A 57215-nucleotide genomic window follows, 5' to 3' on the forward strand; every position below is an offset into this window, starting at 1 on the left:
CCTCGCCCAGGACTGGGGAGTCTCCGCCGACGTCTGGTCCGTGACCTCCTGGAACGAACTCCGACGCGACGGACTCGCCGCCGAAGAACACGCCTTCCTGAACCCCGGCGACGAACCACGCACCCCGTTCGTCGCCCAGCAACTCGCCGGCGCCACCGGACCGGTCATCGCCGTCACCGACTACATGAAAGCCGTCCCGGACCAGATCCGCCAATTCATCCCCAACGAATTCGCCTCCCTCGGCGCCGACGGATTCGGATTCTCCGACACCCGCCAAGCCGCACGCCGCTTCTTCAAAAACGACACCCACTCCATCGTCGTGAAGACCCTGCAACTGCTCGCCCGCCGAGGCGAAGTTGACGCACAGGCGGCGGCCCAGGCGATCGAGAAGTACAGTCTCCTCGATGTCAACGCCGGCACCACCGGCGGGGCAGGCGGCGAAAGCTAAGCTTCCAGCGAAGCACAACGAACCCAAGCAACATCTCGACGGCGGTCCACACCGAAAGGTGCGGGCCGCCGTCGGGCTTTAACACCCGGCTTCAACAATCGCCACAAGCAGCAAACGGCGCTGCCATCGCGTGACGCGCGCCAATCGCAGTTGTAGCCTTCGCACAAATGGAGCTTGTGGATGATGCGCCGTATGCTCAAGGAATGGCAGAGCCGATTCAAACCCCCGCGAAACGCAAAGCGGCCGCGCGCACGGTAACACCGGAAAAGGCGGAGACACTCAAGCGGCTCCGCGCCAATGTGGGGCAGCTGTCCACCACCACCATGCGCAAGCTTGAGAAATCGCTGCCCTGGTACAGCCGGCTGAGCTCCGACGAACGTTCAGCCTTGGGCCTGGTAGCCCAAAACGGAATCGCGGCCTTCGTGACGTGGTACGAGCGGCCGAGCTCGCCGTCGTGGATCCTGACGGACGTCTTCGGGAATGCTCCCACCGAGCTGACCCGCTCCATCAGCCTGCAAAAGGCCCTCCAGTTGATCCGGATCGTCGTCGAGGTGGTGGAGGACCAGGTCCCGGTGATTGCGCCGGAAGCCGACCAGCCGTCTTTGCGCGAAGCAGTCCTGCGCTATTCGCGGGAAGTGGCATTCGCCGCCGCGGATGTCTATGCGCGCGCCGCCGAGTCCCGCGGTTCCTGGGACACCAGGCTCGAAGCCCTGATTGTGGACGCCATCCTCCGGGGCGAGAATACCGATGCCCTTCGTTCCCGTATCGCCGCCCTCGGCTGGAAGGCCCAGGAGCGATTCACGGTGATGGTGGGAAACTCGCCGTCGGAACCAAGCGCAAGCTACGTGAGCGAGTTGCGCCGGACCGCCGGACGCTACGCTGAGGACGCACTGGTAGGCATCCAAGGCGACCGCCTCATCCTGATTCTCGGTGGCGTGCAAGACCGCGACACCGCCTATCTGAAACTCAGCGAACTTTTCGCCCCGGGCGCGGTGGTCTATGGACCCGAGGCTGGCTCCCTGTTGGAGGCAAGCAGCTCCGCCCAGGCGGCCTTTGCAGGGCTTACCGCTGCCAAGGCTTGGCCTTCGGCTCCGCGACCTGTGGCGGCGGACGATCTCCTCCCGGAACGGGTAGTCTCAGGCGACGACGCCGCCCGCCGTTCCCTCATCAAGAACATTTACCGGCCGCTGCTGGCCGCTTCAAACGGCCTTGTAGAGACCCTCGGCACCTATCTGGAACTCGGACATTCCCTCGAAGCGACTGCCCGCGAGCTGTTCGTCCACGCGAACACCGTGCGGTATCGTCTCAAGCGCGTCTGCGACGTCACAGGGTGGGACCCGCTCCTCCCGCGGGAGGCTTTCGTGCTCCAAACCGCACTGGTTGTGGGCAGGCTTTCGGCCCAGCCAAAGGCGACGTCGGAGCGTCACGGTACCCGATCCGCGGGTTGAACCGTTGTAGACTTCCTACAAACTGACCCAGTGAGCTTGGTGTACGCAAACACCAGTAGTTCACGCGGCAATTTGGAAAGCTGGTTACGTGCTTGCAATCGTCTGCCCTGGACAGGGCTCCCAGACCCCTGGATTTTTGGCCCCTTGGCTGGAGCTCCCTTCCGTAGAAGGCCATTTGGCCTCCCTGAGCGAAATCGCAGGCATCGACCTCAAGGCCCACGGCACCACCTCCGATGAAGAAACCATCAAGGACACCGCCGTCGCGCAGCCCTTGATCGTCGCCGCAGGGCTCGTGGCAGCGAAATCGCTGTTCGACGTCGAACTCAGTACCCTTCCGATCGTCCTCGCTGGCCACTCGGTCGGAGAGATCACGGCCTCGGCGCTTGCGGGTGTCCTGAGCGAGGAAGAAGCCATGACGTTCGTCCGCGAGCGTGCCAACAACATGGCCGCTGCCGCCGCCGTCACCCCCACCGGGATGAGTGCCGTCGTCGGCGGCGATCCGGCCGAAGTGCTTTCCGCTATTGAGGCCGCCGGCGCAACGCCGGCAAATGTCAACGGCGCAGGCCAGACCGTAGCGGCAGGCACGTTCGAACAGCTCCAGGCACTGGCTGACAACCCGCCGGCCAAAGCCAGGGTCATCCCGCTGAAGGTCGCCGGAGCATTCCATACTTCCCACATGGCTCCGGCCGTGAGCGCACTTGAAGCACTGCGGCCGTCCCTTAAGCCGCAGGCTCCCACGGTTCCGCTGCTCTCGAACTTCGACGGCCAGGAAGTCACCGACGGCAGCGCCGCCGTCGAAAGCCTGATCGCCCAGGTCTCGCGCCCGGTGCGTTGGGACCTGTGCATGGAGAACCTGGTCCAGCGCGGAGTCACTGGACTCATCGAACTGGCACCGGCCGGCACGCTTGCAGGCCTAGCCAAGCGCGGCATGCCGGGCGTGAAAACCGTTGCCGTCAAGACGCCGGATGATTTGTCCGCCGCACTTGCACTCTTCGCGGAATTGGAGGGAGACGCATGAGCGCCCCCGTACTCAAGCAGGCACCAAGGAACGAATACTCACGCGTTGTCGGCATCGGGGCATACCGCCCGGACATCATCGTCACGAACGACGACGTCTGCCAGTGGATCGATTCCTCGGACGAATGGATCCGCCAGCGCACGGGCATCGTGACCCGCCACCGCGCCGCGGCCGATGTCAGCGTCATCGACATGGCCGAGGGAGCTGCCCGCGAGGCGCTCAAGCAGGCCGGCATTGAGGCTTCCCAGCTCGGTGCCGTCATCGTCTCCACGGTCACGCACCCGTATGCCACGCCTTCCGCGGCGGCCGCCCTCACCGACCGTTTGGGCGCCACCCCGGCACCGGCTTTCGACATCTCCGCGGCATGCGCAGGCTACTGCTACGGAATTGCCCAGGGCGATGCCTTGGTCCGATCCGGCGCGGCTGAATACGTCCTGGTGGTCGGCGCCGAGAAGCTCTCCGACGTCATCGACAACCATGAGCGGACCATCTCCTTCCTTCTGGGCGATGGCGCCGGTGCGGTTGTCATCGGCCCGTCCGATACGCCCGGCATTGCCCCGTCTGTCTGGGGATCCGATGGCAGCAAGTGGAACGCGATCGGCATGACGCATTCCCTCGACGAAGTCCGCCACCTTGGCGAGACAGCCCGCCATTCGGACGAATCCGACGATCAGGCCATTATTTCCGCAGCGCAGGATGTCTGGCCGACGCTCCGCCAGGACGGCCAGACGGTCTTCCGTTGGGCCGTCTGGGAAATGGCGAAAGTTGCCCAGCAAGCCCTCGATGCCGCAGGGATCGAAGCCTCGGACCTGGCGGCGTTTGTCCCCCACCAAGCCAACATGCGGATCATCGACGAGATGGTCAAGAAGCTCAAACTTCCCGAAACCGTGGTGGTCGCCCGGGACATCGCTGAGGCGGGAAACACTTCTGCCGCCTCCATTCCGCTGGCCACGCACCGACTCCTCAAGGAGAACCCGGAACTCAGCGGTGGCCTTGCCTTGCAGATCGGCTTCGGTGCCGGTCTTGTGTTTGGCGCCCAGGTAATCGTTCTTCCGTAATTTCGGACCGCGCCTACCTTCAATTGAATAGTGCTTTGAAACCCAAGCCGTAACCGCGGTTTGCCCCCATTTCCGGCAATAGCCGGCACAACAAGAAAAGGAGCCAACAATGGCTAGCAACGAAGAAATCCTGGCCGGCCTGGCTGAAATCGTGAACGAAGAGACCGGCCTCGCCACCGAAGCCGTGGAGCTGGACAAGTCCTTCACCGAGGACCTGGACATCGACTCCATCTCCATGATGACCATCGTCGTCAACGCTGAAGAGAAGTTCGGCGTGCGCATCCCGGACGAAGAGGTCAAGAACCTCAAGACCGTCGGCGACGCCGTCAACTTCATCTCGAACGCACAGGCCTAGCCTGGCCTCAACTGTGCCGGACTTCGGGTGCGCCCTGTTGCATCCGAAGCCCGGCACAGCTGCTATATCTCCCAGAGTTTTTTCCTGCCTCCCCAGTGAGAACAGCACGTGGGTTGGCTGATCCGACAGAGAGTGATCTCATGGCACGCAAAGTAGTCATAACCGGTCTGGGCGCCACAACGCCCATCGGCGGCGACGTCCCCACGATGTGGAAGAACGCGCTCAAAGGGGTCTCCGGTGCCCACACACTCGAGGACGAGTGGGTTGCCAAGTATGACCTTCCGGTCCACTTTGCCGCCCGGTGCTCGACGCCGGCCCTCGAAGTTCTGAGCCGCGTTGAAGCCAAGCGCATGGACCCGTCCACGCAGTTCGGTGTCATCGCCGCCCGCGAGGCCTGGGCAGATTCCGGTATCACCGAAATCGACCACGACCGCCTTGCCGTGGCTTTCGCCACGGGCATCGGCGGTGTCTGGACGCTCCTGGACGCTTGGGACACGCTGAGGGAAAAAGGCCCCCGCCGGGTCCTTCCCATGACGGTCCCGATGCTCATGCCGAACGGCGTCGCCGCCGCTGTCAGCCTTGACCTTGGTGCCCGCGCCGGTGCTCACACCCCCGTTTCTGCTTGCGCTTCCGGCACCGAGGCGATGCACCTCGGCCTGGACCTCATCCGCTCGGGCAAGGCCGACGTCGTCGTGTGCGGTGGCGCCGAAGCTGCCATCCACCCGATGCCGCTCGCCGCGTTTTCCTCGATGCAGGCACTTTCCCGCCGCAATGACGATCCGGAGCACGCATCGCGGCCATATGACCGCGACCGCGACGGCTTCGTCATGGGTGAAGGCGCCGGCGCCCTGGTCCTCGAGGCCGAAGAGCACGCGATCGCCCGCGGAGCGCGCATCTACGCCGAGCTCGCCGGTACATCGGTCACAGCCGACGCCTACCACATCACGGCACCGGACCCGGAAGGCCTGGGCGCAACCCGGGCTTTGAAGGCCGCCATGTTCGATGGCCGCATCCAGGCCGAGGACGTCGTGCACGTCAATGCCCACGCCACCTCGACGCCTGTCGGTGACAAGCCCGAGTACACGGCCCTCCGTGCCGCGCTGGGCGCTCACGTCGACAATGTGGCAGTCTCTGCCACCAAGTCGCAGATGGGCCACTTGTTGGGCGCTTCAGGGGCCGTGGAAGCAGTGCTGACGGTCCTCGCCGTCTACGAACGCCAGGCTCCGTTGACCATCAACCTTGAGAACCAGGATCCGGAGATCCCGCTCGACGTCGTCACTTCGGCACGCACTCTGCCCGCCGGTGACATCGTCGCCTTGAGCAACTCCTTCGGTTTCGGCGGCCACAACGCCGTCATCGCCATCCGCAACGCCTGACAGTCGCTGCCGGTTCGAGGCACAAGCTACGCACAAGAGGAGGGCCCCACCACGGTGGGGCCCTCCTCTTGTGCTATGGAAAAACTGTCTTCGGGAACTTTGTTCCCTGGCCGGGCTAGTGTTCCCCGACCGGCATGGTGTTCCCTAACCGACCTGGTGGAGCCAACGCACGGGAGCGCCTTCGGCGGCATGCCGGAACGGCTCGAGCTCTTCGTCCCAGGCCTCACCGAGCGCCAAGGAAAGCTCGTGGTAGACGGCGGCGGGATCTCCAGCCGCCGACTCGTAGGCGTAGCGGATGCGGTCCTCTGTCACCATGATGTTGCCGTGGACATCGGTGACGGCATGGAAGATACCCAGCTCCGGTGTGTGCGACCAGCGCGCGCCGTCCACGCCTTGACTGGGCTCCTCGGTCACTTCGTAACGAAGGTGCGCCCACCCTCGCAGTGCCGAAGCCAGTTGGGCGCCCGTTCCGGGGACTCCTACCCAAGAGAGCTCGGCGCGGAACATTCCGGGCGCGGCAGGTTGAGGGGTCCACTCAAGATCGGTCCGCTTGTCAACGACCGATCCGATGGCCCACTCGACGTGAGGGCACAACGCAGTAGGGGCCGAATGCACAAACAGGACACCGCGGGTTATTGCAACAGACATTCCATCCTCCATAGCTGTAGGTACGTCTTCCCCAACGACCTCTGCCTGGATGAAATTTTGCTGCGCGGGTGCGCGCCGTTCCGGTTTCCCTACCTATCTATGATTTTTTCCGCAGCGGAAGAACGTTCAAGTTTAGGTTGAAAGTTTCCCCACAGTGCTTTCATTTTGCCGTACGGACCGGAATTACGCCAGTGCGATTCACGGACGAGCAGATTTCCTTCCTCGGGACTCATCGAAGTGTCGCACGGTTTCCGGGTCTCTAAGCACGGGGATGGGCTTGCTGATAGCTCTTGCGAAGCCTGTCCACCGACACATGGGTGTAAATCTGGGTTGTTGCGAGGCTGCTGTGTCCCAGAATTTCCTGGACGGCGCGCAGGTCCGCCCCGCCGTCGAGCAGATGGGTGGCGGCAGTGTGGCGCAGCGCGTGGGGTCCGGTCGCGGCGGTATCCCCCAAGGCCGCCAGCAGGTCGTTGACGACGCTGCGGGCCTGGCGCTGATTGATGCGGTTGCCCCGTGAACTGAGAAAAAGTGCCGGTCCGCTACGCTCATTTGCGAGCCGTGGCCGGCCGCGGCGGAGCCAGTCGTCGACGGCGAGCGCAGCCGGTACCCCGTAGGGCACCGTCCGCTCCTTGTTGCCCTTGCCGAGCACGCGAAGAGTCCGGCGGTCCGGATCGATATCATCGATGTCCAGGCCGGCAAGCTCGCCGACGCGGATTCCGGTGGCATAGAGCAATTCGACGACGGCGCGGTTTCTCAACGGCATCGGAGAGCCATCCGCGGCTGCCTCTGACAGGTTCTCGAAGATCCTCGAGACCTGCTGCTGGTGAAGGACCCCAGGGAGCGTGTGGTCCCGTTTGGGGGCCTGAAGGCGAAGAGCAGGGTCTGAGGCGATGAGTTCTTCCCGAAGGGCCCAGGAAGTGAACGCTCGGGCCGTCGCGGCGTGCCGGGCGAGTGTTGCCCTGGACCGGCCGGATTCGCTTTGTGCCCCCAGCCAACGCCGGAGGGTGCCGAGCTCCAGCTCTGCGAGCTCCCCCACGCCCTCCGCGGCAGCGAAGCGCAGCAGGCTCTCCACGTCAGCGATGTAGGCCCTCACCGTGTGGGCGGACCGGGCCCGCTCGCTGTCGAGGTAACGCCGGAAGTCCTCGACGGACCCGGCGAGCGCTACGGGGAGCGGATTCTCTTGCACCCTTCCACTGTGCCAGCCGAGGGGCCGGACGGCCCGCATCGCCACGTTCCGTGCGGGAGCCGGCCAAGGTCCGGGCTCGTGTGATCCCACCAGGCCCGCACCGCACTCCCCCTCAATATCTCTTCCCGGACCTCTTCCACGCGCCGCTCACTGATACCGCCAACCCCAACAGGCCTAGGCGTCCAAGACCCGCCCTGACGGACTCGGGGCTGAGTCCTGCCACAACCGCGAGCTTCTCCACGGAGCTCGTCGAACGGACCGGCAGGGCATCGAGCAAGATCAGGTCCTCAAGCGTGAGTCCGTCGTGGTCCGAGGCAGCGGTTTCCTTGTCCTCGACAAGAGACTCACCGCTCGATCCCGCCAGTTCCGCGATTTCGCCGACATCCGTGACGCAGACAGCCCCGCCATCCCTGAGGAGCCGATGGCAGCCTGCGGAGTTGGCACTACGGATGGACCCCGGGACAGTGGCGACGGCCCTGCCGATGGATTCAGCATGATGGGCCGTATTCAGCGCACCCGAACGCCATCGCGCTTCCACCACGACGGTCACGGCCGCCAAAGCGGCGATAATCCTGTTTCGCTGAAGAAACCTGTAACGCGTGGGCGCCGAGCCCGGGGGAACCTCCGCAATGACCGCCCCTTGGTTCGCCACGGCACGCAGCAGATCCTCGTTTCCGGATGGATAGTATCGGTCCACGCCCCCGGCCATCACAGCGATGGTCGGCATGTCGTTCGTGCCCCCGGCCAAGGCACCGCGGTGTGCATGGGCGTCGATCCCGTACGCGCCTCCGGAGACGATGGTGCAGCCGCGCTGACCCAGCCCGTAGGCGAAGTCGCCCGTTACGGAGGCCCCGTAGCTGGTGCTATCCCGTGAGCCGACAAGGGCTACGACCCGCTTTACGGGTGGGAACTCCACTTCGTGTCCCCGCCACCACAAGCACAGCGGTTCATGAAGGCCCAGATCTGCCAATTGCACGGGCCATAGCGGGTCGCCAGGGATGACCATACGGCCGCCGAGGCGTTGCATGGTGGCAAGATCACGTTCCGGGGCAAGGTCCGGGATCCTTGGCGCCCACCGCCGTAGTGCAGCAGCCAATCCGGCCCCCGGGTTGGAAACCCCGCTGTCAACCAACAAGGAAGCCACTTCCTGCTCAAGCCCGGGCCCGGGAGCGAGCTCGCCGGTCGCGATTTTGAGACCGTCAACGGCCCCGGCAGACTTGACCAGGGCGAGCCCGGCCGCATCTTGCGGTTCCATCAGCCGCGACAGTGCTGCCCGGGCCAGGCGTTCCCTTTTTCGCTGCGGAGCGTCCGTGGTGAGCTGCTGGCCGTGTTCAGTCATGGAGTGTCCTTTCATGCGGCCGCGACCGCCTGCCGCAAGCCAAGGGCCTGCCCGATGTCGTCGCTGTGGGGTTGGTCCCTGTGGCCTAGGTCCGCGAGGGTCCAGGCGAGACGCAGAACGCGGTCGTAGCCTCTCGCCGTGAGGATTCCGCGCTCCAAGGAGGTATCCAGAATCTTCGTGGTCGCGGAAGGGAGGCGCAGTTCTCCGCGCAGTACACGCCCGGGAACCTGCGAATTGGTTTCCATCCCTAAACTCCGCAAGCGTTCGCGTTGCCGCGACCGGGCGGCATGGACCCTCCCGGCGACTGTAGCCGTGTCTTCCTCCACGCCGGATTGCCCGAAGTCCGCGAGGGATACACGTTCCACCTGGAGCTGGATGTCCACCCTGTCCAGCAGCGGCCCGGACATGCGCCCGAAGTAGCGGCGCCGCATCACCGGAGTGCAGGTGCAGTCGACTCCCTTGCCGGTCGCTTTCCCGCAAGGGCAGGGATTCGCCGCGAGGACCAGTTGGAAGCGTGCCGGATATGCTGCCGTGCCTGCAGAGCGATGAATGACCAGCTCTCCGCTTTCCAGAGGTTGCCGCAAGGCGTCCAGGACCCGGCGTTCATACTCGGGCGCCTCGTCCAGGAACAAGACGCCACGGTGCGCCCGTGATGCCGCCCCGGGCCGCGGCAGGCCGGAACCGCCGCCGATGATCGCTGCCGCGGTGGCGCTGTGATGGGGATTCTCAAAGGGCGGCCGCCGCAACAGCCGTACCGAATCAACATGGACAGCCGAAAGTGAATGGATCGCCGTGACCTCCATGGCTTCCCGGTCCCCCAAATCAGGCAAGAGTCCCGGGAGCCGCTCGGCAAGCATCGTCTTGCCGGCACCGGGCGGACCGCAAAGCAGCACATGATGTGCCCCGGCTGCCGCAACCTCCAAGGCGCGGCGGGCATCGCCCTGCCCCGAGACATCACAAAGATCCGGAACAACAGCGGCAGCGGCGTCCTGATCCCCTGCGACCTCGCCGTCGGCCGGGTCGTAATCGAGGGCCAGGTCCTGCGGGTTGGCCCCGAAATCAAACGCAAGACGAGCCAGGGTCTTGTAGCCACGGACCACCGCCCCGGGTACCAACTCGGCCTCGGCGACGTTGGCGTGGGCCACAACAATCTTGGGGTGGCCCGCTTGAACAGCCGCCATGACCGCCGGCAAGATGCCGCGAACGGGCCTCAACCTGCCATCCAGTCCCAACTCGGAGATGAAGACTGTGTCTTCTGTGGAACGGATATCGCCCGCGGCGCGCAATACTGCCATGGTGATCGCGAGGTCGAAACCCGAGCCACGCTTCGGCAGGGAGGCCGGAATCAGGTTTGCGGTGATCTTTCGACGACTCAGCGGGATGCCTGAGTTCTGTGCCGCGGAGCGGATGCGTTCCTTGGCTTCGTTCAGGGAGGCATCCGGCAGCCCCAGGATCACGAAATTGGGGAGGGTTTGGCCGATATCTGCCTCGACCTCCACGATGTAGCCGTTCAGGCCCAACAGCGCCACGGAGTAGCTTCGGCCGACTCCCATCTAGCCCACGCCCCTGAGGTGTTCGAGCTGGGGCTCGCCCACCCCGTCGTCGATGATTCCCACGACGTCCACCCGGCGGAGCACGGCGCGCACCTCGTGGTCACGGCACCATGACCCGGCCAGGCGGTGGAGCCGGGCGAGTTTGGCGGCGCCGACCGCTTCGAAAGGATGCCCATAGGCCAGGTTCTTCCGGGTTTTGACCTCTGCGATCACCAAGGTGTCGCCGTCGAGCGCCACGATGTCGATCTCGCCGTCGGAGCATCTCCAATTGCGGTCCACAATCCGCATTCCCTGGGTTTCAAGGAAAGCTACGGCCAGCGTTTCACCGCGCTGTCCCAACACGTCTTTGGCTTTCATGACCACCTCCGCTTCCAGCCTGGAGGCGCGGAGAAGTCAAAGACAGGGGGCAGTTCGGCTATGTGGGAAAACTCCGTCAGTCAGACGGTGTGGAGGACAAGTTGCCGGGCTTAGCTAATTGCCCAGGTTGCCGAGATCCCCCAGATCGCCATCCTTCGGCAAGGAAAGTTCCTCGCTGCGCGGAAGTTCTTCGACGTTGACGTCCTTGAACGTAATGACCCGGACATTCTTCACGAATCGGGCCGAACGGTAGACGTCCCACACCCAGGCGTCCTGGAGCGTCAGGTCGAAATAGACCTCGCCATCGGCGCTGCGGGCCTGCAGGTCGACGTGGTTCGCCAAATAGAACCGCCGTTCGGTCTCGACAACGTAGCTGAACAAACCAACGACGTCGCGGTATTCGCGGTAGAGCTGCAGCTCCATGTCGGTTTCGTAGTTCTCAAGATCCTCGGCACTCATAGATCCATCTTGCACCATAGAGCGGGCAGGCGCCGCCACGGCCGGGCCGGCGGCATCCAGGGCAAGGAAAAGCGAAGGCTAGACCAGGTTCCAGCTGGTCCGGTGGTACGGAGTGGGACCCAACGATCTGATGGCGTCGCGGTGGAAGGACGTGGCGTAGCCCTTGTTCTCGTTCCAGCCGAACGCCGGATATTCCTCGTGCAGCCCGACCATGATGCGGTCCCGGGCAACCTTGGCCAGCACGCTGGCGGCCGCCACGCTGAGGCAGCTCAAGTCCGCCTTCACACGGGTGTGCACCGGCGCCTCACAAGCAGGACCGGCCACCTCGGCGTCGAACAAGGAGCCCTGGGTCTGGGGCGAGAGCCAGTTGTGGCTCCCATCCAGGAGCACCAGGTCCGGATGCACGCCCGAGGCGAGAATCTCGAACCAGGCGCGTGTGCCGGCAAGGCGCAGGGCACCCACGATGCCCAGCGCATCGATCTCCACTGAACTTGCGTGGCCCACTGCGGCGCCAACCGCCCATTCGCGTACCAGCGGTTCCAACCGCTCGCGGTCCTCGGGCTTGAGAAGCTTGCTGTCGCGGACATCGGCGAGCAGGCCGTGGTCCCTGAGGTCGACGACGGCGATCCCCACCGACACCGGTCCGGCGAGGGCTCCGCGGCCTACTTCGTCGACTCCGGCCAGAAGCGTGACCCCTGGAGCCAGGAATCCCCGTTCGACGTCCAGGGTGGGAAAATCAGGAGCGTGTTTGGTCCGCGCGGCGGGTTTCCGCTGCGTTCGAACCGGCGTTGCCGCTCGCGCTCCCGCGGGAACCATCACTTGCTCGCTGGAGCCGTGGGTGAAGCCGTGTTCTGGGGCGACGGCGAAGGAACGTTGCGGAAGACCTCGGAGTGGTTGTCAAGGATCTGCCACCGGTTGATGGGCCACGCAATAACCGTTGCTTTGCCTTCGACGTCGGCGATGTCGATGAAACCACCATTGACCGATTGGTGTTCGCGGGAGTCGGCCGAGTTGTTGCGGTTGTCGCCCATAACCCAAATTTTGCCCGCAGGGACCACTACATCGAAAGACTTTGCCATGGGGACCTGGGCAGGATTGATGTAGCTCTCGTTGAGGACCGTGCCATTGACGCTGACCCGCGCTGAACTGTCGCAGCAGGAGACCCTGTCCCCCGGCAGGCCGATCACGCGCTTGACGAGGTGCTGATTGGTCTCGTCCGGAAGCAGTCCGACGAAGACGAGACCGTCCTGGAACCATTTGAAGGGTCCGGGAGTCGTCTTCTGCGTGGGCGGCAGCCAACCTTGTGCGTCCTTGAAGACCACGATGTCGCCCCGCTCCAGGGCGAAAGGTTGCGGGACCAGCAGATTAACGAAGATCCGGTCGTCAACGTCAAGGGTGTTGACCATTGACTCCGAAGGAATGAAGAAGGCACGGAACAGGAAAGTCTTGATGAGGAAGGACAACACGATGGCGATGACCACCACCGTGCCGATTTCCCTGAGCCAGCCGAGGAACGGACTACCGTGGGTTTTAGCGGGAGTTTCGGAGCGATCGCTTTCGCCCGATTCCGGCCGTGAGCTCCGCCGTGCGGCGCGGCGCGGCGACTCGTGCTCCTCAGGCCGGACCGCCGTCGAGCCGGTCGCGCCCACGGGGGACGGATCGCCGTCGCCCGCTGCAAGATCCATGGCGGGAGCGGACGGTCCGTCCAGGGGCCGGGCTTCGCCGTCGTGCCGTTCCGGCTTCCCGGGAGTTGTCTCGGGCATCTATTGTCCGTTCTTCGAGGTTGTACCGGCCTGCGCAGGGCGAGGCAGTTCTGCAAATCTATCAAGCGGCCAGATAATCCGGACTGGACGCCCGATGACACGCTCCAGCGGCACCATCCCTCCGCCGGGTGCGCCCAGAAGGCCGCGCGAATCGGCCGACCGCGAACGGTGGTCCCCCATGAGCCACAATCTGTCACTCGGAACGATGACGTCGAACCTCTGTTCGCTCGGCGTGTCGCCGGGATAAAGATAGGGTTCCTCAAGCTGCTGACCGTTGACTGTGAGTTTTCCGTTGCTGCCACAACAAGCCACGTGGTCTCCGGGAAGGCCGATGACACGTTTGACATATGTCGTGTCGCTTCCCGTCAGGCCCAGCCAATGGCCGGCGGCGGCGACGGCATCGGCAAACGGTCCTTTGCCGCTGTTCAGCGGAGCGAACGTTCCCCTTCCGTCGAAGACCACGATGTCTCCACGGCGAATAGGGTCCCCGGCGAAATCGGTCCGGGACACCAGGATGCGGTCTCCGGTGCCCAGGATCGGCTCCATGGACTCGGACGGGATGAAGTAGACATCGAGCCACAAGGACCGGACAAGCCCGCTGATGGCCACGGCCAGGAAAAGTGCGAGCAAAACAAAACGCCAGCCCTGTTTCCGGGGCTGGCGCTTTGCGTGGTCCATGATTCGTTTCCTGTTGCGTTGCGGATTTCTCCGGCGCAGGCCGGACACGAATCCAGGACCCGCTGTTGGTCGAAAGACCTACTTGCCGGTGGCGAAGTCGCGCTTTTCCTTGATCTTCGCAGCCTTACCGCGCAGTGCGCGCATGTAGTAGAGCTTGGCGCGGCGGACGTCACCCTTGGTGACGACCTCGATCTTCTCGATGATCGGGGAGTGAACCGGGAAGGTACGCTCTACGCCGACACCGAAGGAGACCTTGCGGACGGTGAAGGTTTCGCGAACGCCGTCACCCTGGCGACCCAGGACGAAGCCCTGGAAGACCTGGACGCGGGAGTTCTTGCCTTCAATGATGTTCACGTGAACCTTGATGGTGTCACCCGCGCGGAACTCGGGAACATCGTTACGCAGCGAAGCTGCATCTACGCTATCGAGGATATGCATTAATCCACTCCTGGTGAACGCCACAGGTCATCCACTTTGGGTCACGGCGGGCAAGCCCGGGGCGCAAGGCCGGCCGGAAATTACCGCCGAAGATTTTCAAGTCCGGTACCGCCACTGATTGGCGGTTCCGGGTTGTCAGGCTGTTGGTGACGCTCCCCCTGTGGCAGGCGCGAACCCAGTAGACACAAGGGTTAATTCTGCCACACCCCGCGGGTTCCGGCGAATCCCGCGAATGCGGCCCGGTTCCTGCGGTCGGGCGGAGGATGAAGTTGCCCGACGGCGGGAGGCTCAGTCCGGGAGGTCGCTGTCCGGGCGGCGCCGCAACCGGCCATCGACGACGTCGTACCCGAGTTCACCGAAAGCCGTGCGGTCCGCACGTGCCAAGTGGCCGGCGTCGAACTCTGCGAGGAGGTCCGGGCGACGTTCCGCCGTGCGGCGGAACTGTTCGTGGCGGCGCCACTGGGCGATCTTCCCGTGGTTGCCGCTCAAGAGGACCGCGGGCACGTCACGATCGCGCCATGACGAGGGCTTCGTGTAGACCGGATATTCCAGCAAGCCGTCCGAATGGGATTCCTCCACCAAGGATTCGGGATTGCCGACGACGCCCGGAAGCAGGCGTCCGATGGCCTCGACCATGGCCAGGACTGCGACTTCGCCGCCGTTGAGGACATAGTCGCCCAAGCTGACCGGACGCACGGTGAAGTGCCCTGCCGCCCACTCCATGACGCGTTCGTCAATGCCTTCATAGCGGCCGCAGGCGAAAACGAGCTGCTCTTCCTCGGCGAGCTCATAGGCGAGTGCCTGGTTGAAGCGCTCCCCCGCGGGCGACGGCACAATCAGGACCGGCTTTTTCGCCGGCGCGTCCGATGAGCGCTCAGGCGCGGCAGTTCCAACCTCGGCATTTTGTGCAAAGGCAATGGATTCCAAGGCCTGGGCCCAGGGCTCGGCCTTCATGACCATGCCCGCACCGCCACCATACGGAGTGTCGTCCACGGTGCGGTGTTTGTCGGTGGTGAAGGCCCTCAAGTCATGGACATTGACCTCCAAGAGCCCATCCTGGCGGGCCTTGCCTATGAGGGAAAGCTCAAGCGGCGCCAGGTACTCGGGAAAGATGCTGACGACATCAATGCGCATTTAGGCGCCATCCTTGGTTTCAGCGTCGTCCGCTTCCGTATCGGTGCCGGAAGCATCAGTGTTCAGTTCGAAGAGCCCCGGCGGAGGCGTGAGCAACACGTAGCCGTCTTCGACGTTGACCTCGGGCACGATCTCTTCGACGAAGGGCACCAGGATTTCCTTGCCGTCAATGTCTTCAATGACCAGCAGGTCCTGGACCGGCATGGTGTTGAGCGCGGTCACCTTACCTACGGTCTGCGAGCCGACGCGGACCTCAAGGCCGACGAGCTCATGCTCGTACCAGCCTTCGTCGTCGTCCTCTTCCAGCTCTTCGGTCTCGATGAACAGCTTCGCGCCGCGGATTTCCTCCGCCTGGTTGCGCGTGGAGATCTCTTCGAAACCGAGCAATAGGATGTCCTTGTTCCACCGGGCGCTGCTGATGGTCAAGGGGCCGGCCTTCGCGGGCTCCACCACAAATTCGGTGCCCGGGACGAAACGATCGCCAGGGGCATCGGTGAGCACCTGGACGGTGACTTCGCCGCGGATTCCGTGGGGCTTGCCGATTCGGGCAACCTGGAGCTGCATGGGGTTCCTCTGATTTCTTCGCTGGGCCCGGATGAGGGACCCACGGCTGGGTTTGCTCGTAAAACAATCCGGCCCCTCCACCATAATCTGGTGAAGGGGCCGGATTTAAGACAAGTATTGCTGAGCGCGTTACCGGCGACGGTCGGTGTCTACGACGTCGACCCGCACCTGCTCGCCGCCCGCCAATGCCGCAATCACAGTGCGCAAAGCGCGTGCGGTGCGACCCTGGCGACCGATCACCCGTCCGAGGTCGTCCTGGTGAACGCGCACCTCGAGGGATTCCCCGCGGCGGTTGTTCTTGGCACTGACCTTGACGTCCTCAGGACTGTCAACGATCCCACGGACCAAGTGCTCGAGCGCTTCTGCCAGCAACTTACTCAGCCTCGGTGGTCTCTGCTTCAGCGTCAGCGGGAGCTTCAGTTGCTTCCGACTGCTTGGCCTTCTTGGTGATGGCTTCCGGAATGATGACGGAACCCTTCTCCGGTGCAACGAAAGCAGGCTTGGCGACCTTGGTCTTCAGCGTGCCTTCCTGGCCCGGGAGGCCCTTGAACTTCTGCCAGTCACCGGTGATCTTGAGGATCGCGGCAACCTGCTCGGTCGGCTGGGCGCCGACGGACAGCCAGTACTGTGCACGCTCGGAGACAACCTCGATGTACGAGGGCTCTTCGGTGGGGTGGTACTTGCCGATTTCTTCAATCGCACGGCCATCGCGCTTGGCGCGGGAGTCCATGACGACGATGCGGTAGTACGGTGCGCGCATCTTACCGAAGCGCTTAAGGCGAATCTTTACGGCCACTTTTGTGGTCACTCCTGTTTCTGAAACGGGGTTGAGCCCGTCGTTCTGCACCCGTGGGGCGGGCCATACTTGAGGGTTCCAAGGACAAGATGCACACACGGAGAGAGGGGCCGCGCGGATCGAGTACCTGTCCATTGTGCCAGATGGCGGACAGTATTTCGAACACGCGGTCCGTGCGGCGGCTTTTCTGCGGGATTACTGCTCAGCGGACCAGACGTAGAGACCGCCCCGTTCGGCCTTTTCGACGTCGCTCGCGAGGGCCGCCAACTGCTGGACGTACAGGCGGGCCTGTTGGGCATCAAAGGGCATGTCCTCTTGGGCCGCCCAGCGTTCGGCGACGTCATCGAGGACGTTTCCTTCGCCTTCGGTCTCGTAGCTGAGGAGCTCAGAAAGGGCACGCACCATCGCTTCGGGGACGCCGAGCAGGGCGTCGCTGGTGACGTCCACCAAAGCAAGCTCATAGTCGGCCCCGCCTGCGTGCACGGCCGTGCCCGCGAGGTCTCCGAGCTGTTCTACTTCGAAATCGCTGATTCCCGGGATCCGCACCGCGGCGCCGGATACGTCACTGCCCTTCTCCAGGGCGGCGGCCCTCTTGAGTGCTTCATCGTGGGTGGCAACAAAGATTTCAGCAAAGCCCATGGAAAGTACTCTCATTCAGTCGTGCCAACGGAGCTGCGGCGCAGCGGCCGAGATGCGCCACGCCGTCGGATCAAGCGTAGCGGACCGCGACCCGCAGGCGGTTGCGCCACGGGTCCTCGAAGCGGAGCTCCTGGCCTGTGTGGTGCGAGGCGATGCCCGCTACCTTGAGGCGATCGGCGAGCGCGCCGACGTCGTCTCCTGACGGCACTTCGATGACCACTTCGCCCAGGCCGAGGGTGTCCTTGCGCGGACCTGCACCGCGGCTGTTCCACACGTTCATGGCCATGTGGTGGTGGTAGCCGCCCGCGGAGACAAACAGGGCCTGCCCGTGCCAGCCGGCGGTCTGCTCGAAGCCGAGGGTGTCGACGTAGAAATCATGGGCGGTCTTCACGTCGCCCACCTGGAGGTGGACGTGCCCGACGCCGGCGCCCGCCCCATGCTGGCCCGTCACGGCCGCTTCACTCAGGTACTGCTGGAGGTAGCGCTGCGGCGGGAGCGGCAAGCTGTCCATCACGACCGAGCTGCCGTTCCACTCCCAGCCTTCACGGGGCTTGTCGTAGTAGAGTTCGATGCCGTTGCCCTCCGGGTCGGTGAAGTAGAAGGCTTCGCTGACCAAGTGGTCGGCACTGCCGACGAAGGCGTGGGGTTCGTACTGCGCGGCGGAGGCAACAGTTGCGGCGAGCGAGGGCTGATCCTCGAAAAGCAGCGCCGTGTGGAAGAGTCCGGCCTCTCCGCGGCCCGGGATCTGGAGACCAGCGGCCGGCGCGAGGTGCACCAACGGCTTGCCTAGCCGGCCGAAGTAGAGCCCGCCGTCCTGTTCGGCGACAACGTCCAGCCCCAGCGCCCGCTGGTAGTAGTCGCCCATGAGCTTCATGTCCCCCACTTTGAGCATGACAGTGCCCATGGTGAGTTCGGCAGGAAGGAGATCCTGGCTGGATGTGATGGTCATGTGAAACTCCCGGCTTTTTGTGGCGCCGCCCTTCGGCAACCTCTACGTATCTAAATTACTTGAAGCTTCAATTTATTCCTAATGCCCGGCGCTTCCTGAAATGTGTCCCCTCAGAACGGTGCATCGTGGCTGCAGCACGATCTCAAGGGACGCTCGGGGATCCTTTGCGTAGAGCACGACGTCTGCGCTGGCGCCTTCGCTGATGCCGTCGGCACCCAACCACTCACGGGCGGACCAGCAGGCAGCATCGAGGGCTGCGGCCGCCGGAAGACCCGCCCGCTGGAGTTCCAGGATCTCCTCGCCGATCCGGCCGTGTTTGATGACGCTTCCGGCGTCGGTTCCGGCGTACACCCGCACTCCGGCGTCGAACGCCTCAAGGACCCGCTCATGCCGGCCCTCCCACAACGCGATCATGTGGGCGGCGTAGCGCGGAAATTTGGTTTCAGCCTGCTTCGCGATGTCCGGAAACGTCGCAATGTTGATGAGCGTGGGGACAATCGGCACATCCTGGTCCAGCAGCCGGGGAATGTGGTGGGGCAACAATCCGGTGGCGTGCTCGATGCAGTCGATCCCGGCGTCGAGCATGTCATCGATTGTCCCTTCGGCGAAGCAATGGGCGGTCACCCGCGCCCCCTCGTCGTGTGCGGCCGCGACGGCGTCCTTGACGACGGCGGCCGGAAAGGACGGGCCGAGATCCCCGGCGGAGCGGTCGATCCAGTCCCCCACGATCTTGACCCAGCCGTCTCCGGACCGCGCCTGCTTGCGGACTGCCTCCATCAGATCCTCCGGCTCCACCTCTTCGGCCAGCCCGGGGATGTACCGCCGTTGCCTCGCGATGTGCCTGCCCGCGCGGATGATCCTCGGCATGTCCGCCCGGCGTTGCAGCCAGCGCGTGTCGCTTGCGGATCCGGCATCGCGGATCAAGAGGGTCCCGGCATTCCGGTCCGCAGTCGCCTGCAGGCGGGCAGTCTCCTCGTCGACAGCTCCGCCCTTGCCCAAGCCAACGTGGCAATGCGCGTCGACCAGGCCGGGAAGCACCCAACCGTCCAGGACGACGTCGGGCTTCGCAAGTGGCCGGACGAAGGTCAGCCGTCCGTCGACCGACCAGAGGCCGCGCCGTTCCTCCTCCGGCCCGGTGAGGACGGCGCCGCTGAATTCGATGATTTCCGCCATGATTCCACCCTAGTTCCCGGGAGCTTCGCCGGCGCGGTCACATCTGTCACAAGCGCTGGCAGCTGTGGTAGCTTCGTCTACGACCACACGGGGGCCCTTGCAAGGGCTGAGATCGGGCTGATGCAGCCTGCGACCGTTGAACCTGTCCGGGTAATGCCGGCGAAGGAAGTGAGTAATCCTTTGAGCACCAAAGAAACACAGCTGAGCCCTACCCAAAAGGGATCGGACCACGATGTGACCCAATCCCTCAAGTCGCATTCCCTCGCGTTCCTGGAGGATGCCGACACGGGAATCCGGGTTCCAGTGACGGAAATCGCCCTCGAACCGTCCCCCAACGGCGAGGCCAACGCCCCGTTCCAGGTGTACCGGACCGCCGGACCCGGGAGTGATCCCGTAGTGGGCCTCGAACCATTCCGCAGCGAGTGGATCGAAGCCCGCGGCGACACTGAGGCCTACAGCGGCCGCGAACGGAACCTGCTCGACGACGGCAAGTCTGCCGTCCGCCGCGGCGCCGCCTCCGCGGAGTGGAAGGGGGCTCAGCCGGTGCCCCGCCGCGCCGTCGACGGCAAGACCGTGACACAGATGCATTACGCGAAACAGGGCATCGTCACGCCCGAAATGCAGTTCGTGGCACTTCGCGAAAACTGCGATGTGGAACTCGTCCGCAGCGAGGTCGCTGCCGGCCGGGCCATCATCCCCAACAACATCAACCACCCCGAATCCGAACCGATGATCATCGGCAAGGCGTTCCTGGTGAAGATCAACGCCAATATCGGCAACTCGGCCGTCACCAGCTCCATCGCCGAAGAAGTGGACAAGTTGCAGTGGGCAACGCAATGGGGCGCCGACACCGTCATGGACCTGTCCACGGGCGATGACATCCACACCACCCGCGAATGGATCATTCGTAACTCCCCCGTACCGATCGGCACGGTACCCATCTACCAGGCCCTCGAGAAGGTCAACGGCGAAGCCAACAAGCTCACGTGGGAAATCTTCCGCGACACCGTCATTGAGCAGTGCGAGCAGGGCGTGGACTACATGACCATCCACGCCGGCGTGTTGCTGCGGTACGTGCCGCTCACCGCGAACCGCGTGACGGGCATCGTTTCCCGTGGCGGCTCCATCATGGCGGGCTGGTGCCTGGCCCACCACGAGGAAAACTTCCTCTACACCCACTTCGACGAGCTCTGCGAAATCTTCGCCAAGTACGACGTCGCGTTCTCGCTGGGTGATGGACTGCGCCCGGGCGCGACGGCGGACGCGAACGACGCCGCGCAGTTCGCCGAGCTGGACACCTTGGCCGAGCTCACGAAGCGCGCGTGGCAGTACGACGTGCAGGTCATGGTCGAAGGCCCCGGACACATCCCGTTCCACTTGGTGCGGGAGAACGTGGAGCGCCAGCAGGAGCTGTGTGACGGCGCGCCGTTCTACACGCTGGGCCCCCTTGTCACCGACGTCGCCCCGGGCTACGACCACATCACCTCCGCCATCGGCGCCACGGAGATCGCACGCTACGGAACCGCGATGCTTTGCTACGTCACTCCGAAGGAACATCTGGGCCTGCCCAACAAGGACGACGTCAAGACCGGCGTGATCACGTACAAAATCGCCGCCCACGCCGCTGACCTGGCCAAGGGACACCCCGGCGCCCACGAACGCGACGATGCGCTGTCCAAGGCCCGCTTCGAGTTCCGCTGGCGTGACCAGTTCGCGCTGTCGTTGGATCCGGTCACGGCCGAATCCTTCCACGACGAGACACTCCCGGCAGAACCGGCCAAGACGGCGCATTTCTGCTCCATGTGCGGACCAAAATTCTGCTCCATGCGCATTAGCCAGGACATCCGCGACGAATACGGCTCGGCTGATTCCCAAGCGGCCATCGCGGAAATGTATAGCGGCATGCGCGAAAAGAGCGAGGAGTTCCTGGCATCAGGGGGCAAGGTCTACTTGCCCGAGCTTGAGGTTCCCGCAGGAAAACGTGAGGCGGCGTCAGGAAACCTGAACTGATCAGGAAGCCTGGACTGATCCTGCGCGGCTGGCATCCGCGATGAAGGAGCGGATGATCCGGTCTCCTTCAACTGAGTCATGAGGCCGGTGTCCTCCAGCCGCAACGCGGTGGAGGGCGCCGGTTTCCTGCAAGTACCCGGCGATCTCTTCGTAGAGGGGTTCCCAACCACCGGTCAGCACAAGCGTGGGAACTCCCGGCACAATGTGCAGGGGCGCTTCCCACGGCGGAGCCTGGAGCCGCAGGCGTCGCGCGGTTCGCCGGGCCTCCGGGGTGCTGAGGACCGCCGCCTCGGAAGAAAACGCCCTGCGGACGAATTCGCGTTGGTAATCGTCATCGCTGAGTTCGTGCCGGATCCGGAACAACGGCTCCATCAATGTCCGGTACGCCGCGGTGGCGGGTAGTTCGGCTGTCAATGAAAGACAAGCCGGTTCCACGAGCACGAGGGAGCGGACCAGGTCTGGCCGCTCCACCGCGGCCAACATGGCGGAAATCGCGCCTTGCGAGTGCGCGACCACATGGCCCCCACGCGCGGGGCCCGGGGCCGATGCGGCCTCCCGAGCTCCGAGGCACTCGAGGATAATCTCCACATCGGCTGCAACATCGGATTCCAAAGGCTCGGCCTGCGCATCAAAGCCGTGGCGTTTCAGGAACAGTGCATCGTACGCCAGCGCCATGCCATGCTGTTTCGGCCACGCCGCAGCGCCGAATGTGCCTGCTCCATGGACGAACACGACGCGCTGTTTTTGCATCCCCCCAGCCTATGGCACGGGGCTGACAACCCAACTCACTAGCAGTTGTTGTCGTTCTGAGGGGTCAAAACGACACCTACTGCTAGCCAGTTGGGTGGGATAGCTACTTACCGAGGAACTTGTCGAAGCCCTTGGGCAGGTTCAGCTGCGAGGGGTCGAAGTCGCCGGATGGCTGGCCGAATGCCGCGCCGGTGCGGACGGCGTTCGCCCGCTTGTTCTCGGCGTCGCGCAGTTCCTGGGCAGCCTTGGCGGGGTTTCCGGAACGGGCCTTCTTCTTGGGCGCGTTCTTGCTTGCCTTGCGGGAACCGCCACCGAGGCCGGGCATGCCAGGCATCCCGGGCATGCCGCCGCCCTGGGCCAGCTTCTTCATCATCTTCTGGGCCTGCGCGAAACGCTCCAGGAGGCCGTTGACCTCGGAGACGTGCACACCGGAACCACGGGCGATGCGGGCCCGACGGGAGCCGTTGATGATCTTCGGAGCCAGACGCTCGTGCGGGGTCATGGAGCGGACAATCGCCTCCACGCGATCGATTTCCCGCTCGTCGAACTGCTCCAGCTGCTGGCGGATGTTCTGCGCACCCGGCATCATCATGAGCATTTTCTTCATGGAGCCCATGTTGCGGATCTGCTGCATCTGGGCGAGGAAGTCGTCCAGGGTGAAGTCTTCCTGGTCGGCGAACTTCTTCGCCATCCGGGCCGCTTCATCCTTGTCCCAGTTCTTCTCGGCCTGTTCGATCAGGGTGAGAACGTCACCCATGTCGAGGATGCGGGAAGCCATGCGGTCCGGGTGGAACAGTTCGAAGTCGTCCAGGCCTTCGCCGGTGGATGCGAACATGACCGGCTTGCCGGTGACGGACGCGACCGAGAGCGCGGCACCACCGCGGGCGTCGCCGTCGAGCTTCGACAGCACGACGCCGGTGAAGTTGACGCCTTCGTCGAAGGCAACTGCCGTGTTGACGGCGTCCTGGCCGATCATGGAGTCGATGACGAACAGCACTTCGTTCGGGATGATCGCCTGGCGGATACGGCGCGCCTGGTCCATCATTTCGGCGTCGACGCCGAGGCGTCCCGCGGTGTCCACGATCACGACGTCGTGCAGCTTCTGCCGGGCTTCGTCGACGCCGGCGCGTGCGACGGCGACGGGGTCGCCGGTGGGAACATCCAGATCCGAGGTGGTGCCGGGGTGCGGAGCGAACACAGGTACGCCGGCGCGTTCGCCGACAATCTGGAGCTGCGTAACGGCGTTTGGACGCTGGAGGTCGGCGGCAACGAGCACAGGGCTGTGGCCTTGCGCCTTGAGCCATTTGGCAAGCTTGCCCGCGAGGGTGGTCTTACCCGCACCCTGCAACCCGGCGAGCATGATGATGGTGGGGCCGGTCTTCGCCAAGCGGATACGGCGGGTCTCGCCCCCGAGGATCTCCTGGAGTTCCTCATTGACGATCTTGACGATCTGCTGGCTCGGGTTCAGTGCCGCGGAAACTTCGGCGCCCAAGGCGCGTTCACGGATGCGGCCAGTGAACTCGCGGACCACGGGCACGGCAACGTCGGCGTCCAAAAGGGCACGCCTGATCTCGCGGACGGTGGCGTCGACGTCGGCCTCAGTGAGGCGGCCCTTGCCACGGAGATTCTTGAAGGTTGCTGTCAACCGGTCAGAGAGTGAATTGAACACGCGCCGTGCACTTCTTTCAATGGTCTACGAATGGCGGCCGTTCCGACGCACCAATATCTTGACGATTCCTGCCCCAAACAAATCTGACTCAACTGAGGGACTCGACTATCTAGGGTACCAAGACGCGCCTGCAAGATGGCATGCTGGCACAGTGACCAGCAAAACAACAGTAAATACGTTGCTCATCCTAGGCGCCTCCGGAGATCTGACGGGCCGATTGCTGTTGCCGGGCCTCGCCAGGCTCGTGGCAAGCGGCCTCGCGGACGGCCTGAAGCTTGTCGGAGCGGGCTCCGACCCATGGACGCCCGAACAATGGACCAAACGCGTGGGCGACGCCTTCGAGGAGGCAGCCAAGGGTGCAAGTGCCGCAGGCAAGAAAGCAATCGCGGCACTGGAGAAAAGTACCGAATACCATCAAGTGGATGTCACCGCGGACGGCCAGCTCGCGACGCTCCTGGCCGGGCTTGAAGCACCAATCGCCGTCTATTTCGCTTTGCCTCCACACATCAGCCAGAAGGCCTGCGAGGTCCTCACCGCCCAGCAGCTCCCTCCCGGAACGAGCCTGGTGATGGAGAAACCCTTCGGATCCAGCTCCGAATCCGCCCGTGAACTCAACAAGACCCTCGCCGCTTTGGTCCCGGAAGACCACATCCACCGCGTGGACCACTTCCTTGGCAAGGCCACCGTCTTCAACATCCTGGGCCTGCGCTTCGCCAACAGGTTCCTGGAGCCGGTGTGGAACCGGGACCACATCGAAAAAGTGGAGATCATCTTCGACGAAGACCTCGCACTCGAAGGGCGTGCCCGCTACTACGACGGAGCCGGCGCCCTCAAGGACATGATCCAGAGCCATTTGCTCCACATCATGGCATTGCTTGCCATCGATGCCCCTTCCACCATCGGCGAGCGCGATCTCCGCGACGCCATTTCAACGGTGCTGCGTGCGAGCAGCATCACCGCGCCCTACAAGAAGTCCACCCGACGGGCGCGCTACACCGCCGGCCGGATCGGCGACCGGGACGTGCCGGACTATGTCGCCGAAGCGGGCGTGGACCCTGGCCGGGAAACGGAGACGCTCGCAGAAGTCGAAGTGGGAATCGATAACTGGCGCTGGAAAGGCGTCCCCTTCATCCTGCGCTCGGGAAAGGCTTTGGGTGCCGCGCGGAAAGAGGCGATCGTCACCTTCCGGCCCGTCCCGCACCTGCCGTCCGGATTCGAGGGTGTGGACTCCCCCAACCAGCTGCGCATCGGCTTCGGTCCTGACACCCTGCAGATCGACGTCGACGTCAACGGTCCCGGAAATATCTTTACTCTCGATCGAGTGACGCTCAACGCAGAACTGAATGCCTCCGATCTGCTGCCCTACGGAGAAGTGTTGGAAGGCGTTATTACCGGCGATCCGCTGCTCTCGGTCCGCGGCGACACCGCCGTCGACTGCTGGCGGATCATCGAGCCCGTGCTCAAGGCCTGGGCCAAGGATTCCGTGCCGCTCGAAAAGTACGACGCCGGCGGGCCGGGTCCCGTGGACTGGCCCACCGCCGTCGGGGACTAACCAGGCGGCCACGCTCCTGCGCTCCTCCGCAAGGGCACACGCAAGAGGGGCCGGGTACCTTTCCAGGTACCCGGCCCCTCGTTGCGTTGGGCCTTAGATGGCTGCTGCGCCCCGCTCGCCCGTGCGGACACGGACTGCTTCGTAGACGTCTACGGTCCAGACCTTGCCGTCACCGGCACGGCCGGTATTGGAGGAAGCAATCAGGACATCGAGGATGTCGTCTGCTTGCTCATCCGTGGCCAGGACCTCCACGCGGATCTTGGGAAGCAGATCCACGTTGTACTCGGCCCCGCGGTACACCTCGGTGTAACCACGCTGCCGGCCGTAGCCGCTGGCCGCGCTGACCGTCAGTCCCTGTACCCCGTATGCTTCGAGCCCCTCGCGGATGGCGTCGAGCTTCTCCGGGCGGACGATCGCCGTAATGAGTTTCATGCCTGGACACTCTCCTTGCCTGATACGGATGCTTCGTCAGCTGCTTCGGACGATACCTTGCCGGTGATGAGGTCGTGAAGGGGCTGGAAGCTTCCGCCGTGGCCGCCGACACCGAACTCGTATGCCGTCTCGGCGTGCAGGCTGAGGTCTGCACCGGCGATCTCCTGGCGTTCGGAGATCCGGAAGCCCATGAGCTTGTGGATCGGGTAGGCGATGATGAACGTCATCACGCCGGTGAAGACGATCGAGCAAAGCGCTGCGAGCGACTGTGCAACCAGCTGGGTGGTCCCCCCGCCGTAGAACAGGCCTGCGGGACCCTGGGTCGGGGTGGCGAGGAAGCCGATGGCCACGGTGCCGATGATGCCGGACACCAGGTGGACGCCGACGACGTCCAGGGAGTCGTCGTAGCCGAGCTTGAACTTCAGGCCGACAGCAAGGGCCGAGGCGACGCCGGCTGCAATACCGAGTGCGATGGCGCCGAGCGGGGAAACGTTGGCGCAAGCCGGGGTGATGGCAACCAGGCCGGCGACGACGCCCGATGCCGCACCAAGCGACGTGGGGTGGCCATCACGGATGCGCTCCACGACAAGCCAGCCGAGCATGGCCGCTGCCGGTGCGACGAGCGTGTTGATCCAGATCAGGCCAGCCTGCTGCACGTTTGCGGCGGCACCGGCGTTGAAGCCGAACCAGCCGAACCAGAGGATGGCTGCACCGAGCATGACCAGGGGCACGTTGTGCGGGCGGTGGTTCGGGTCCTTGCCGAAGCCCTTGCGGTTGCCGATGATCAGGACGAGGATGAGGCCGGCCACACCGGCGTTGATGTGCACCACGGTGCCACCGGCGAAGTCGATGACGGGAGCGAAAGTCTGGCCGAACCAGCCGGTTGCCGAGAAGAGGCCGCCGCCCCAGACCATGTAGGCCAGGGGTGCGTAGACGAGGGTGGCCCAGATCGGGGTAAACAGCGTCCAGGCCGAGAACTTGGCGCGGTCCGCGATGGCACCGGAGATGAGGGCGACGGTGATGATCGCAAAGGTTGCGGCGTATCCAACGTGGAGGAGGTCTGCCGGATCGGTGAAGTTGTGCAGACCGAAGTGGCTGAACGGATTCGCGAAGATCTGGAAGAAGTTGTCCGTGTTGCTTGTGGACATCGAGGCGCCCCACAGGACCCATACGAGGGTCACTGTGCCGATGGCGATGAAGCTCATCATCATCATGTTCAGGGCGGCCTTGGCACGGGTCATGCCGCCATAGAAGAATGCCAGGCCCGGGGTCATGAACAGCACGAAGGCTGATGCGACCAGGAGCCAAACGAGACCGGCGGTGAAGTCCATGTCTACGTCCTCTCTGCTTTTAGTTGCGGGCTGAGCCGCCTGTCCCAACGCATTTGCGTTCTACATAAGAGTTTTGCGGGGCAGTGTTTCACCTGCGAAGGTTTTAGATTGCGGGGCTGTTACAAGAACTTCTCGAACGTAAATGGTGCATATCACCCTTGTTACGGATATGTTTCGTCAGTTCCACTTTCCCCGCGCTCGTACTACCCAGAGGACCCCGACACCATGACTGCAAGCCCCGAATCCCCCGCCAATCAAGGAGCGAGGGCCGCGAAGGCTGCAATGCCACGGGACATCAAGGTGATGTTGGCGGCAGCGTTCCTGATTGCCTTGGGTTTCGGCCTCGTGGCGCCCGTACTCCCCCAGTTCGCCACGACGTTCGACGTCGGAGCAACGGCAGCCGCGGTGATCGTGAGCATTTTCGCGTTCATGCGCTTGGTGTTCGCTCCGGCCGGGGGTGCCCTGATGGGTCGGTTCGGCGAGCGTCCCGTGTACATCGCAGGGTTGCTGATTGTGGCTGCGTCGACGGCAGCCTGCGCCTTCGCCCAGAACTATTGGCAGCTGCTGGTCTTCCGGGGCCTTGGCGGAGCCGGTTCCGTGATGTTCACGGTTGCGGCGATGGGCCTCTTGATCAGGCTCGCCCCTCCGGAAAGCCGCGGACGGGTCTCCGGCGCGTACGCCTCCGCATTCCTGATCGGCAGCGTCCTGGGTCCCGTGGTTGGCGGGCTGCTGGCCGGCTTCGGCCTGCGCGTCCCCTTCCTCGCCTACGCGGCAGCCTTGGTCCTGGCGGCCTTGGTTGTTCGCACGCAGTTGACGGGACGTTCAGGGGGAGCGAAGCAAGGCGGCGCGGCGGGGCCGGCAATGCGCATGAAGGAGGCTTTGGGCGATTCTGCCTACCGGGCCGCCCTGTTCTCCAGTTTCAGCAATGGCTGGGCGACCTTCGGCGTGCGAATGGCCACTGTCCCCTTGTTCGCAGTGGTTGTGCTGGCCGGAGGCTCCGCCTCGGCGGGTTGGGCGCTGGCCGTGTTCGCGGGAGGAAACGCGCTGGCGCTGACCTTCTCCGGCCGCATGGCTGATAGTTTCGGCCGGAAGCCCATGATGCTGCTGGGCTTGATAGTCACCGGCCTGGCCACCGCGACCATCGGGTTGACCGGCAATCTTCCCGCGTTTTTCGCTGCGTCGGCTGCTGCCGGCTTCGGCTCCGGCTTGCTGAACCCGGCCCAGCAGGCCGCCGTCGGGGACATCATCGGCCGTGGCCGTTCCGGCGGCAAGGTGCTGGCGGTTTTCCAGATGGCCTCCGACGCCGGAGCTATTGTTGGCCCTGTCCTCGTCGGCCTCGTGGCTGATGGACTTGGCTACGGCTGGGCCTTCGGCGCAACCGGCGGCATCCTCCTGCTCGCCGCCGTCGGCTGGTCCGCGGCACGCGAGCCGATGCAGCGCGGCCAGGAAAGCGTCGACTCACCCAACTAGCTAGCAGTAGATGTCGTTAAGCGCCTTGAAAACGACAACAACTGCTAGCTAGTTGGGCTGGATGCGCCTAGTTGAGCAGGGCGTCGACGAAGGCTTCGGCCTCGAACGGCGCGAGGTCGTCCGGGCCTTCGCCCAGTCCAACAAGCTTCACCGGCACGCCGAGGGCCTTTTGGATCGCGACGACGATCCCGCCCTTCGCGGTACCGTCCAGCTTCGTAAGCACGATTCCCGTGATGTTGACTACCTCGGAGAAGACCTTGGCCTGGTTCAGGCCGTTCTGTCCGGTGGTCGCATCCAGTACGAGCAGGACTTCGTCCACTTCGGCCAGCTTCTCGATGACGCGCTTGACCTTGCTGAGCTCGTCCATGAGGCCAACCTTGTTTTGCAAGCGGCCGGCGGTGTCGATCATGACGACATCCACTTCCTGCTCAATGCCGGACTTGACGGCTTCATAGGCGACAGAGGCTGGGTCTGCGCCGACGACGTGCGACCTGACGGTTGCGACGCCGACACGCTGACCCCACGTAGCGAGCTGCTCGGCAGCCGCCGCACGGAAGGTGTCGGCGGCGCCCAGCAGGACGTCCTTGTCTTCGGCGACGAGAACGCGCGCCAGCTTGCCGACGGTGGTGGTCTTGCCCACCCCGTTGACGCCGACGACGATCATGATGGCCGGGTGGGCGCCCTTGCGTTCCACGTTCAGGCTGCGGTCCATCGTGGGATCCACGAGCTTGATGAGTTCCTCGCGCAGGAGGGCCTTGACATCCTCGGGGCTACGGGTGCCTTGGACCTTGACCCGCGCACGCAAGGCATCGACCAGCTGCATGGTGGGCTCGGTGCCGAGGTCGGCGAGCAGCAGTGTCTCTTCGACTTCGTCCCAGACGTTTTCGTCGATCTTGTCGCTCGAAAGCAGGGCCAGGAGACCCTTCCCGAGAATGCTGTTCGATTTGACCAACCGCGCGCGAAGCCGGTTGAGGCGGCCCTCGACAGGCGCAGGGGTCTCCACCTGGATAAGTTCCAGTCCCGCGGCGTCGTCCGGAACGTCGGTCTCCGGTACGGCGAGGTCGGCGGGTTCGACGACTGGCCCGGGCGCCGTGCGATCCGGCGCGATCCCGGGGGCGTCGTCGACGATCGTTCCGCCGCCTGCCGGCGCCTTGTCGGCGGGGTCGTTGGCGTCGCGCTTTCCAGCGTAAGTCGAGGAGGACTTCCGCGCCTTGAGCAGGACAGGAATCAGCCCTCCGACCACCACGATGGCAGCGACAATGGACAAAATAATGGGGAGGAGATCGTTCACTCCCCTAGCTTCTCACAAAGCTAGACCTCGGCACCGAGCCTTTGGCTGATGACGGTGGACACGCCGTCGCCCCGCATAGTCACTCCGTAGAGGGCGTCCGCGACTTCCATGGTCCGCTTCTGGTGCGTAATGACAATCAGCTGGCTGGACTCGCGCAGCTCTTCGAAAATCGTGATCAGCCTGCCCAGGTTCGTATCGTCCAACGCGGCTTCCACTTCGTCCATGACGTAGAACGGCGAAGGCCGCGCCTTGAAAATCGCCACGAGCAGCGCGACAGCCGTCAACGACCGTTCGCCACCGGAAAGCAAGGACAACCGCTTGATCTTCTTCCCGGCAGGCCGTGCCTCCACCTCGATGCCGGTGGTCAGCATGTCATCAGGGTCCGTTAGCACCAACTTGCCTTCACCGCCGGGGAAGAGCCGCGCAAAGACGTGGTCGAACTGTTTGGAGGTATCGGCGAAGGCCTCGGCAAAGACCTGCTGGACGCGGTTGTCCACCTCCTTGATGATATCCAAAAGGTCCTTGCGACTGGACTTGAGGTCTTCCAGCTGCGTGCTCAGGAATTGGTGGCGCTCTTCGAGTGCGGCGAATTCCTCAAGCGCCAGGGGGTTCACTTTGCCAAGGGCTGCGAGGTCCCTTTCGGCCTTGCGGAGCCGTTTCTCCTGCTCGGCGCGGACGAAGGGAACACCCTCGACGATGGCGTTCCCGTCCTCGTCCACCGGCGTGCGGAGTTCGGCCCACTTGTCCACGGCGGCGGCAGGCACGGGAACGGGCTGGTCCGGACCGAAGTCGGCCACGAGTTGTTCCGCCGACAGGCCAAGCTCCTCGATGGCGCGGGTTTCCAGCGCTTCGATCCTGAGCCGTTGCTGGGCTCGCGCGAGTTCGTCCCGGTGGACGGAGTCCGTCAGTCCCGCGAGCTCCTGGGCCAACTTCTCATTGCTGCTCCGGACATCAGCGAGTTCCTTTTCGCGCTGCTCCCGGACGGCCTCGGCGACGTCCCGGGCGCGGGCGGCCAGGTCCACTGACACGTCAACGAAACGCACGGTCTGTTCGACGGCGGAAGCAACGGCGGAAGCCCGCTCGGCTTGCGCTTTGCGACGCAAGGCCCGGCGGGCAGCTTCCTCCCGTGCCCGCCGTTCGCTCGCGGCGGCCCGCTCCAAGGAGGCGGCCCGGTTGCTGGTCGCGGCGAGCTGTTCTTCAGCGCTCCGCAGGCCCAGCCTGACCTCCATCTCACGGGACCGTGCTTCGCTGGCAGCCCTGGCCAAGGCATCGCGTTGCTCCGTGGACGGCTCTTCCTCCTGGGGGGCCTCTTCTGCTGCGGCCAACCGTTCCGCCGCAAGCTCAAGGGACTCCTCTGCCACGGCGATGTTCAGTTCGGCCTTGGCCAGGGACTCCGCCATTCGATCGCGCTCCGCGACGGCGCTGCGCAACTGGGAATTCAAGTGGCCAAGCCGTTCGGCGACGGCAGCCAGGCGGGCATCCGAATCGTGGAGTTTGTCGAGCGCCGCGTTCGCCCGTTCCTGGGCATCGGCCCGGCGTGCTTCGGCTCCAGCCAGGGCGAACTTTCCCCGCTCAAGACGGGTGGCGAGCTCCAGGAGCCGGGCATCGGCGTCGTCCACTGCGGCCTGGACTTCAAGGAGCGACGGCGCCGTGGACGATCCACCGTCCACCGTCAGTGCCCTGAAGACATCTCCTTCCCGGGTCACTGCGGTAAGCCCCGGGTTGCCGGCAATGAGGCTGGCCGCCGTTTCCAAGTCGTCGACGACGGCGGTGGACGCCAGGAGGGTCATGACGCCTCTCGCTTCGGGAGCGTCAGCCGCCACCAACTCGGCGGCCCAGCGCGCGCCGTCGGGCAGCATCGGCGACTCCGGCAGGCCAGCCTCGGGACCCGCAGAGGGCACAGCGCCTGCCACCAAAAGCGAGGCGCGTCCGGCGTCGGCGTCCTTCAAGAGCCGCATCGCGGCGACGGCCCCCGCGCCGTCCGCCACCACGACGGCGTCGGAAGCACTGCCAAGTGCTGCGGCCACGGCAGTCTCATACCCGGGCTCCACCCTCAGGAGGGAAGCGAGCGGGCCCAACACGCCGGGGTGGTCCGAGGACAGAAGCCGCGAGGAGCCATCCTTGCGGTTGAGTCCAAGCTGCAAGGCATCACGGCGGGCGGTGAGCGCATCGCGTTCGCGGACTTCATCGCGTTCGGCAGCCTTCAACGCCTCAATCTCGGCGTTGATCTCGTCAAGAAGGGCGCTGGCGTCTTCGTATTCGGCGTCGAGGCTTTCTTCGCCGTCTTCGACGCCGGCCACTTGCGACTCGAGGGCCGTAAATTCGCTTTGCGCGTGGCGACGACGTTCCTCACCGGCTGCCAGCGATTCCCTGAGCCTGCCCCGCTCAGCCTCAGCCGCCTCGGCCCGGGAGCGTGCGGCGGCCAATTGACCGACGAGCTTCGCGAGGCCTTCACGGCGATCGGCGGCTGCCCGCAACACGGCCGTCAGGCGTTTGTCTTCGGCGGCGGCCAGGTTCTCGGCGTCCTGTTTGGCTGCGGTTGCCTCAAGCAGGCCCGCTTGCTTCGCCAGGATGTCGTGCTCAAGCTCCAATTGTTCCTGCCGGACCCGGGCGGCCTGCCGGTCCAGATGGTCCGGATCGCGGCCTGAATCCGGGGCAGCGTCGGAGGCGCCGAGGAGGCGGCGACGCTCGGTCGCGAGCGATCCCAAGGCGCGGAGCCGGTCCCTGGTTGCGGACAGCTGGTACCAATCGTCCCTGGCCGCATTGAGCCGGGGTGTCGCCTCGGCCGCGAGCTGCTCGAGGCGGATCTGGCGTTGGCGGCCTGCGGCGAGCTCCGCTTCCACTACCTCGCGGCGCTCTTTCAACGCGGCCTCGTCGGCGACATCCTTCTCCAACGCCCGGGTGTGCCGGACGAGATCATCGGCCAGCAGCCGGGACTTGGCGTCGCGGACGTCGAACTGCACGGTCTGGGCGCGGCGGGCGACTTCGGCCTGCTTGCCCAGCGGCGTGAGTTGACGACGGATTTCCGCCGTGAGGTCACCAAGGCGTTGCAGGTTCGCCTGCATGGCTTCCAGCTTGCGGACGGTCTTTTCCTTGCGACGCCGATGCTTGAGGATACCTGCGGCTTCTTCAATGAATCCCCTGCGGTCCTCGGGGGTGGCGTGCAGGACGCGGTCCAACTGCCCCTGCCCCACGATCACATGCATCTCCCGGCCAAGGCCTGAATCCGAGAGCAATTCCTGGATGTCCAGGAGGCGGCAGGGCGATCCGTTGATGGCGTACTCGGATCCGCCGGTCCGGAAGAGCGTGCGGGAAATGGTGACTTCGCTGTACTCGATCGGCAGGGCGCCGTCTGCGTTGTCGATCGTCAGGGCAACGTGCGCGCGGCCCAGCGGAGGCCGCCCCGATGTGCCGGCGAAGATGACGTCTTCCATTTTGCCGCCGCGCAGGGTCTTGGCGCCCTGTTCGCCCATGACCCAGGCCAGCGCGTCAACCACATTGGACTTGCCCGAACCGTTGGGGCCAACAACGGCGGTGACGCCCGGCTCGAAGTCGAACGTCGTGGCCGACGCGAACGACTTGAATCCCCGGACAGTCAAACTTTTCAGATGCAAGGTGTTTCGGATCTCTTTCAATGTCGCCGGTGGCTGAATTCCCGTTCTCAATCTACTGCCCGACGGCGGAAATCCCCGGATTTGCGGGGCAAACCGGCGAATCCGCGCTACCAGCGGCCGTTGCGCGGCTTCGGCTGGCAGATCGGGCACGTGTACGAGGAGCGGTTCATGAATTGCTCGCGTTTGATCACACCCGGAAGTCCAAGGGCGGAACACCGCCTGCACGGCTCGCCCGCCCGTCCATAGGCATCCAAGGACCGGGCGAAGTATCCCGAAACTCCGTTGACATTGACGTAAAGCGAATCGAAGCTCGTCCCGCCGGCTGCGAGGGCGTCGCTCATGACTTCCTTCGCGGCATCGACGAGCCTCACGGCATCGGCCCGCTTGAGGGTGTCTGTCGGTTTGGCATAGTGCAGCTTGGCCCGCCAGAGCGATTCGTCGGCGTAGATGTTGCCTATCCCGGAGATGACTCCCTGATCCAACAGGGCACGCTTGAGCCCGGTCTTGCGGGCTTTGACCTTGCGGTAGAAGTCGTCAAAGGAAAAATGCGGGTCCAGCGGATCGCGGGCGATGTGCGAGGCTTCTTCAGCAATTTCCGGGAGGGGTGTCTCGCCCTGGCCGCCGGGACCGCCGTCGGAGGTCGGTACAAGCGAGGTGACAAACAGTCCGCCGAAGATCCGTTGGTCCACGAACCGCAACTGCTCCGGCATGCCATCCGACGTGCTGAGGCGGAAGCGGACTTTGAGGTGCTTCTCGTCCGGAACCCCCGGATCCTGCATGAGGAGCTGCCCGCTCATACCGAGGTGCGCCATCAGCGCGACGCCGGGGACCGCTTCGCCGGGGATCATTTTGCCGGACACAGCCCCGCCGGTGCCGCCGGGTTCCTCGGTCCGCAGGGGCATCCACAGGAACTTGCCGCGCCGGACGACATCCAAAACCGTGGAGTTCTCAAGGTTCCCGATGAAGTCTTCCGTGCCCAACGCGTGACGGCGGATGGAACGGGGATCGAGCACCTCCACGTCAGTGATGGTCCGGCCGCGCACCCAGCGTGCCAGGCCGCGGCGGACCACTTCGACTTCGGGCAGTTCCGGCATGTGAAGAATCAGGCGCTGTGCGCGGGATCAGCCGGAGAGTCGGCTTTGCCATTCAGCGCGACCTTGCTGTTAAGGGTGCGCCACGCATCTGCTGCGGCTTCCTGCTCGGCTTCCTTTTTGGAGTGGCCCGTGCCTTTGCCGTAGGCGGTGCCGCCGATCTGGAGCACTGCCTCAAAGCTGCGCGCGTGGTCCGGGCCGGAGCCTTCGACTGCATAGTAGATGGACCCGAGCTGACGGCTTGCGGCAAGCTCCTGCATGCTGGTCTTCCAGTCGGTGCCGGCGCCGAGTGCTGCGGCATCCTTGAGCAAGGGTCCAACGAGCCGCATCACGAGCTGCCGGGCGGTCTCAATGTCGTTGGAAAGATAGGTGGCCCCGATGAGCGCTTCCATGGTGTCCGCAAGAATTGAAGACTTGTTCTTACCGTCGGTGAGCCTTTCGCCCTGCCCGAGGTAGATGAATTCGCCGATTCCGAGGTCCCTGCCGATACCCGCCAGTGCGCGGGTGCTGACGACGGCGGAGCGTCGCTTCGCGAGTTCGCCCTCCGGAAGCGCCGGGTTGTCGCGGTAGAGCGAATCGGTCACGGAAAAGCCCAGGATGGAGTCGCCCAGGAATTCGAGGCGCTCATTGGTGGGAATCCCACCATTTTCATACGCGTATGAACGATGTGTCAGAGCAAGACGAAGCGTCTCGGCGTCAATGGAGACACCGAGACGCTTCAGAAGCTCTTCAGTTGAAGACATCCTTGTCAGCCTTGTGGCGGATTTAGACGTCTGCGACCTTGCGGCCCTTGTATTCAAGGAACAGCGCGGTCCCGGCAGAGTCGGTGACGACCTTTGCCTGGTGCGGCAGGCTGTAAACAACCTGGCCGTTTTCGATGGTCTTGACCAAGTTGGGGGCAGTTGCCTTCCACTGGGCACGGCGGGCGCGTGTATTTGCGCGAGACATTTTCCGCTTGGGAACAGCCACGGCTATCTCATTTCTCTTTTAGTCAACACTTACTAATCAGTTTGCCGGTCGGTCTTAGCCAGTTCAGCTAGGGCAGCCCAGCGAGGATCCAGGTCCTCGTGGTGGTGCCCCGGCTCGTCTTCCAGACGCACTCCGCAGATTGAGCAAAGGCCCTGGCAGTCTTCCCGGCACACCGGCTGGAACGGCAGCATGGTTACAACCGCGTCCCGCAACACCGGTTCAAGATCGATTAGATCGTGCTCGACTCGACGTTGCTCTTCATCGTCTTCTTCGTCCGAAAGCTCGACGCCTTCATAGAAGAAAAGTTCTTGCACATTGACCTCAAGGTCATACGCAAGGGGATCCAGGCATCGTCCGCATTCGCCCTTGACTTCAGCGAACACAGTTCCAGATACCAGAATTCCTTCGTGTACGGCCTCAAGCCTCAAGTCGAGCTCGATATCCGAGCCTTCCTGAACGCCAATGAGTGCCACGCCAAGGTCACTTGGCGCGGGTACATGTTCCGTGAGCGTCCGCATGCTTCCTGGACTACGTCCGAGGTCCTTGACGTCCAGCGTCAAGGGCGAACTTGCATCTCGCTTAATGAGAACTCCTGTAGAACATATGACCGACGTACCATCTTAGCCTGAACGCGCGAGCGGACTCAAACCGGGTCAATTACAACGCGTTCTGCCCGAGGTACCGATCCAGCTTACCCGTTGCGGGGCTACTCCGCTGCCGACCCGCCAGCAAGGAGCCTCCTGAGCACCGATTTAGGCACGAAATCGGAGACATCCCCGCCCAGGAGGGAGATTTCCTTGATGAGCGTGGACGACAAATGCAGGTAATGGGCCTCAGCCGGAAGAAAGACGGTCTCGACGCCGGACAACTGGCGGTTCATGGTGGCCATGGGAAGTTCGTAGTCAAAATCCGAGGACGAACGCAAGCCCTTCACGATCGCCGAAATTCCCCGGTGCCTGCAGTATTCGGCGAGCAGTCCCTCACCCATGGGCTCCACGATGATCCCCCGCAAGGAAGCCAGGGTCTCCCGGGCCATGTCCATGCGCTCTTCCAAGCTGAAGCGGTACTTCTTCGCGTAGTTGGTGGACACCGCGACGACGACTTCATCGAACAAGCCGGCGGCCCTTGCGATGACTTCCAAATGTCCGTTGTGGATAGGGTCGAAGGAGCCAGGGCACACAGCGCGTCTCATGGTTCGAACCTACCCCATCCGGGGCCGCAGGCACTATGGCGATACCATGGCTGAAACGGCGGGCCGGACGAGCCGGAAGCCAGCACCCAGGAAGGCAACCCCACAGTGACGAGCCCGGCCTCTCTCAGCCAGAACACGTCCGCCGCGCCATGGCAGCGAGCCGCCAGCGGAGCCAACCTGCTTTCGGCCGACGGCAGCCTAGGAGTGACCATCTTCGAAGAAATGACCACCCTGGCGATGTCCACCGGCGCCATCAACCTGGGCCAGGGATTCCCGGACGAGGACGGGCCGGCGGAAATCAAGGCAGCAGCCCAGGCGGCCATTACGGCGGGAGCCAACCAGTACGCTCCCGGCAAGGGCATCCCTGAACTTCGCGAGGCCATCGCCGCACACCAGGAACGCTTCTACGGACTGACCCCGGACCCGCAGACGGAAGTCGTTGTGACCACCGGAGCCACCGAGGCCATCGCCGCCGCATTGCTCGCATTCATCGAGCCCGGCGACGAGGTCCTGACTTTCGAGCCCTTCTATGACTCTTATGGCGCCATCATCGGACTTGCCGGGGCCAAGCATGTGACCGCTCCCTTGCTGGCACCGGACTTCCTTCCGGACGTGGATGCCATGGAATCGGCATTCAGCGAGCGCACCAAGGTTGTGCTGCTCAACAACCCGCACAATCCCACGGGGGCGGTCTTCCCGCGCGAGGTGCTGGTACGCGTCGTCGAACTCGCCCGGAAATACGATGCCGTGATCCTCAGCGATGAAGTCTACGAGCACCTCACCTTCGGTGTGCAGCACCTTCCGGTCGCCGGTATCCCCGGAGCGGCCGAACGAAGCGTCACGATTTCCTCGGCCGGCAAGACGTTCTCGTTCACCGGCTGGAAGATCGGCTGGCTCAGCGGACCCGCCCACCTTGTGGCGGCGATCCGCACCGTCAAACAATTCCTCAGCTACAGTTCCGGCACCCCCTTCCAAAGTGCGATCGCAGTGGGCCTTGCCCTTCCCGATGAGTTCTATAGCGGTATCGCGTCCACCCTCCAGCACAAGCGGGACATCCTGGCCGAGGGACTGCGGGCCGCCGGCTTCGGCGTCTACACGCCGCAGGGAACATACTTCATCAATGTGGACACCGCGCCCCTCGGCATCAGGGACTCCGTGGACTTGGCACGAAAGCTTCCCGAGCTCGTAGGAGTGGCCGCCATCCCTGTACCCGTGTTTTGCCACCCGGAAGGCGCGGAGAGGACGCGCAGCCTGCTCCGGTTCGCGTTCTGCAAGAAGACCGAAGTATTGGAAGAAGCGGCCGCCCGGCTGGCCACCCTGCGGAACAAGCTCTGACCGTGTCAACGGAGCAAAATCACGAGGGGCATCGATTCCTGCGGGCCACCGGCCAGCATGCCGCAATCGAAGCCGACACGCTGATCGACGGCGCCTACATCCTGCGCATCGGCGACGCCGAGCAATCCCATGTCAACCTCGCGGAACCCGCGGAAATCTTCTACGAATACCTGCGCAGGATCGGCCATGTGGTGGATCTGGCCGCGCCGGCCGGACAAGCAATCACTGCACTTCATCTCGGCGCTGGGGCCTTGACCCTGGCCCGCTATATCCAGGCGACGAGGCCAGGTTCGGAACAACACGCCGTCGAACTCGAACGTGAATTGCTCGACTTCGTGCTGCAGAAGTTGCCCATGCCTGACGGCACCCTTTTGGAGACCCATATCGGCGACGCGCGCGAAACACTCGCCGAACTGCCCGCGGAACTCGAGTTCGACGTCGTGATCCTGGACATCTTCTCCGGTCCCGAGGCTCCGGCGCATATCGCCTGCCAGGAATTCTATGAAGAGGCCGCGGCGCGGCTCCGGCCCGATGGAGTGCTCATCGTCAACGTCGGCGACGAAGCAGCCCTGACCCTGGTACGCAGCCAGGTCGCCGCGATGCGCCGGGCGGTGCCGGACGTTGCCGCGTTCGCTGAGGCTGGCATGTTCGCCGGCCGCTATCCCGGCAACATCATCCTGGTGGGAACGCGCCGGCCGTGGCCGGCTGGCTGGACAGCGGAACTCCTGGCCCGGGGGCCGCACCCGGCGGCCGTACTGAGCGGAGTGGAACTGGACCGGTTGTCGGGCTAGCGCCGGCTTTCGGGCTAGCGCTAGACGGGCTCGGCGAACCAGAGCTTGGTTTCGCCGTACTTTTTGTCGGCAAACCGTTCCAGGGTGTCCGGCCAGTCCGGTTCCGGGGACCGTGAGGAACGCTCGACGACGACCACCGCGCCTTCATCGAGGTGGAAGGCAAGCTTGGTGAGGACAGCCTTGAGGGAAGGCTCATCCAAAGGGTACGGCGGATCCAGGAACACCAGGTCCCAGAGGACGTCATCCGCCGCGCGCTCCAGGAAGGACTCCACTTTGGAACGTAGGACCGAGACAGTCCTTCGCCCCAGCCCTTGGTTGGCCATGTCTGCATTTCGCTGGCAGACCTCGGAGGCGCGTGCATCAAATTCCACGAGTTCGGCAGAGCGCGCGCCCCGGCTTGCACTTTCGATGCCGAGAGACCCCGAACCCGCGTAAAGATCCAGAACCCGGGCGTCGTCGATGGCGTCGAGCGCCTCGAGCCGGGAGAACAACGCTTCCTTGACGCGGTCCGTCGTGGGCCGGGTGGCGTTTCCGGGGACGCTGACCAGCGGGTTTCCGCCGACCACGCCGGCAATGATCCGGCTCACCGGCCACCTCCCGGTCCGGCGCACCCAGATGTGCCTTCAGGCGTAGATTCCTTAGCCGCGTTCAAGGAACGCCTCCTTTTCGGGGTTCAGATACTCGTCAATTGCGGCGGCCAAGGCCTGTTCGCCCTCCAGTCCGGGATCGTTGGCAACGAGCCACTGGGCATCGGTGCGGGCGCGGGCGATCACGTCCTCATGCTCCAGGACCCGCAACAACTTCAGGGTGGAGCGCCCGCCGGATTGCGAAGCGCCCAGGATATCGCCTTCCCGGCGCAGCTTGAGGTCTTCCTGGGAAAGCTCGAAGCCGTCGGTAGTGGAAGCAACGGCATCCAGGCGCCTGCGGCTTGGGTGGCCGGGTTCGAGCGTCGTGACCAGCAGGCAAGTCCCCGGAAGACCACCGCGGCCCACCCTCCCACGCAACTGGTGGAGTTGCGAAATGCCGAATCGGTCGGCGTCGAGGATCACCATCAGGGTGGCGTTATGGACGTCCACGCCCACCTCAATGACCGTGGTGGACACCAATAGCTGGGTCTGGTTGGCGGTGAACGAGGCCATGGTTTCGGACTTGAGTGCCGGATCCTGCCGTCCGTGGAGGGGCTCCACCCGGACGCCGCGCAGGGCGGGCTCCTGGCTGAGCGTTTCAACGACGGCGGTCACCGAGGCGAGCTCGCGCGCGGGGCCTTCCTCCGAAAGTTCGGCGTCGCTGGGTTCCGCTTCACCCGGGCTGAAGTCGCCGTCGTCGTCGTCTCCGATCTTGGGACACACGACGTACACCTGGTGGCCGGCGTCGATCTCTTCCCGCGAGCGTTTCCAGATCCTGACCGCCCAGCCCGGGTTTTCGGCGAGCCCGACGACATGGGTGGAGATGGGCGCCCGGCCCGCAGGAAGTTCGTCCAGCACGGAGGTTTCGAGGTCGCCGAAGACGGTCATGGCAACAGTGCGCGGAATCGGGGTAGCCGTCATCACCAGCAGGTGGGGTGGCCGGTTGGCCTTGGCCCGCAGGGCGTCGCGCTGCTCCACGCCAAAGCGGTGCTGCTCGTCCACCACGATCAGGCCGAGATCCTGGAACGAGGTTTTGTCACTCAGGAGCGCATGGGTGCCGATCACAATGCCGGCGTTGCCCGAGGCCGCGTCCAGCATGGCTTGCTTGCGGGCAGCAGTCGGCATCGAGCCCGTCAGCAAGGCGACCTGGACCGTACCGGGTCCACTCCCGGGCTCGCTGTCCAACAATCCGGCCCCGCCCAGCATCCCGGCACCTCCGAACAAACCGTCGCGGGACAGCGTGCCCAGGGTCTTCCGGATGGAATCAAAGTGCTGTGCCGCGAGGACCTCCGTCGGGGCAAGCAGCGCCGCCTGCCCGCCTGCATCCACCACTTGCAGCATGGCCCGCAAGGCGACGATCGTCTTTCCGGAACCAACTTCGCCCTGCAACAAGCGGTTCATGGGCGAGTCCTGTGCCAGCTCGTGGGAAAGCGTCTTTCCGACGGCGGCCTGGCCGGCAGTCAACGTGAACGGAAGCTGCCTGTCGAAGGCAGCGAGGAGCCCTTCGGGCACCGGCCGACGAGCGGTGGCCTCCTCTGCGGCCAACTGGGCCCGCCGCCGTGCCAGCGCAGTCTGCAGAACCAGTGCCTCCTGGTAGCGGAACCGGTCACGGGCGCACTGCCAGTCAGCCGCCGTTTCCGGAGAATGGATCAGCCGGTACGCGTCCCCCACCCCCAGGAATTTCTCCCGGAACGCGATTTCGGCAGGCAGCGGATCCTCGATGCTGTCCACATCGATGGTGTCCAGCAGCGTGGTGATGACCTTGTGGATGGACCAACTGGTGAGCTTCGCCGTGGCCGGATACACGGGAATGGGCATGGCTGCAAGCTTTTCCGGATCGACGGAACCGGACAGCTCCGGATCCTCGTCGAGCAGCATGAAGTCCGGATTGGTCATGCCCAGCGATCCGCCGTAGCGGCTGACCTTGCCGGAGAACATCACCCTGCGGCCCGGTTGAAGCTCATTGCGGGCGCGGAAGCCGTTGAAGAAACTGATCTTCAAGGTTCCGGGAATCTGCTCACCGCTGGCCTCGTCCGTCACCACGACGTCCGTCAACGATCCGCGCCTTGCCCGCATTTGGCGGGTTGAATTGGACAGCACCCTGGCAATGAGGGTGGCCTCTTCATCCAACGGCAGTTTACTGATGGGCGTCAGCTCCCCGCGGCTCAGGTAACGACGGGGAAAGTAGTTCAGGAGCTCCCCTGCAGTGTCCAAGCCAAGGTGCTTCTCGATGACGGACGCGGAGCGTTTGCCGATCCTCCGCTCGAGGGGAAGGTGAAGCTCAGTATTCATGCCCGTGCAGGCCTGCCGGAAGGCCTGGGTCGCGCGGCATGGAGAGCTGGCTGACGGAGATATCGGTGGGCTCGCCGAGCGAGCGGATGACTGCCACGGCGGATTCAGCTTCCGGAACGTGGACGTGGACGCGCCACCGGTAGCTGGCTTCTGCGGCGTCCTCGTCGTCATCGTCGTCGTCCCCGCCATCATTCGGTCCCGATGGGCCGCTCGCGCTGCCCACTTGGCTCATGATGACGGAGTCGCCAAGTTCGTCCAGCCGCTGACGGAGCGTGGCAGCGTCCAACGGTGAAAGGCTGATGGTGCACATGACCTCGACGCCGTCGTCGTCGGGCATTCCCGCATGGATGTGCGGATCCTGCAGGTCATAGCCGTGCAGCCCGTCCAGGAGCTCATCCTGGAGTTCTTCCCCAAGCACAGCCGAACGCAGGCAGTCCAGGATCAAGAGCATGCCCACCCCACCCGCATCCACTACCTGCGCGGCGTGTAGCGGCGCGAGTTGGTCCTCGGTTTGCACCACAGCATCCAGCGCGGCATTGACGGCGGCGTCCAGGGCAAGGCCCAGCGCCTGGTTGCTGTCGTCGCCGTTGTGGGCACTATCGCATTCGCCTGCCGCCCTGGCGGCAGCTTCGAGAACGGAGAGCATGGTGCCCGGAACCGGCTCGCTCAAGGCCGACCATGCCCTGATCTGGGCCCGGTTCAGGGCTGCGGCAAGCAGGGGCGCACTGAGGCGGGTGTGCCCGACCAGCGGCTCGGCCATTGCGCACAAAAAGACAGCAAAGAGTGTTCCGGAGTTCCCCCGGGCCTGCTCCATCGCCACCCGTCCGGCCGCGGCCAGAACGGCGCCGACGTCGTTCACCGGTTCGTCGGCGATGGAACGATCTGCGAATGATGCCGCGGCGGAGCGGACAGTGAGGTAGAGGTTCGTGCCGGTGTCGCCGTCGGCCACCGGGAAGATATTGATGGCGTTGAGGCGGTCGCTGTGGTTCCCGAGCGTCGTCTCCGCTTTGCCCAGCCACCGCTTCATGGCGTGCGTATTGGCGGCAATCTTAGTCTGCAAAGTGATCCCATCCCACGGTGTCAGCGGGCATTCCCGCTATCCGGACGCCGCTGTGCTGTCCTTCGGCAACGGCCTGGATCGAGCCTATCGCAGTGAAGCCGGAAGGTAGCTGAACATCTGCTGGAAATGTCACCAGCAGGCCGTGGTCCTCTCCCCCGCCCAGGATCCAGTCCATGGGATCGCGGCCAAGGGGAGCCGAGGCAGCTTCCAAGGGTGCGGCGAGTGCCTTGAGCGCGATGGGATCGAGGTCGAGCGCGACGCCGCTGGCTTCGGCAAGGCGGAAGCCGTCGCGCAAGAGCCCGTCGGAGACGTCCATCATGGCCGTCGCTCCTGCCTTGGCAGCCTGCGGGCCTGCGGCGAGGGGCGGCTGCGGCCGGCACTGGCTGTCCATGAGTGCGCGCTCGGCGGCGTCCAGCTTGCCTACGGGTATGGTGCTTTCGAGCAGGGCCAGGCCGGCTGCGGCACGTCCAACAGTTCCGGCAAGGGCCAGGATGTCTCCCGGCCGGGCCCCGGACCGCAAGACAGCAGGGAGTCCGTGCATTGTCCCGACGACGGCGACGGTCACCGCGATTTCGCGGCCGCGGCCCAAGTCTCCCCCGGCAACCGAACAATCGGCAGCCCCCAAGCCGACGATGCCGGCCGTGAGGCCATCCGCGAAGTCCACGACCCACTGCACCGGGGTGCCGGGCGGCATGGTCAAGCTGACGACGAGGGAGACGGCGGTACCACCCATTGCGTTGATGTCGCTGAGATTCTGGGCTGCCGATTTCCAGCCGACGTCATAGCCTGTAGTCCGGTATCCGTTGTTCCATTCCAGGCGGAAGTCCTGGTCCTGGGTCTGGGTGTCGATGGAAATGAGGGTCCGGCCATCCGGGGCGGCGACGACTGCGGCGTCATCCCCCGGCCCGAGCAGCACGCTGTTGCTGTGGTTCAGGCGCGGAAAGATGCGCGCGAGGAGCTCGCCTTCGGAGAGCTCACCGACAGTCTGTTGTTCTTTGGACACAGCTCTACGCTATCGCGAACCGCCGACAACAAAGAGCTGTCCGTGGCGCCCGCTTCCCCGATCCTCGGCTCGCCGCAGCCGCGATAGGCTTGATCAATGCATCAAACGAAAGCCGCTGTGTACGTCCGCGCCCTCTGTTCCTTGACAGCCGCGGCGGCTTCGGTTCTTGCCCTTGCAGCCTGCTCCCCCGTGGTCGACGTGAAGCCCGCGGCCGATGCCGCGAATGCTGCCTGCGCGCCCATGATGGTTTCGCTCCCGGACACCATCGGCGACGCCGCCCTGCGGAAGACCAATAGCCAGGCCACGGCGGCATGGGGCGACCCGTCGGTGTTGATTCTGCGTTGCGGCGTCAACGTCCCCGGCCCCACCACCGACCGCTGCGTCACCGTCAACGACGTCGACTGGGTCATCAAGGAAGGCGACCCGGTATGGACCCTGACCACGTACGGGCGCGAGCCCGCCACGGAAATCCTCATGGACCCGAACAAGATCAGCTCCGCCACGGTCCTTGCCGATCTGGCGCCTGCGGCGGCGAAAATCAAGGCCGTGCGCAAATGCGTCGGCCAGCCTGAGCTGCTGCAGAACCTGCCCACGAGCACCCCCGGCAAGTAGCAGGCTCAGCCCAGGTCGGTCGTCGGCGCCGGCCGGCTATCAGCGCAGGCCGGTTTTGCGGTTGAGCGCCAGGTAGATGAGTTCGTCGATCAACTCGGCATAGCCCAACCCGGAAGCCGCCCACATTTGCGGATACATGCTCTTCGGGGTGAATCCGGGCATCGTGTTGATCTCGTTGATGATAAGTTCGCCGTCCGGAGTGTAGAAAAAGTCCACGCGGCTGAGGCCTTCGGCACCGACCGCATCGAACGCGGCCGCCGCGAGCTCGCGGACGCGCGCAATAGCCTCGTCGGGAATGTCGGCCGGGCAGCTAAGGGCTGCTGCGCCGTCCTCCACATATTTGGCGTTGAAGTCGTAGAACTCGTGTTCTCCTGGAGCGACGGCGATTTCCCCCGGCATGGAGGTTCGCGGGGCCGCAGTGCCACGTCCTTCAAGGACTGCGCACTCGATTTCGCGGCCAACAATCCCGGCCTCGATCACCAGCTTGAGGTCGTGCCGCCGTGCTTCTTCGATGGCGGCATCCAAATCATCCATCGAATCAACCTTGGAAATTCCCATCGAGGAACCGGCGCGGGCGGGCTTCACGAAGACGGGAAAGCCGAGACGGTCCACGCGCTTGCGCACGGCTTCGGCGTCGTTGATCCATTCGCGGTCAGTGACGGCGACATACGGTCCCACGGTAAGCCCGGCGGCCTCGAAAACGACCTTCATGTAGTGCTTGTCCATGCCAACGGCGGATGCGAGGACTCCCGCTCCAACGTAGCGGGTGTCCGAGAGCTCCAAGAGGCCCTGGATGGTGCCGTCTTCGCCCCACGGGCCGTGCAGGAGCGGAAAGACGACGTCCACGGAGCCCAGTTCCTCGGGCACCGCATTTGGCGCCGTGACGATCAATTGGTGGGCTCCGCCCACCTCGGCGAGGGTTACGGTCTTGCCGGAAGGCAGCACTTCAGGCAAGGCCGAGGCGCTCAGCGACCACTGGCTGATGTCAGCCGAGGGAATCACCCACTGGCCTGACTTGGCTATCCCGATGGGGACGACGTCGTACTTGCTCTTGTCGATGGCGCCCATGACGCCGGCCGCCGTCACGCAGCTGACCGCGTGCTCGCTGGATCGGCCACCAAAGAGCACGGCGACGCGGGGCCGCCGATGTTTGGCCGGCTTCGCGGACCCGGCAGTTCCGGCAGAAGCGGTTGTTCCGGCGGACTCAGCGGTTCCGGCAGACAGGGATTCTTCGGTCACGGTCAGTAATCGCCTTCGGACTTCAGGGAGCGGGCCAGGAGTCTGGGCCCAAGTTCATCAACGGACAGTTTGCCTTCGAGGACGGCCACAACGGCCGCGGTGATCGGCATGTCGACACCGAGTTTCCCGGCTAGTTCGTAGACAGCGTACCCGGATTTGATGCCTTCCGCCGTCTGAGTCATGTGCTCGGTGACCTGTTCAAGGGTCAAACCTTCGCCGAGCAACCGCCCGGCCGTGTGGTTTCGGGACAAGGGCGAAGAACAGGTAGCCACGAGGTCTCCCAGTCCGGCAAGTCCGGCCATCGTGCGCGCTTCGCCGCCCAGGGCAAGAGCCAGCCTCGATGTCTCCGCGAGGCCGCGAGTGATCACGGACGCCTTGGTATTGTCGCCCATTTGCTTGCCTTCGCAGATACCGACGGCAAGGGCAATGACGTTTTTCACGATTCCCCCGATTTCGACGCCGACCACGTCGTTGCTCGTGTAGGGGCGGAAGTACGGCGCGGTGCAGTAGAGCGCGAACGATGCAGCCGTGGCTTCGTCGCTGCAGGCCACCACAGAGGCTGTCGGTTCCTGGCGGGCGATCTCCATTGCCAGGTTGGGTCCCGAAACAACGGCCACGCGTTCCTGCGGAATGTCGAGTTCCTCGGAAATGACTTCGCTCATGCGGGAATCCGTACCGAGTTCAAGGCCCTTCATGAGGGAAACGACCACGGCGCCGGGTGCCACGAGCGGTTTCCATTTGCGCAGTTGAAGCCGAAGCGACTGCGCCGGCACGGCGAGGATCACGATTCCGGCGCCCGCAAGGACCCCGGCCACATCCGTTGAAGCCGTGATGGAGTCTGGCAGTGCAATGTCCTTCAGGTACTGCGTGTTGCGGTGCTCCGCGTTGATCTGGTCGACCACTTCGTCCCGCCGGCCCCAAATGCGGATACTGCGCTCCGCACCGCTCGCAAGTGCAGCATCAGCCAAGACCTTCGCGAACGTCGTACCCCAGGATCCCGCGCCAAGCACGGCCACAACGCCTCTGTCGGCGATGAATTCTTCCCCGGAAGTCACTTCGGTCCGTCCGTACCATTGGTGCCCGAGGTTCCTTCAGTCGCTTGGAAGCGGCCGTGCTTCGACTGGTTGTGGGCAGCAGGGTCCCAGCGTTCCTTCGGCGGTTGTTCCCCGCGCAAGGTAGCAAGAAGCTCCGTGATGGCAACCATGATGATGTCCGTAGCCTCAACCAGGGTGGCCCGGTCCAGCGGCCGGCCCTGGAAAGCGCTGAGGTCCACGGGATCGCCTACCAGGATGCGGGATGTCTTCCGCGGGAACACGTGCAGGCGTTTGGCGTAACGGGGAAACACCTCATGGGCACCCCAATGGGCAATGGGAACCACAGGGGCACCCGTCTGGATTGCCAGGCGGGCAGCTCCCGTGTGGCCCTTCATCGGCCACAAATCCGGATCGCGCGTCAGGGTACCCTCCGGATAGATGATGATGGCGCCGCCGGCATCCACCACTTCCTGGGCGGCTTGCAACGAGCGGTTCGCCCCCGTCGTCGAGCGCTCCACGGGAATCTGGTTCGTGGCGCGCAACAGGCTGCCGAGGACCGGCGCCTTGAAGAGGCCCGCCTTAGCGAGGAAATGCGGCGGACGCTTCATGTTGTAGAGCATGTGCCCCACGACGATGGGGTCGATCTCGGTGCAGTGGTTCGGGGCGGCGATGAAGCCACCCGCGGGAAGCTTGTCGGTCCCCTCCCACTTCTTTGCCATGAGGACGTTCATGAGCGGTCGTGCAAGTCCCGCAAGAACAGCGAACATGGCACGGCTCTGGGCCGATTCCTTCAAGGTGTCCCCCGTTACTTGGATTCGGTGAGGTCGAAATCGGCGCCCAGGCCGGCGAGCTTTTCGGTGAAGCGCTCGTAGCCGCGGTTGATGATGTCGATCCCGGTCACCCTGGACGTGCCGGTCGCGGCGAGCGCCGCAATGAGGTGGCTGAATCCGCCACGGAGGTCGGGGATGTCGATGTCGGTTCCCCTGAGCGGAGTGGGTCCTGAGACGACGGCGGAGTGCAGGAAGTTGCGCTGGCCGAAGCGGCAGGGCACGCTTCCGAGGCATTCACGGTGGACCTGGATGGTTGCGCCCATGCGGGTCAGGGCGTCAGTGAAGCCGAAGCGGTTTTCGTACACGGTTTCGTGGACGATCGACACGCCTTCAGCCTGGGTCAGGGCGACCACCAGGGGCTGTTGCCAGTCGGTCATGAAGCCCGGGTGCACATCCGTCTCAAGGACGAGCGGGCTCAGCTTTCCGCCAGGGTGGTAGAAGCGGATGCCGTCCTCGCGGATGTCCATTCCGCCGCCCACCTTGCGGTAGGTGTTGAGGAACGTCATCATGTCCCGCTGGGAAGCGCCCTCCACGAAGATGTCTCCCCGGGTCACCAAGGCAGCCGAAGCCCACGACGCCGATTCGTTGCGGTCTGCCAGTGCGCGGTGGTCGTAGCCACCCAGGTCCCGAACGCCCTCGATCCGGATGGTGCGATCGGTCTGGACGCTGATGATGGCACCCATCTTCTGCAGCACAGCGATGAGGTCGATGATTTCGGGTTCGGTGGCGGCACCGCTGAGTTCGGTGATGCCCTCGGCGCGGGTGGCACTCAGCAGGACCTGTTCCGTGGCTCCCACCGACGGGTACGGGAGTGAGATCTTGGCGCCGTGAAGTCCCTTGGGAGCGGAGATGTGGATGCCGCCCGGGCGCTTTTCGACGACGGCGCCAAACTGGCGGAGCACGTTCAGGTGGTAGTCGATGGGCCGGTCGCCGATCTTGCAGCCACCGAGATCGGGAATGAAGGCTTCTCCGATCGCATGAATCAAGGGACCGCAGAGCAGGATCGGGATACGGGAGTCCCCGGCGTGCGCGTCGATCGCGGTGCTGGACGCCGTCTTCGCATTCTTCGGATCCAGAGTGAGATCGCCGGTGACGGGATCCTTCTGCACAGTCACGCCGTGGAGCTGCAAGAGGCTGGTGACCACCTCGACGTCCTTGATTTCCGGGACGTTCCGCAGCACCGACGGTTCGTTGCCGAGGAGGGAAGCCACCATGGCCTTGGGAACAAGGTTCTTGGCACCTCTGACGGTGACGCGGCCAGTCAAAGGGACGCCGCCGCGGATTGTCAGAACACTACTCATCTATACCGGTTTCCTCACGAGTTGATGCCCCCACACTTACGAAGGCTCCAGCTAAGCATAAAAGCTGACGTTACCGATTCGAAATGCCGGGGCGCGGCGAAGGCCGGCTTTCAGCGACGCGGGGTCACTTACGGCCCATGTTGCCGCCCGGCATGGGCCGTAAGTGACCCCGCGTTCGTGCCCGATCCATGGATAACCCCTCATTCCAACCCCAACGACAACCATGGAGGCACAACGCCGGGATCAGGCCATGGCCACATCCCGCGAAACGCGTCACGCAGACGAAAAGGACCGGCGCACCCGTTCTTTCGGGTGCACCGGTCCTTTCAAGGTACGGAAGCTGCTCGGTTCGCGCTACTGGGTGCGCGCCGGCAGGGTTTTCGGTTTGAAGGAAGGCCTTGTGGCCTCGTAGGCCGTGATGTCTTCCTCGTGCTGGAGCGTCAGTCCGATGTCATCCAGGCCCTCGAGGAGGCGCCAGCGGGTGTAGTCATCGATCTCGAAAGGTGCGACGACGTTTCCGCACTCAACGGTCTTGGACACGAGGTCCACCTTGACTTCGGTGCCGGGCGCGTTTTCAAGGACTTTCCAGATGAGCTCGATGTCGTCCTGGGCAAGCTCGGCCGCCAGGAGGCCTTGCTTTCCCGAGTTGCCGCGGAAAATATCCGCGAACCGGGACGAGAGCACGGCTTTGAAGCCGTAGTCCTTCAGCGCCCAGACTGCGTGCTCGCGGGATGAACCGGTACCGAAATCGGGTCCCGCCACCAGCACGGAGCCGGCGTTGAAGGGTTCCTGGTTGAGGATGAAGGACGGGTCCTTCCGCCACGCCGAGAACAGGGCGTCCTCGAAACCGGTACGCGTAATCCGCTTCAAGTAGACCGCGGGAATGATCTGGTCCGTGTCCACATTGCTCTGGCGCAGCGGGACACCGATGCCAGTGTGGGTGGTGAACTTTTCCATGGGGCCCTCCTAGGCGGCGTCGGTGGTGGTGGATGCGGAAACAGAGGCGGGCTCCAGGTCCGAAGGCGAGCTCAGCGTTCCGCGGACTGCCGTGGCTGCGGCGACTACCGGCGAAACCAGGTGGGTACGTCCGCCCTTGCCCTGGCGTCCTTCGAAGTTGCGGTTCGAGGTGGAGGCACAGCGCTCCCCCGGTTCCAGCTGGTCCGGATTCATGCCCAGGCACATGGAGCAACCGGCGAAGCGCCATTCAGCGCCGAATTCCTTGAACACCTTGTCCAGGCCCTCGGCTTCGGCTTCAAGGCGGACGCGTGCCGAGCCGGGGACCACGAGCATGCGGACCTTGGGGTCCTTTTCGCGCCCGCGTATGACATCGGCGGCGGCCCGGAGGTCCTCGATGCGGGAGTTCGTGCAGGATCCGAGGAAGACCGTGTCCACCCGGATGTCCTTCATGGGCGTCCCGGCTTCGAGGCCCATGTACTGCAGCGCGCGCTCGGCAGCCAGCTTGGCGTTCTCGTCACCGAAGTCCGCGGGGAACGGCACTGCCTCGTTGAGCGAAATGCCCTGGCCCGGGTTGGTCCCCCAGGTCACGAACGGCTCCAAGGTATCGGCGTCGAGGTCCACCTCGACGTCGAAAGTTGCGTCGTCGTCGGTGTGCAGCGTGTTCCAGTATTCGACGGCGGCATCCCACTCGTCGCCCTGGGGGGCGTGCGGGCGGCCGTACATGTAGTCGTACGTCGTCTGGTCCGGGGCCACCAGGCCAGCGCGGGCGCCGGCCTCGATGGACATGTTGCAGATGGTCATGCGGGCATCCATGGAGAGCGCCCGGATGGCCGAGCCGCGGTACTCCAGGACGTAGCCCTGCCCGCCGCCGGTGCCGATCTTGGCAATGACTGCAAGGATGATGTCCTTCGCCGAAACGCCCGGACGCAGGGTGCCTTCAACGTTGATGGCCATGGTCTTGAACGGCTTGAGGGACAGCGTCTGGGTGGCCATGACGTGTTCCACCTCGGAAGTGCCGATACCCATGGCGAGTGCTCCGAAGGCGCCGTGGGTCGAGGTGTGTGAATCGCCGCAGACAACCGTCATGCCGGGCTGGGTGAGGCCCAACTGGGGTCCGACAACGTGCACAATGCCCTGCTCGGCGTCGCCGAGCGAGTGCAGGCGGACTCCGAACTCCTTGCAGTTGTTCCGCAAGGTCTGGATCTGGGTGCGGCTGGTCAGATCGGCAATCGGCTTGTCGATGTCCAGGGTCGGAGTGTTGTGGTCCTCCGTGGCGATCGTGAGGTCCGGGCGGCGCAGGGGTCGTCCAGCAAGGCGCAAGCCCTCAAAGGCCTGCGGGGAGGTCACCTCATGCACGAGGTGCAGGTCGATGAACAGAAGATCGGGCTGGGCGTTGGCTCCTTCGCCTTCGCCCTTGCGCACCACGTGCGCATCCCAAACTTTCTCGGCCAGTGTCTTTCCCACGGCCTGCTCCCTTCACTGCGGTTGGCTTGACTACTTCCACTGAACATCAGTGATCCGAACTGCGCCAGTGAAACAACTTGCATCTCAGATATTGAGACGGCAATATCATTACATGGACAATTCTAGTGGAGTCGGCGTCATCGATAAAGCGGCCCAGGTGCTCGACGCACTTGAGGCGGGGCCAACCACCTTGGCTCAACTTGTGGCGGCAACAGGTCTGGCCCGCCCCACGGTGCACCGCCTTGCGCTGGCGCTCGTCCACCACCGCCTCGTGAGCCGCGACATCCAAGGGCGTTTTGTCCTCGGCAGCCGCCTTGTCGAGCTTGCTTCGGCAGCCGGCGAAGACCGGCTCATCGCTTCCGCAGGCCCCGTCTTGATCCAGTTGCGCGACGCCACCGGAGAGAGCGCCCAGATCTTCCGACGCCAGGGCGACTGGCGCGTCTGCGTTGCCTCGGCCGAACGTCCGATCGGCCTGCGCGACACCATTCCCGTAGGCACACAGCTCTCCATGAAGGCCGGCTCCGCCGCCCAGATCCTGCTGGCATGGGAAGACCACGACCGCCTCTTGGACGGACTTCAGAACGCCCGGTTCACGCCGACAGTGCTGGCAGGAGTACGACGCCGGGGCTGGGCCCAGAGCCTCGGCGAACGCGAGCCTGGAGTCGCCTCGGTCTCCGCACCCGTGCGCGGCCCTTCCGGCCGGGTCATTGCTGCGGTGTCCATCTCCGGCCCCATCGAGCGCCTGACCCGCCAGCCCGGACGCCTGCATGCCGAAGTCGTCTGCAACGCCGCCCGGGTACTGACCGAAGCCCTGCGCAAGAACAACGACTAAGCGCTTCCCGTTTCCCGCCAGCCTCCCCGTCTGCGCCCCTCCTGCAGACGGGCGCAGGTAGGGTAGGCGCATGAACAGCTTTGCCGTGTTCCTGCGCGGGATCAACGTGGGCGGGATCAACATCAAGATGGCCGACCTCAAAGCAGCCCTGAAGGCGTACCCCTTCACCGACGTCAAGACCTTGCTGGCCAGCGGCAACGTGGTGCTCCGGAGCGAGCTCGACGCAGCGGGAGTCAAGGACGAATTCGAAAAGTGCTTGAGGTCGGCATTTGGCTACGACGCCTGGGTGGTGGTCCTGAGCTCCGAAAGGGTTGCCGAACTAGTGGAAGCCTGCCCCTATCCGGCAGACGATAAAACCACGCACAGCTACATCACGCTCGCCTCGGACGCGGCCATGCTGGACGAACTATTCAACGCCGGCGCGGCCCTCGGCGCACCAGGGCAGGGCGGCGTCGAGCAAGTCCGGCTGGGTCCCGAGGCGACGGCGTGGCTAGCCCCGGCGGGAGGAACCTTGGACAGCCCCTTCAGCAAGCTCTCCGCAAAGACCCGCTACAAGGCGAGCACCACCACGCGGAACCTCCGCACGCTCATCAAGGTCAGGGATGCTGCAGAGGCCCTTCAGAAGACCACCTGAGCTGCCAGCCGTACTGCTCCCCCTTTATTGAGGGGAGAAATCCACACGAACTTTGGGCAAAGAAAAATCCCCCGGAACCTGATGGTTCCGGGGGATTCATTTTGTGACCCCAGCGGGATTCGAACCCGCGTTACCGCCGTGAGAGGGCGGCGTACTAGGCCGCTATACGATGGGGCCTTGCACTTTGTTTTACTGCCATATTGAATACCGCTTCCGGCATTCAAGCTGAATGAGTATTTCATACATCCAGCATTGTTTCAAATCGGCGAACCGTTTTGAAACTCCAAATTCCCGCGCAAATTCGCGGATTATTCAGAGCTGGGATACCAGGACTCGAACCTAGAATGACGGTACCAGAAACCGTAGTGTTGCCAATTACACCATATCCCATTGGCGCTTTTAGGCCGGATTCGATGGCGTAAACCTTCGCTCCGTGCCCCTCAGCACGAGTAATTACTTTACCCGAGACTTTCGATGCACACAAATCGACCGCGCACGCCCGCGCACGCCCGATGCGCACCTCGACAATCCCCCGGCAAGGATGACGACATCGAAAAAACCCTTGCAATCGGCAGGGTCTTAGCTTTACTCTCGGTAAGTTACCAATCGGTAACCAACGCCACGCACTTGTTTCGTGGCACAGCTACAGGCCGGGTCGCCTGTTAGCTGCGTCACATGGGGGGATCCCTGGCAGCAGCGCCGCTGTCGGGAAAGTCATCGAGAGGAATTGCCCATGACACCGAACCCTGCAACTGCCACCAGAACGCGGAGCCGTGCCCAGATAATCGCCATTGCCGTGCTCGCACTCCTGTTGATCGCGCTCCTCGGCTTCTACACCCTGGTCATTGGGAAGATCGCGGCGGGGTCGGCGCAGCTGAATGACGGCGCAGGCCAGGCATCCGCCGGCGCAGGCCAGCTCAAGGACGGCGCGGCAAGGCTTGCGGGTGGAGCTGCGGAAGCCGGGACAGGTGCGGCCAAGCTGGCTGATGGCGCGTCAAAAGTCCAAAACGGAATCCAAGGCAAACTAGCCCCGGGAGCCCAGCAGTTGAAGGACGGAGCCGACAAACTCGCAACAGGGGCCGTGAAAATCCAGAATGACGTCAACGCCAAGCTTGCGCCGGGAGTCTACAAAGTGGACGACGGCGCACAGAAGCTCGCGGCGGGTGCCCTGCAGCTTTCCGCGGCACTGACTCCGACGCCGGGCGGCAATGCTGAAAACAATCTCGGAGACGGCGCCACCCAACTAAACAACGGTGCGAACCAGCTCAACAGCGGAGCCGCCCAGCTCAACTCCGGTGCCGCCCAACTCGACGCAGGTGCTTCCAGGCTCGCGGCGGGCACCGACCAGCTGAAAGGCGACCCGGGTGCCGGAGACGATCCCACCAAGGGAACCGGCTCCGCTGCGTTGGCCCAGGGGCTCCAGCAGCTCGCCGACGCCGCCAACGGTATCCAGGGCGTGGTGCCCCTGGCAACGCTGAAGGCCCAGATCAATGCGCTCAACGACGGCGCGCACCGCCTTGACGCCGGAGCCTCGCAATTGCAGGCCGGAGCTGGCCAGCTTTCGGCCGGAGCGGCGCAACTGCACGCCGGCACCGGACGGCTCGCCGACGGCACCGGGAAGCTGGCAGCAGGGACCGGCAAACTGACGGACGGTTTCGCCATCCTCGCCCAGAAGCTCAATAGCCAGGATCCGGCGTCCCCGGGCGTGGTTCTGGGAACCCAAATGCTCGCCGATGGAACCGCAAAGATCCGCGTGGGCATGGACGGCGTACCTGGCGACCCTGAGCATCCGGGCCTCCTCAAAGCCACCGCCAGCATGACGGACGGCACGTCCCGCTTGGCTGCAGGCACGGACTCGCTGATGACAGGGATCAAGGGCAGCCCTGCTGATCCTTCCTCACCCGGTCTCCTTGACGGTTCCACTGCGTTGGCAGCGGGCGCCTCCAAGTTGTCCGATGGAAACGCCAAACTGGCAGCAGGCTCAGCCAAGTTGTCCACCGGTGCCGACAAACTCGCGGACGGAAATGCGCGGATCGCGGCGGGCACCGCGGAACTGCATCAAGGAGCTGCGGCGGTGTCGCCGTCGAGCATGGCTGAAAAGTCGGATACCGGCACGGCGCTCGGACTTGTGGGCGTCCTGGGAGCGGGTTCCATCGGAACGTTCGTATTCCTGCGGAAGTTCCGGCTGGGCGCTTAGCTGCAGAGCTTCAGGCGAGCAGCCGGGTCAAGGAGTCTATTTCCCGGCCGGAAAAGTCGGAGGCGAGCTCACCAGTGCGATTCAACCAGATGCCCAGCAATCCTGCAGCAGTGGCGCCGTCGGCGTCGAGAAGGCGGTTGTCTCCCACAAAAAGGGTCTCGGCCGGGGTGGTGCCCAAGCGACGGACCCCTTCCAGGTAAATGGCGGGGTCCGGCTTGGGCACGCCTACGGTGTCCGTTCCGACAAGGACCGAGACCCGGGCAAGCCCCGCACTGTCGAGCTTGACCCGCTGGTAGTCGTGAACGTTGTTGCTCACGGCGCCGTAGGGGATGCCCGCGGCGTCGAGAGCGTCGAGGACGGGCAGGACGTCGCTGAACGCCCTGACATAACTGGGCTGTAGGCGCGAGTAGTCATTGAGCCACGTGTGGGAGTCCTCTCCCCCGAGCTCCACACCGAAATGCCCAAGGGCCGCGCGGCCACGGAGGAGCCGCTGCTCGTTGAACGTCAATTCACCGGCTAGGTACCGGTCATAGAAATGCGTGGTTTCGTGCGTGAAGATCCGTCCGAACTTCTCCCACCCGGCCTGGTCCAGGCCGGGCAGGAGGTGTTCGCTCACGTCACGCAAGGCCGTGGTCATGGCGTACTCAAGGTCCACCAGGGTGTCGTCGATGTCGAACAGGACACCGCGGACCGTGCCGAATGACTCATGAAGTGCGTTGATCACGGAGTGCCTGAACTAGCCGCGGAACGCGCGCAGGCGGGTGAGCGAGGAATCCTTGCCCAGGATGACCATCGATTCGAACAGCGGCGGCGAGATGCGGCGGCCGGAGATTGCCGTGCGCACCGGGCCGAACGCGAGGCGCGGCTTGATCCCAAGACCTTCCACCAACGCTTGCTTGAGCGCTGCCTGGATGCTTTCCGCTGTCCAGTCGGCGAGGGGTTCCAGCGCAACCAACGCGGCGTCCAGCACCTCGACCAGGTTCTCGGGAAGTCCCTTGCGGGCGTCCTCGGCGATGTCGATCGCGTCGTCCTTCTTGAACAGGAAGGCGAGCATCTCGGGAGCTTCGCCCAGCAGGGTGATCCGTTCCTGGACCAGCGGCGCGGACTCGGCAAGGATCTCTTCCTGGCGCGGAGTCAGGATCTCCCCCACGAAACCTGCGGCACGCAGGTACGGCACGAGCCTCTGACGGAAGTCCTCGGGCGTGAGCATGCGCACGTGCGTACCGTTGATGGCCTCGGCCTTCTTGATATCGAAGCGCGCAGGGTTGCCCAGGACATCGTGGATATCGAAGTTGGCCACGAGCTGCTCCACGGTGAAGATATCCTCATCGGCGCTCAGCGACCAGCCCAGGAGTGACAGGTAATTGAGCAATCCTTCACGGATGAACCCACGTTCACGGTGCAGGAACAGGCTGGATTCCGGATCGCGCTTGGAAAGCTTCTTGTTGCCCTGGCCCATGACATAGGGAAGGTGGCCGAACTCGGGCATGTACTCAGCCACGCCGATGGCGTAAAGCGCGCGGTAGAGGGCGATCTGCCGGGGAGTGGAGCTGAGCAGGTCCTCGCCGCGGAGGACGTGCGTGATGCCCATGAGTGCATCGTCCACGGGGTTCACGAGCGTGTACAGCGGAGCTCCGTTGGCACGCACCACAGCGAAGTCAGGCACGGATCCCGCCTTGAACGTGATCTCCCCGCGCACAAGGTCGTTGAAGGTCAGGTCTTCGTCCGGCATGCGCAGGCGCAGCACGGCATTGCGGCCCTCGGCCTTGTACTGGGCGAGCTGTTCCTCGGTGACGTGCCGGTCAAAGCCGTCGTAGCCGAGCTTAGGATCCCGCCCTGCGGCGCGGTGCCGTGCTTCGATCTCCTCGGGAGTGGAGTACGACTCATAGATGTGACCGCCGGCCTTGAGCTTGGCGATGACGTCCTGGTACATGTCGCTGCGCTGCGACTGGCGGTACGGTTCGTGCGGCCCGCCAACCTCGACGCCCTCGTCCCAGTCGATGCCGAGCCACTTCAACGCGTCAAGCAGTTGGTGGTAGCTCTCCTCGCTGTCGCGGGCCGAATCGGTGTCCTCGATCCGGAAAATCAGCTTGCCACCCGTGTGCCGCGCGTAGGCCCAGTTGAAGAGGGCCGTGCGGATCAACCCAACGTGCGGAGTTCCCGTAGGTGAGGGGCAGAACCGGACGCGGACCGGGGTTTCGGCGTTTACGGCGGGAATGGCGGCAGAGTTCGGCGCAGCAACAGTAGTCATAGTGGTT

The 57215-nt window shown here is 64.3% G+C and carries 55 protein-coding genes, 2 tRNA genes and 1 riboswitch; of the genes, 15 read left to right on the plus strand and 42 right to left on the minus strand.

The features are described 5' to 3' along the window. From VLA65_RS03650 to fabF, 6 genes are all read left to right on the plus strand, one after another. On the plus strand, window positions 1-448 hold a 448-nt coding region (locus VLA65_RS03650), incomplete at its 5' end, for a transketolase-like TK C-terminal-containing protein (RefSeq protein ID WP_442880163.1). A gap of 203 nt (window positions 449-651) precedes the next feature. Further along, entirely contained in the window at window positions 652-1896 is a 1245-nt protein-coding gene (locus VLA65_RS03655; protein ID WP_059387754.1) for a PucR family transcriptional regulator, read from the plus strand. Between the two features lie 88 nt (window positions 1897-1984). Next, entirely contained in the window at window positions 1985-2914 is a 930-nt protein-coding gene (locus VLA65_RS03660) for an ACP S-malonyltransferase (protein WP_332601847.1), read from the plus strand. Continuing rightward, on the plus strand, window positions 2911-3972 hold the full coding sequence (locus VLA65_RS03665; RefSeq protein ID WP_284988322.1) for a beta-ketoacyl-ACP synthase III: 1062 nt from the start codon (window positions 2911-2913) through the stop codon (window positions 3970-3972). Before VLA65_RS03660 ends, VLA65_RS03665 begins: the two co-directional genes overlap by 4 nt. A gap of 109 nt (window positions 3973-4081) precedes the next feature. Then, a complete protein-coding gene (locus tag VLA65_RS03670) occupies window positions 4082-4327 on the plus strand; it encodes an acyl carrier protein (RefSeq protein ID WP_028267518.1) in 246 nt (81 codons plus the stop codon). Between the two features lie 140 nt (window positions 4328-4467). Continuing rightward, window positions 4468-5703 carry a beta-ketoacyl-ACP synthase II gene (fabF, locus tag VLA65_RS03675; RefSeq protein WP_332601848.1) on the plus strand — a complete coding sequence of 412 codons (1236 nt, stop codon included), beginning with the start codon at window positions 4468-4470 and terminating at the stop codon, window positions 5701-5703. Window positions 5704-5847: 144 nt separating this feature from the next. Here fabF and VLA65_RS03680 read toward each other — a convergent pair whose 3' ends face one another. From VLA65_RS03680 to VLA65_RS03760, 17 genes are all read right to left on the minus strand, one after another. Further along, the gene (locus VLA65_RS03680; RefSeq protein WP_284988323.1) at window positions 5848-6351 is read right to left on the minus strand and encodes a DUF3145 domain-containing protein; all 504 of its coding nucleotides are present in this window, start codon (window positions 6349-6351) and stop codon (window positions 5848-5850) included. A gap of 259 nt (window positions 6352-6610) precedes the next feature. Continuing rightward, complete coding sequence (locus tag VLA65_RS03685) at window positions 6611-7576, minus strand: tyrosine recombinase XerC (protein ID WP_442880214.1); 966 nt, start codon at window positions 7574-7576, stop codon at window positions 6611-6613. A 73-nt stretch (window positions 7577-7649) separates the two neighbouring features. After that, entirely contained in the window at window positions 7650-8876 is a 1227-nt protein-coding gene (gene dprA / locus VLA65_RS03690) for a DNA-processing protein DprA (RefSeq protein ID WP_332601850.1), read from the minus strand. Between the two features lie 11 nt (window positions 8877-8887). After that, the gene (locus tag VLA65_RS03695) at window positions 8888-10429 is read right to left on the minus strand and encodes a YifB family Mg chelatase-like AAA ATPase (protein WP_332601851.1); all 1542 of its coding nucleotides are present in this window, start codon (window positions 10427-10429) and stop codon (window positions 8888-8890) included. Beyond that, entirely contained in the window at window positions 10430-10786 is a 357-nt protein-coding gene (locus VLA65_RS03700) for a YraN family protein (RefSeq protein ID WP_059387679.1), read from the minus strand. 114 nt (window positions 10787-10900) lie between these two features. Next, window positions 10901-11245 carry a DUF2469 domain-containing protein gene (locus VLA65_RS03705; protein ID WP_059387678.1) on the minus strand — a complete coding sequence of 115 codons (345 nt, stop codon included), beginning with the start codon at window positions 11243-11245 and terminating at the stop codon, window positions 10901-10903. A gap of 78 nt (window positions 11246-11323) precedes the next feature. After that, the gene (locus tag VLA65_RS03710; RefSeq protein ID WP_284988328.1) at window positions 11324-12061 is read right to left on the minus strand and encodes a ribonuclease HII; all 738 of its coding nucleotides are present in this window, start codon (window positions 12059-12061) and stop codon (window positions 11324-11326) included. Then, entirely contained in the window at window positions 12061-13008 is a 948-nt protein-coding gene (gene lepB / locus VLA65_RS03715; protein WP_307055693.1) for a signal peptidase I, read from the minus strand. The genes VLA65_RS03710 and lepB (VLA65_RS03715) overlap by 1 nt, the downstream gene beginning before the upstream one ends. After that, entirely contained in the window at window positions 13009-13686 is a 678-nt protein-coding gene (lepB, locus tag VLA65_RS03720) for a signal peptidase I (RefSeq protein WP_059387675.1), read from the minus strand. A gap of 78 nt (window positions 13687-13764) precedes the next feature. Then, the gene (rplS, locus tag VLA65_RS03725; RefSeq protein WP_059387674.1) at window positions 13765-14124 is read right to left on the minus strand and encodes a 50S ribosomal protein L19; all 360 of its coding nucleotides are present in this window, start codon (window positions 14122-14124) and stop codon (window positions 13765-13767) included. A gap of 288 nt (window positions 14125-14412) precedes the next feature. Then, entirely contained in the window at window positions 14413-15258 is an 846-nt protein-coding gene (gene trmD / locus VLA65_RS03730) for a tRNA (guanosine(37)-N1)-methyltransferase TrmD (RefSeq protein WP_306960808.1), read from the minus strand. Beyond that, on the minus strand, window positions 15259-15822 hold the full coding sequence (gene rimM, locus VLA65_RS03735) for a ribosome maturation factor RimM (protein ID WP_332601852.1): 564 nt from the start codon (window positions 15820-15822) through the stop codon (window positions 15259-15261). 129 nt (window positions 15823-15951) lie between these two features. After that, window positions 15952-16194, minus strand: coding sequence for an RNA-binding protein (locus VLA65_RS03740; RefSeq protein WP_028267532.1), 243 nt, complete (start codon window positions 16192-16194; stop codon window positions 15952-15954). Window position 16195: 1 nt separating this feature from the next. Then, entirely contained in the window at window positions 16196-16618 is a 423-nt protein-coding gene (gene rpsP, locus VLA65_RS03745) for a 30S ribosomal protein S16 (protein ID WP_059387673.1), read from the minus strand. Between the two features lie 195 nt (window positions 16619-16813). Further along, window positions 16814-17257 carry a hypothetical protein gene (locus VLA65_RS03750; RefSeq protein ID WP_284988333.1) on the minus strand — a complete coding sequence of 148 codons (444 nt, stop codon included), beginning with the start codon at window positions 17255-17257 and terminating at the stop codon, window positions 16814-16816. 70 nt (window positions 17258-17327) lie between these two features. After that, window positions 17328-18206, minus strand: coding sequence for a VOC family protein (locus tag VLA65_RS03755; RefSeq protein WP_284988334.1), 879 nt, complete (start codon window positions 18204-18206; stop codon window positions 17328-17330). A gap of 78 nt (window positions 18207-18284) precedes the next feature. Next, window positions 18285-19379 carry an amidohydrolase family protein gene (locus VLA65_RS03760; protein ID WP_332601853.1) on the minus strand — a complete coding sequence of 365 codons (1095 nt, stop codon included), beginning with the start codon at window positions 19377-19379 and terminating at the stop codon, window positions 18285-18287. Between the two features lie 77 nt (window positions 19380-19456). Further along, a riboswitch (TPP riboswitch) is annotated at window positions 19457-19564 on the plus strand. On the opposite strand from VLA65_RS03760, the gene thiC reads away from it, so the two are divergent. Next, entirely contained in the window at window positions 19560-21389 is a 1830-nt protein-coding gene (thiC, locus tag VLA65_RS03765; protein WP_332601854.1) for a phosphomethylpyrimidine synthase ThiC, read from the plus strand. It overlaps the preceding riboswitch by 5 nt. Here thiC and VLA65_RS03770 read toward each other — a convergent pair whose 3' ends face one another. Then, window positions 21390-22139: an alpha/beta hydrolase gene (locus VLA65_RS03770; RefSeq protein WP_332601855.1), complete on the minus strand. Its 750-nt coding sequence runs from the start codon at window positions 22137-22139 to the stop codon at window positions 21390-21392. It abuts the gene before it with no gap. Window positions 22140-22242: 103 nt separating this feature from the next. Next, window positions 22243-23808 carry a signal recognition particle protein gene (gene ffh / locus VLA65_RS03775; protein ID WP_284988338.1) on the minus strand — a complete coding sequence of 522 codons (1566 nt, stop codon included), beginning with the start codon at window positions 23806-23808 and terminating at the stop codon, window positions 22243-22245. 151 nt (window positions 23809-23959) lie between these two features. Between ffh and VLA65_RS03780 the strand changes: the two genes are divergently transcribed. Continuing rightward, a complete protein-coding gene (locus VLA65_RS03780; protein ID WP_332601856.1) occupies window positions 23960-25360 on the plus strand; it encodes a glucose-6-phosphate dehydrogenase in 1401 nt (466 codons plus the stop codon). A 93-nt stretch (window positions 25361-25453) separates the two neighbouring features. Here the strand turns inward: VLA65_RS03780 and VLA65_RS03785 are convergent, their stop codons facing one another. Continuing rightward, the gene (locus VLA65_RS03785; RefSeq protein ID WP_028264639.1) at window positions 25454-25792 is read right to left on the minus strand and encodes a P-II family nitrogen regulator; all 339 of its coding nucleotides are present in this window, start codon (window positions 25790-25792) and stop codon (window positions 25454-25456) included. Further along, window positions 25789-27123, minus strand: coding sequence for an ammonium transporter (locus VLA65_RS03790; RefSeq protein WP_059387668.1), 1335 nt, complete (start codon window positions 27121-27123; stop codon window positions 25789-25791). The genes VLA65_RS03785 and VLA65_RS03790 overlap by 4 nt, the downstream gene beginning before the upstream one ends. 225 nt (window positions 27124-27348) lie before the next feature. Between VLA65_RS03790 and VLA65_RS03795 the strand changes: the two genes are divergently transcribed. After that, window positions 27349-28593 carry an MFS transporter gene (locus VLA65_RS03795; RefSeq protein ID WP_306960816.1) on the plus strand — a complete coding sequence of 415 codons (1245 nt, stop codon included), beginning with the start codon at window positions 27349-27351 and terminating at the stop codon, window positions 28591-28593. A gap of 67 nt (window positions 28594-28660) precedes the next feature. Here the strand turns inward: VLA65_RS03795 and ftsY are convergent, their stop codons facing one another. The 7 genes from ftsY to coaD all read right to left on the minus strand — a co-directional run bounded on the left by ftsY (window position 28661) and on the right by coaD (window position 36750). Beyond that, entirely contained in the window at window positions 28661-29884 is a 1224-nt protein-coding gene (ftsY, locus tag VLA65_RS03800) for a signal recognition particle-docking protein FtsY (RefSeq protein ID WP_332601857.1), read from the minus strand. Window positions 29885-29904: 20 nt separating this feature from the next. Beyond that, complete coding sequence (gene smc / locus VLA65_RS03805; RefSeq protein ID WP_332601858.1) at window positions 29905-33498, minus strand: chromosome segregation protein SMC; 3594 nt, start codon at window positions 33496-33498, stop codon at window positions 29905-29907. Window positions 33499-33605: 107 nt separating this feature from the next. Continuing rightward, on the minus strand, window positions 33606-34592 hold the full coding sequence (gene mutM / locus VLA65_RS03810; protein WP_332601859.1) for a bifunctional DNA-formamidopyrimidine glycosylase/DNA-(apurinic or apyrimidinic site) lyase: 987 nt from the start codon (window positions 34590-34592) through the stop codon (window positions 33606-33608). An 8-nt stretch (window positions 34593-34600) separates the two neighbouring features. Beyond that, window positions 34601-35332, minus strand: a complete 732-nt coding sequence (gene rnc, locus VLA65_RS03815) for a ribonuclease III (RefSeq protein ID WP_284988344.1) — start codon at window positions 35330-35332, stop codon at window positions 34601-34603. Between the two features lie 22 nt (window positions 35333-35354). Continuing rightward, the gene (rpmF, locus tag VLA65_RS03820) at window positions 35355-35558 is read right to left on the minus strand and encodes a 50S ribosomal protein L32 (RefSeq protein WP_028264646.1); all 204 of its coding nucleotides are present in this window, start codon (window positions 35556-35558) and stop codon (window positions 35355-35357) included. 32 nt (window positions 35559-35590) lie between these two features. Further along, entirely contained in the window at window positions 35591-36118 is a 528-nt protein-coding gene (locus VLA65_RS03825) for a YceD family protein (protein ID WP_059387665.1), read from the minus strand. 146 nt (window positions 36119-36264) lie between these two features. Continuing rightward, window positions 36265-36750, minus strand: a complete 486-nt coding sequence (gene coaD / locus VLA65_RS03830) for a pantetheine-phosphate adenylyltransferase (protein ID WP_059387664.1) — start codon at window positions 36748-36750, stop codon at window positions 36265-36267. Between the two features lie 105 nt (window positions 36751-36855). On the opposite strand from coaD, the gene VLA65_RS03835 reads away from it, so the two are divergent. After that, window positions 36856-38085 carry an aminotransferase class I/II-fold pyridoxal phosphate-dependent enzyme gene (locus VLA65_RS03835; RefSeq protein WP_059387663.1) on the plus strand — a complete coding sequence of 410 codons (1230 nt, stop codon included), beginning with the start codon at window positions 36856-36858 and terminating at the stop codon, window positions 38083-38085. A 2-nt stretch (window positions 38086-38087) separates the two neighbouring features. Beyond that, window positions 38088-38876, plus strand: coding sequence for a spermidine synthase (locus VLA65_RS03840; protein ID WP_332601860.1), 789 nt, complete (start codon window positions 38088-38090; stop codon window positions 38874-38876). 20 nt (window positions 38877-38896) lie between these two features. Here the strand turns inward: VLA65_RS03840 and rsmD are convergent, their stop codons facing one another. The 4 genes from rsmD to thiL are packed head-to-tail and all read right to left on the minus strand — an operon-like array spanning window position 38897 to window position 43857. Beyond that, window positions 38897-39463, minus strand: coding sequence for a 16S rRNA (guanine(966)-N(2))-methyltransferase RsmD (gene rsmD / locus VLA65_RS03845; protein WP_306960825.1), 567 nt, complete (start codon window positions 39461-39463; stop codon window positions 38897-38899). Between the two features lie 51 nt (window positions 39464-39514). Next, a complete protein-coding gene (locus VLA65_RS03850; protein WP_332601861.1) occupies window positions 39515-41794 on the minus strand; it encodes an ATP-dependent DNA helicase RecG in 2280 nt (759 codons plus the stop codon). Then, a complete protein-coding gene (locus tag VLA65_RS03855) occupies window positions 41784-42821 on the minus strand; it encodes a DAK2 domain-containing protein (RefSeq protein WP_332602056.1) in 1038 nt (345 codons plus the stop codon). The genes VLA65_RS03850 and VLA65_RS03855 overlap by 11 nt, the downstream gene beginning before the upstream one ends. Before the next feature lie 22 nt (window positions 42822-42843). After that, a complete protein-coding gene (gene thiL / locus VLA65_RS03860; RefSeq protein ID WP_332601862.1) occupies window positions 42844-43857 on the minus strand; it encodes a thiamine-phosphate kinase in 1014 nt (337 codons plus the stop codon). A 96-nt stretch (window positions 43858-43953) separates the two neighbouring features. Here thiL and VLA65_RS03865 point away from each other — a divergent pair, with 96 nt between their 5' ends. Continuing rightward, window positions 43954-44469 (plus strand): DUF3515 family protein, encoded by a 516-nt coding sequence (locus VLA65_RS03865; protein ID WP_284988349.1) that lies wholly within the window; start codon window positions 43954-43956, stop codon window positions 44467-44469. 39 nt (window positions 44470-44508) lie between these two features. On the opposite strand, the gene VLA65_RS03870 is transcribed toward VLA65_RS03865, so the two are convergent. The 6 genes from VLA65_RS03870 to leuC all read right to left on the minus strand — a co-directional run bounded on the left by VLA65_RS03870 (window position 44509) and on the right by leuC (window position 51294). Further along, complete coding sequence (locus tag VLA65_RS03870) at window positions 44509-45708, minus strand: D-alanine--D-alanine ligase family protein (RefSeq protein WP_306960832.1); 1200 nt, start codon at window positions 45706-45708, stop codon at window positions 44509-44511. 2 nt (window positions 45709-45710) lie between these two features. Beyond that, the gene (locus tag VLA65_RS03875; protein WP_059387659.1) at window positions 45711-46763 is read right to left on the minus strand and encodes an NAD(P)H-dependent glycerol-3-phosphate dehydrogenase; all 1053 of its coding nucleotides are present in this window, start codon (window positions 46761-46763) and stop codon (window positions 45711-45713) included. Beyond that, window positions 46760-47536 (minus strand): lysophospholipid acyltransferase family protein, encoded by a 777-nt coding sequence (locus VLA65_RS03880; RefSeq protein ID WP_332601863.1) that lies wholly within the window; start codon window positions 47534-47536, stop codon window positions 46760-46762. Before VLA65_RS03880 ends, VLA65_RS03875 begins: the two co-directional genes overlap by 4 nt. An 11-nt stretch (window positions 47537-47547) precedes the next feature. After that, window positions 47548-48873 carry a UDP-N-acetylglucosamine 1-carboxyvinyltransferase gene (gene murA / locus VLA65_RS03885; RefSeq protein WP_059387657.1) on the minus strand — a complete coding sequence of 442 codons (1326 nt, stop codon included), beginning with the start codon at window positions 48871-48873 and terminating at the stop codon, window positions 47548-47550. Window positions 48874-49227: 354 nt separating this feature from the next. Next, window positions 49228-49830, minus strand: coding sequence for a 3-isopropylmalate dehydratase small subunit (leuD, locus tag VLA65_RS03890; RefSeq protein WP_059387656.1), 603 nt, complete (start codon window positions 49828-49830; stop codon window positions 49228-49230). Window positions 49831-49839: 9 nt separating this feature from the next. Beyond that, a complete protein-coding gene (leuC, locus tag VLA65_RS03895; RefSeq protein WP_284988353.1) occupies window positions 49840-51294 on the minus strand; it encodes a 3-isopropylmalate dehydratase large subunit in 1455 nt (484 codons plus the stop codon). 112 nt (window positions 51295-51406) lie between these two features. On the opposite strand from leuC, the gene VLA65_RS03900 reads away from it, so the two are divergent. Then, a complete protein-coding gene (locus VLA65_RS03900; protein ID WP_028264661.1) occupies window positions 51407-52126 on the plus strand; it encodes an IclR family transcriptional regulator in 720 nt (239 codons plus the stop codon). A gap of 70 nt (window positions 52127-52196) precedes the next feature. Then, complete coding sequence (locus VLA65_RS03905) at window positions 52197-52760, plus strand: DUF1697 domain-containing protein (protein ID WP_332601864.1); 564 nt, start codon at window positions 52197-52199, stop codon at window positions 52758-52760. A gap of 104 nt (window positions 52761-52864) precedes the next feature. On the opposite strand, the gene VLA65_RS03910 is transcribed toward VLA65_RS03905, so the two are convergent. Together VLA65_RS03910 and VLA65_RS03915 are read right to left on the minus strand one after the other, a co-directional pair. Further along, window positions 52865-52937 (minus strand) — tRNA-Glu (locus VLA65_RS03910). Window positions 52938-53078: 141 nt separating this feature from the next. Beyond that, a tRNA-Gln gene (locus VLA65_RS03915) sits at window positions 53079-53150 on the minus strand. A 343-nt stretch (window positions 53151-53493) separates the two neighbouring features. Between VLA65_RS03915 and VLA65_RS03920 the strand changes: the two genes are divergently transcribed. Continuing rightward, window positions 53494-54957: a hypothetical protein gene (locus tag VLA65_RS03920; protein WP_332601865.1), complete on the plus strand. Its 1464-nt coding sequence runs from the start codon at window positions 53494-53496 to the stop codon at window positions 54955-54957. Between the two features lie 10 nt (window positions 54958-54967). On the opposite strand, the gene VLA65_RS03925 is transcribed toward VLA65_RS03920, so the two are convergent. Beyond that, a complete protein-coding gene (locus tag VLA65_RS03925) occupies window positions 54968-55681 on the minus strand; it encodes an HAD family hydrolase (RefSeq protein ID WP_253257138.1) in 714 nt (237 codons plus the stop codon). A gap of 12 nt (window positions 55682-55693) precedes the next feature. Next, a complete protein-coding gene (gene gltX / locus VLA65_RS03930; RefSeq protein WP_284988356.1) occupies window positions 55694-57208 on the minus strand; it encodes a glutamate--tRNA ligase in 1515 nt (504 codons plus the stop codon). Window positions 57209-57215 lie beyond the last annotated feature (7 nt).

The organism is Arthrobacter sp. S2(2024) (genome assembly GCF_036662515.1).
Taxonomy (GTDB): Bacteria; Actinomycetota; Actinomycetes; order Actinomycetales; family Micrococcaceae; genus Arthrobacter.

Coding starts and splice junctions, on each gene's coding strand:
- VLA65_RS03655 (WP_059387754.1), top strand. CDS start 652: ATGGCAGAGCCGATTCAAACCCCCGCGAAACGCAAAGCGGCCGCGCGC.
- VLA65_RS03665 (WP_284988322.1), top strand. CDS start 2,911: ATGAGCGCCCCCGTACTCAAGCAGGCACCAAGGAACGAATACTCACGC.
- VLA65_RS03670 (WP_028267518.1), top strand. CDS start 4,082: ATGGCTAGCAACGAAGAAATCCTGGCCGGCCTGGCTGAAATCGTGAAC.
- fabF (WP_332601848.1), top strand. CDS start 4,468: ATGGCACGCAAAGTAGTCATAACCGGTCTGGGCGCCACAACGCCCATC.
- VLA65_RS03680 (WP_284988323.1), bottom strand. CDS start 6,351: ATGTCTGTTGCAATAACCCGCGGTGTCCTGTTTGTGCATTCGGCCCCT.
- VLA65_RS03685 (WP_442880214.1), bottom strand. CDS start 7,576: ATGCGGGCCGTCCGGCCCCTCGGCTGGCACAGTGGAAGGGTGCAAGAG.
- dprA (WP_332601850.1), bottom strand. CDS start 8,876: ATGACTGAACACGGCCAGCAGCTCACCACGGACGCTCCGCAGCGAAAA.
- VLA65_RS03695 (WP_332601851.1), bottom strand. CDS start 10,429: ATGGGAGTCGGCCGAAGCTACTCCGTGGCGCTGTTGGGCCTGAACGGC.
- VLA65_RS03700 (WP_059387679.1), bottom strand. CDS start 10,786: ATGAAAGCCAAAGACGTGTTGGGACAGCGCGGTGAAACGCTGGCCGTA.
- VLA65_RS03705 (WP_059387678.1), bottom strand. CDS start 11,245: ATGAGTGCCGAGGATCTTGAGAACTACGAAACCGACATGGAGCTGCAG.
- VLA65_RS03710 (WP_284988328.1), bottom strand. CDS start 12,061: ATGGTTCCCGCGGGAGCGCGAGCGGCAACGCCGGTTCGAACGCAGCGG.
- lepB (WP_307055693.1), bottom strand. CDS start 13,008: ATGCCCGAGACAACTCCCGGGAAGCCGGAACGGCACGACGGCGAAGCC.
- lepB (WP_059387675.1), bottom strand. CDS start 13,686: ATGGACCACGCAAAGCGCCAGCCCCGGAAACAGGGCTGGCGTTTTGTT.
- rplS (WP_059387674.1), bottom strand. CDS start 14,124: ATGCATATCCTCGATAGCGTAGATGCAGCTTCGCTGCGTAACGATGTT.
- trmD (WP_306960808.1), bottom strand. CDS start 15,258: ATGCGCATTGATGTCGTCAGCATCTTTCCCGAGTACCTGGCGCCGCTT.
- rimM (WP_332601852.1), bottom strand. CDS start 15,822: ATGCAGCTCCAGGTTGCCCGAATCGGCAAGCCCCACGGAATCCGCGGC.
- VLA65_RS03750 (WP_284988333.1), bottom strand. CDS start 17,257: ATGGGCTTTGCTGAAATCTTTGTTGCCACCCACGATGAAGCACTCAAG.
- VLA65_RS03755 (WP_284988334.1), bottom strand. CDS start 18,206: ATGACCATCACATCCAGCCAGGATCTCCTTCCTGCCGAACTCACCATG.
- VLA65_RS03760 (WP_332601853.1), bottom strand. CDS start 19,379: ATGGCGGAAATCATCGAATTCAGCGGCGCCGTCCTCACCGGGCCGGAG.
- VLA65_RS03770 (WP_332601855.1), bottom strand. CDS start 22,139: ATGCAAAAACAGCGCGTCGTGTTCGTCCATGGAGCAGGCACATTCGGC.
- VLA65_RS03785 (WP_028264639.1), bottom strand. CDS start 25,792: ATGAAACTCATTACGGCGATCGTCCGCCCGGAGAAGCTCGACGCCATC.
- VLA65_RS03790 (WP_059387668.1), bottom strand. CDS start 27,123: ATGGACTTCACCGCCGGTCTCGTTTGGCTCCTGGTCGCATCAGCCTTC.
- VLA65_RS03795 (WP_306960816.1), top strand. CDS start 27,349: ATGACTGCAAGCCCCGAATCCCCCGCCAATCAAGGAGCGAGGGCCGCG.
- mutM (WP_332601859.1), bottom strand. CDS start 34,592: ATGCCGGAACTGCCCGAAGTCGAAGTGGTCCGCCGCGGCCTGGCACGC.
- rnc (WP_284988344.1), bottom strand. CDS start 35,332: ATGTCTTCAACTGAAGAGCTTCTGAAGCGTCTCGGTGTCTCCATTGAC.
- coaD (WP_059387664.1), bottom strand. CDS start 36,750: ATGAGACGCGCTGTGTGCCCTGGCTCCTTCGACCCTATCCACAACGGA.
- VLA65_RS03850 (WP_332601861.1), bottom strand. CDS start 41,794: ATGAATACTGAGCTTCACCTTCCCCTCGAGCGGAGGATCGGCAAACGC.
- VLA65_RS03855 (WP_332602056.1), bottom strand. CDS start 42,821: ATGAAGCGGTGGCTGGGCAAAGCGGAGACGACGCTCGGGAACCACAGC.
- VLA65_RS03865 (WP_284988349.1), top strand. CDS start 43,954: ATGCATCAAACGAAAGCCGCTGTGTACGTCCGCGCCCTCTGTTCCTTG.
- murA (WP_059387657.1), bottom strand. CDS start 48,873: ATGAGTAGTGTTCTGACAATCCGCGGCGGCGTCCCTTTGACTGGCCGC.
- leuD (WP_059387656.1), bottom strand. CDS start 49,830: ATGGAAAAGTTCACCACCCACACTGGCATCGGTGTCCCGCTGCGCCAG.
- VLA65_RS03900 (WP_028264661.1), top strand. CDS start 51,407: ATGGACAATTCTAGTGGAGTCGGCGTCATCGATAAAGCGGCCCAGGTG.
- VLA65_RS03905 (WP_332601864.1), top strand. CDS start 52,197: ATGAACAGCTTTGCCGTGTTCCTGCGCGGGATCAACGTGGGCGGGATC.
- VLA65_RS03920 (WP_332601865.1), top strand. CDS start 53,494: ATGACACCGAACCCTGCAACTGCCACCAGAACGCGGAGCCGTGCCCAG.
- gltX (WP_284988356.1), bottom strand. CDS start 57,208: ATGACTACTGTTGCTGCGCCGAACTCTGCCGCCATTCCCGCCGTAAAC.